We start from the raw sequence: 57251 nt of genomic DNA on the forward strand, positions 1-57251 counted from the left end.
CGGCTTTATTGTGAACAGTGACCCGTCCGCAGGGAAGCCGGCGAGTATATCCAAGCAGTTCTACGATACGCATCCCGTCCGCGAAGACGTGGGCGGCAAGTATACCTGAGCCGAGTGCACTAGAGCTGGTAGATGACATCGGGTATTCCTGTTTCCTACGTCGCCGTATCACATAACGCTTGATCAAGACTCGTTGTGACTTGGTCCACATCCTCCATCGATAGGCAAAGTGGCGGCACCATGCGCAGGCATTGCTGGAATGGTCCGGATTTCGAGAGGATAATTCCCTGCGCACGGCAGGCCTCAAATACCTCTGTCGTCATGGCCTTGTCAGGCGATTTGCTATCGCGGTCACTTACAAATTCCAAGGCCAGCATCAAACCGTGGCCCCGCACATCGCCGATGGGCTTATGCTTGTCTTTTAGATCACTCAAACGTTCCAACAGTTTTGCGCCAACTGTCTTGGCGTTTTCCTGCAGGCGCTCGTCACGCATGACGGCTAGAACAGCGCGCGCGGCCGCGGCTGATGTTGGGTTTGCACCATAGGTGTGGAACATGAACTTCTCAGCCATTGGCTCGGCTACATGTTTCTTGGCAACTACCGCGCCAATGGGGAAGCCATTGCCCAGACCTTTAGCCATAACAATGATGTCGGGGACGACGTCGTCCGCCTCAAAACCCCAGAAGTGATCACCAGTACGACCAAAACCGGACTGAACCTCGTCCGCGATGTAGAGCCCGCCAGCCGCGCGAACCCGCTCCGCCGCGCCCGACATATAGCCCGGCGGCATCTGATGAATACCTCCATATCCTTGAACGCTTTCGACAAGGATCCCGGCCACCTGACCCGAGGTGGCGGCGTCGATCGTGTGGGTGATCTCATCCAGATAAGGTGCAGTGCCTGGGCCAAAGATACCGCGATACTGGTTCGGATCAGCAACAAAGGCGACGTTGCCAGGCATGCCGGGGTGCCGCCATCCAGAGATGCCCGTGACCGACTGCGCGGCGGCGGTTGGCCCATGGTAAGCTGTGCGCAAAGCAAGCAGATCAAGATTACCGGTGAAGGTTCGCGCCATTGTCATGGCCAGATCAATGGCCTCGGAGCCCGAATTGGTCAGATGCACTACCCAGTCGTGACCCTTGGGCATCGTCGCGGCCAGTTCCTCGGCCAAAAGCGCAGGTGTCGGGTGATAGAACATGGTCGTACAATGGGTGAGCTCCTGCGCCTGTTCCATCGCTGCGGCGACAACCCGGGGATGCGAATGTCCGACTGAGATGCAGACGTTCATGCCCAGAAGGTCCGTGTATTTCCGTCCTTCTGTGTCCCACAGGTATTGACCACGTCCCTTTTGGAAAACGATGGGTTCGCGGAAAGGTGTGAAACGGGTCAACGATGCGGCGTAGTACTGGTCGCGCCGCGCGGCGGTGCTGTCAAAGTTCCAATCAGTGTGAAGGGGATGTTCGGTCATTTGGCGACTCCGGCTTTCATACGGGTGTTGTCAGGGTCATACGGTGGGCGAGGCAGAATGGTGGCCTGCCTGCGTTGGCCAAGGATAGAAACGGTCAAGTTCTCGCGCGCATTTGGGTCACGCAAATACGCCAGAGCGAGCACCTTACCGGTGCGGTGGCCGTAGGCGCCGGATGTGACAATCCCGACCGGGGTCGCTCCCTGCCAAAGCGTGTGAGCATAGAACGGATCGACTTCGCCCGCCTCAATCTCCAGCAGAACCATGTCCCATTCCTCAGGCAGGGCGTCGCGCAGATCTTTGCGGACGAAGGGCGCAAGGCCTGCCTCCAGCGGGCTGCGTTCCGTCGTCAGGTCGCTGCCCCAGCTGCGATAGCCCTTTTCCAGTCGCATTGCGTTTGCGGCATAGGCGCCATAGAGCCCGAGCCCAAAAGGTTTGGCGCGTTCCTCCATGGTCGCAAACAAACGGACCGCTTGATCGCGCGGGACGTGCAATTCCCACCCGCATTCACCGATATAGGACACGCGAAGAGCGCGCAGCGGGGTGCCTTGGATCTCGGTCTGAGCCACAGACAGCCAAGGCATATCCGCAAGCTCTGGCAAAGCGTCCGGCGATCTTGGCCCCATGAGGCCAATAACGGCTATTTCTTCGGTGCAATTCTGAATGGTGACGTCAAAGCCGGACGCCACCTGCCTGAGCAGGTCGAAATCAATCTCTTCCGCAGCGGCGGCGGAAGTGAGATAGGCATGGGTTTCGCTTAGCCGCGAGACTGTGAATTCCGACAGCACCCCACCCGACGGGGTCAGCGCATGAGTCAGTCCGATGCGACCAGGTTTGGGGGCACGATTGGCTCCGAGTTTTTCCAGAAATTCCGTTACGTTTTGGCCAGTTACGTCGAACTTCGAAAAGACCGATAAATCAGCCAAGGCGATCCGCGTTGAGGCTGCATCGACCTCGCGCGCAACGGGTTCGAACCAATTGGCACGACGGAACGTCTCGTCGGCTTCAGCGCCGGGCGTATCAGCAAACCAGTTCGGACGCTCCCAGCCATGTGCTGCGCCCATTACAGCGCCGCGATCTGCCATCAGGTTATGCAAAGGCGACAGGCGCAGGCCGCGCCCAGCAGGGCGCTCCTCGTGCGGGTAATGCACCCCAAATTGCAGGCCGAAGCATTCGATGGCTTTGGCAACGCGGTAATCGCGATCTGCCCAGGACCCGAAGCGGCGGCTGTCGACCGCCAGCGCATCTATGGGTGGGGCACCATGTGTCATCCAATGGGCCAGGAACCAGCCTGCGCCACCGCCCTCCATCACGCCCATGGACGAGCCGGTCAGCAACCAGGCATTCTGCAGCCCATGAGCAGGGCCAATCAGAGGATTGGCATCCGGCGTAAAAGTGATCGGTCCGTTGATCACGGATTTGACGCCGCCCGTTTCCAACGCCGGGATACGCGCCATAGCGGCCTCGATGATATGCTCTACCCGGTCAATATCAGGCGGCATCAGGTCCGCGCCAAATTCGGACGGGACGCCGTCCACGGACCAGACCTGCGCCTCTTTCTCGTAGGGGCCAAGGATCAGCCCATCGCGTTCTTGCCGGACGTACCAGCTTTCCTCTGGGTCGCGGATGATTGGCAATTCGGAAAGGCCTGCTGCCATGCGCTCCGCCACGGCGCCCACGGTGTCGGTGACCAGGTATTGATGCAAAACGGGAACCGACGGAATGTTAAGCCCCATCATCGCCCCGATCTCCCAGCCCCATGTGCCAGCCGCATTAACGACATGCACCGCCTCAACCGTGTCTTTCGGCGTGTCGATCAACCACACGCCTTCGTGCCGGATCGACAGGACAGGGCAGTTGCGCCATATCTGCGCGCCACCTCTGCGGGCGACCTCAGCCATGGCCTGGGTCGCCAGCGTCGGGTCCACGTGGCCATCATCAGGCTCGTAGATCCCGCCGATCAAACCATCGAGCCGCGCAAGCGGGTGAAGCTCGGCGATGCGCTCCGGCGTCAGAACTTCAAGAGGGTAGCCAGTGAAATCCGACAGGCCCGCGACGTGACGGAACTCGTCCATCCGGTCTGGGTTCCGAGTGATCCGCATTGCGCCGGAGGTATGAAATCCACAATCACGGCCTGTCTCTTGGGGCAGAATATCGCGATAGAGCCGCACAGACGTGGCGCGCAGTTCCTGAATTGTCGGATTGTGGGCGAAATGGGTGCAAAGCCCCGCCGCGTGCCAGGTCGAGCCATGGGTCAGGTCGTTTTTCTCTAAGAGCAGCACATCTGACCAACCCTCTTTGACCAGATGATAAATCAGCGAGACGCCCATCGCGCCGCCGCCAATAATGACAACCTGGGCCTTGGTCACAGCGCTCATTTTCCACGCATCCTTTCGTTTTTTGGGTCAAAGGGAGGACGCTGCAACGGCGTGGCAGCGTAGTCTTTGCCTGCGACCTTCACCGCAAAGCATCGTGCGCAGCTCTGAGCTTTCGTCTCACCCAGGTCTGTGGACACCAATGCAAAGCACAGGTTCAGCCCGGTGCGCGGTCCACGCGCGCCGGAGGTTGTGAACCCGACATGCTGACCACCTTCAAAGACGGGCTCGTCATGCAGCATCAACGCGTCGCCTTCGACCTGCATCAGGATCAGACGTCTGCGGACGCCCTGTTCTTTCTGCTCGAGCAAAGCGTCTTTGCCCACGAAGTCCTTGCTCCAGTCAATGGTAAAGCCGAGTCCTGCTTCCAAGGGTGTGATCGTCGGACCAATGTCATGGCCCCAGTGTTTGAAGCCCTTTTCGATCCGGCACCCATCGAGCGCATAATGCCCCAGAGGCGCTGCGCCTGCGGCGATGAGCGCGTCGAAAACCGGTGAAGTCACGCTGTTGAGAAGCGTTAATTCCCAGCCATATTCGCCGACAAAGCTGACGCGTGTGGCGCGCGCGCGCTGGCCTTCGATCATCAATTCGCGCATCTGTCCCATCGGCGCGTTTGCCCATGGGAAACCGGCGTCCAGCTGCTGAAGCACCGCGACACTGCCCGCGCCCATGACACCAAGTGTGCAAAAATCCTCGGTCACATCCGCTAATATCACCTCATCGGGTAAACTGCGGCGCAGGAAGGCGAGGTCGCGCGCGCGGGTCGCGGCACCAGAGGTGATGTGAAAATGGGTGTCTGTGAGACGCGAAACCGTCACGTCCATCTCGATCCCGCCACGGTCGTTCAGGATTTGGGTGTAAACAGCCCGGCCAGCCTCGACGTCCACACCCGCCGTACAAAGCTGGTTCAAAGCCTCAAGAGCACCGGTCCCATTGATGTCGATCTTGGTAAAGGGGCTGAGGTCGATCAGGGCCGTGCCATTGGCCAAAACCGCGGCTTCGTCCTGGGCAATTGGCCACCACCCCTGCGTTCCAACCGAGTAGGGTTGCGCCTCACCATACCAAAACCCACGCTCCCAACCAGCGGTTTGCCCAAACTGAGCTCCAAGTGCGGCCCATCGGTTGTGTAGCGCCGACAGGTGCATCCCGCGCCCCGCCTTTGGTTGTTTGTAGGGCCAGTGCAGTGCGAAAAGGTCCGCAACCGCCTCCTCCATCCTTAACTCCATGTGGTCGGGCGCAGCCGTAAGTGGATCAACCCGAGCGACATCGACCTCCCACATGTTCATCGGTGGGTGGCCATCGACCATCCAATCGGCCAAGGCGCGGCCAATCCCAGCGGACGACATGACCCCCACTGAGTTCATTCCAGCGGCGACGAACAGCCCATCGACAACTGTTTTCCCGACAAGCGGTTTCGTATCGGCGGTAAAGCTCTCAGGGCCGTTCATGAAATGCTGAATGCCCACGTGCTCCAGCGCCGGACACAGATCCAACGCGGCCTCCATGAAAGGGGCAAACTGATCCCAGTCTTCAGCCATTTCAAGGAAAGGCCGATTGCCTTCCGGACCGTAAGGGTTCCAGCATTTGGCGTGCGGTTCGAAACCGCCAATCACGAGTTTTCCCGCATCTCCCTTGATGTAGATGCCACGATCCAGATCGCGGATTACGGGGAATGGGTCTGGCAGATCGGGAACGGGTTCGGTGACAACATACATGTGCTCAACTGCCTGGAGCGGCAGCGCAACCCCTGCCGTCGCAGCCAGTTCTCTGGACCAGGCTCCAGTGGCGATGACCACCTTTTCGGCATTCAGGGTGGTGCCGTCTGCAAGCGCCACGCCCGTTGCTGTCCCGTTTTTTGTCATCAGGCTTTTCACCTCTGCGCCTTCGCGGATGGTCACGCCGAAGGCCTTTGCGGCACGGGCATAGGCCATACAGAGGTCCACGGGGTTCACATTGGCGTCTTCGGGCACATGCAAAGCTCCGACATGCTCTGAAAGATCGAGCAGGGGCATGGGTATATCGCCTGCAGCAATTACCGCTGGCGTCAGCCCTTGCGTCGCGCCGAGGTCAGCAATCCGGTGAAGTTCGTCCATGCGCGCCGCTTCGCGCGCCAGCCAATATCCCCCGGTGCGTCGATATCCGGTGGACATGCCGGTTTCAGCTTCCAGCGCGGGAAAGACCTCCAGCGCCGCCGAGGCGAGCGCGGTCATATTGGGCGTTGCGCGCAGGGGCCCTACAATCCCGGCAGCATGCCAAGAGGTGCCCGACGTAAGCTGGTTGCGTTCCAGCAGAGTCACGTCCTGAGCGCCGCGTTTTGCAAGATGATAAGCCACGCTGAGACCGATCGCTCCGCCGCCGATGATCAGAATGCGGCTCATACAAGCCTCCGTTGACGCAAGCTTACAGTCGTCATTTGGCTAAACGGGTGATGATACATGCTTTGTGGTGCCACCCGCGCTCGGTTTCGACGGCGTTTGAACGGATCATGCGCGAGCGTGGCGATCTGTCGGTCCTGCACGAACCGTTCATGTATCACCATTACCTGACCACAACAGATCGGCTTTTCCCGGGCTTTTCGCCGGAGCCGGGAAATCCTGTCACCTATGATGAAATCCGGGCGATGATCCGCGAGGCGGCAGAGAGCGCCCCGGTTTTTTTCAAGGATATGGCTTATTACGTAGCGGACCGGTTGCCGCGGGACGCAGGGTTTGCGGGCGAAATGACCCATGCTTTTCTGGTACGTGACCCTATCGAAGCAGCGCTGTCTTATGCAAAACGCGACCCGAAATTTACGCGATTGGAGTTGGGGCATGAGGCGCAATACCGACTTTACACCGCATTGACCGAGTTGGGACAAAACCCGTTGGTGATCACTGCAGATCAGTTGCGGACGAAACCGCAGACAACGTTGCGCCGCTACTGGGCGCATGCCGGGCTTGCGTTCTTGGACCACGCGTTCACCTGGAACGACGTTGTGCCTGATGGATGGGGCTCGGTTCAAAGCTGGCACACCGAAGTGCTCCAAAGCGGTGCGATCAAAGCGCCTGAAGCCATCGACTTCCAAGGGGAACTTGACCGGCTGGGTGAGCCTTATACCGACACTGCTGCGCATCACGTGCCGTTCTATGAGCGGATGCGCGATATTGCAGAAAGTCAGGCACATCAGAAATAGTCCTGGTCTGGTTTCTCGGCCTTACGGGCTGCGATGTAGTCTTTCAGGGCCGCATCTATATCGGGTTCAAGACCGGGGTCCTCATACCCCGCTAATCGTTCTTTCCAGATAACGTTGGCCCGCGCGGCTGCATCCTGTCCGCCAGCTGCGTGCCATTGTTCGAACGAATTGTCATCAGGTGTCCACGGGCGGAAAAGCGCAGTCATGAAATTGGCTTGCGTATGTTCAGACCCGAGGAAATGCTGCCCTGGACCAGTGTTTGCGATTGCCTCCATCGCCTGCGCATTCTCGCTCATGTCGATCCCATCGAAAAAGCGTGCGATCTTGCCGCAAAGGTCATGATCGATCATGGTTTTCTCAAACGAAGTCACCAATCCCCCTTCGAGCCAGCCAGTCGCATGGTTGATCAGATTGGCACCGGCAAACATCGACATCATCAGGCCCCAGGCAGCCTCTTGCTGGCTTTGTGCGTCGGGCAGTTTGGACGAACTGAGAGTGCCCACCGTATGCAGGGGCACCCCCAACCTGCGTGCAAGCTGTCCGGCGGCCAAAACCATCAACCCTGCCTCTGGCGTTCCAAAGGTCGGCGCGCCGGACTTCATCGACATGGTCGATGCAAAGCTGCCCATCAGACAGGGCGCCCCAGGGTTCACTAATTGGGTCAGCGTCATCGTCGCCATGGTTTCGGCCAGCACTTGCGCGAGTGTCCCGGCGACCGTCGCGGGCGACATCGCCCCTGTCAGCACCCAGGGTGTGCAGGCAACGGGCTGGCCTGCGCGTGCATAGGTTTTCAGGGCGCCGGACATGTGGCTGTCCATCACCAAGGGGGCGTTGGTATTGGACACGCAATAGAGCACCGGGTTCTCGGCCACGAATTCGTCGCCAAAAACGATCCGCGCTAGGTCGATGGCGTGGTCCGCACGCTCGGCCCCGATAAAGGCGCCCATGAACGCGCGGTCAGAGTTCCTGATATGAGCGTAGAGCATATCGAGATGACGCTTGTTCGCGGGCAGATCGACGGGTTCACAAACTACGCCGCCCGAATGATGCAGCCACGGTAGAGTGTGGTGCAACTTCACCAGATCGGTGAAGTCTTTGTAATTCGCATAGCGCCGACCGCGATCCAGATCATGTACGAAAGGCGGACCCCAGGACGGGCACAGAACCGTTGCATCCCCGCCAAGCTGCACATTGTTCTTGGGGTTGCGGGCGTGCTGCGTGAACTGGCCCGGCGCGGTGGCGGTAATCGTCCTGCGGCAGAAACTCAAAGGAAATCGAACTCGTGTGCCGTCTACATCGCAACCTGCTTCCGCGAATATCTGGAGGATTTCGGGGTCGTCCTGAAACTCCATCCCGGTTTCGGCAAGGATGGTATCCGCATTTGACTCGATCTGTTCCAGCCCGGCGTCGCTGAGTACATTGAAAGTCGAAAGCTTGCGAAGAATGAAAGGCGCACGAACCTCATCATGCGTGCGTTTGGCAGCAGCTTTGCGGCGACGAGATGTACGAGGGCGTGACATATACCCATGGTGCCGCAGCGATTGACGGAACCCAAGAAAAACCAAATAGTATCAGAAATTCTTATACTAAGGATGAGTCATGCTCGATCGCCACAAGATTTCGCCGAGCCTCATGCGCTCGTTAGAGGTTTTCGTTGCCGTGGCAGAAACAGGTCAAATGCGAGCCGGTGCGAAACTGCTCGGTCTCTCACAGCCCGCAGCATCCCAACACATCACCGCGTTGGAGCAAGCGTTTGGCACGGCTCTGCTCGATCGCAGTACGCGACCTGCTCAGCTAACGTATGCTGGTGCGCGACTGCATGGCAAAGCGCAGAAGATACTGGATGCACTGTCCGATATGGAAACCGAATTGCGGCATGTTGGCGAACAATCCCTGACGCTGCTGAGGGTGGGTATCCAAGCCTCCATTGCGACGACCCTGACGCCATCATTGATCGATCTTGCACAACGGGTGTTCAACGTCGAAGACATCACTCTGCATGCCGGGCAAAGCGGTAATCATGAGCATCTGCTGCGCACCAAACAGGCAGATTTGGCGATTACGTCGAACCCATTTTTAGACATGGACGGATTGGAGCGTCATCATCTTCTGACTGAGAAATACCTTTTGGTGCTCCCTGAAAAATACGACGGCCCGACCGAAAGCCTGGAAGCTATCCAGACAAAGCTTCCGTTGGTCCGTTTTGGGGATACGACAAATGCGGGACGGCAGATTGCCCAGCATCTGCGTCGACTGAGGTTTGAGCCCGACACAGTCATACAAGCAGATCGCTCCAGTATGGTGACCTCCTGTGTTTCGACAGGACAGGGATTTAGCCTTTTGACACCGACACTATTGATCGATGGTCTCGTGGAAAACATGAGCCTGCACCTGCAAGAACTGCCAGTTTCAGGGTTGTCACGAACATTGACGGTTGTTGCTAGGAAAGAGGAGTTGCGGGGCTTGCCAGCGGCCGTCGCGGAACTGAGCAAACAGATACTGGCTCAAAAAATCGCGCGTCATATGGGGAAAATCGGGATCCGTAGTGTGGAGCTGGAGCAATCCAAAGATCTGGCCTCTAGCTAAAGAGTGTCAGCTTAGATTCTTTGGTTATCTTTACTATCGAAAACAAAAAGCAGACGTCTCCGCATTGCTGTTCGTAGTTTGGTTTGTGGAGTTGTTGCGCAGCGCTTAAGCCGGCACTTCTGATCTGCAAAGGTGAAGCTGAATCGCCTCCGCATTGCTTTTTCGGTATCTTCCCGGCGTACCGAGCAACATTCGGCTGGCCTTTTTATCGGTCGCTCGAGCCAAGACCAGACGTTGCTTTGATCCAGGAGAAGGCGAGATGAAGATCCAAAGTATGCATCACCTCGTCGCCATCGCTTGTCTGATTGGACTCGCCCAGTCGGCAATAGCACAAACGCCCCCTGACGCTCGTGAAGTCTCCGGATACGATGGGCTCTTCAGAGCAGCGCATGACGGCGATGTCACTGAGATCCGGCGGCTGGCGTCGAGCGGGGCTGACGTCAACGCTCGCGACCCAAAGGGGCGAACACCGGTGCACGTGGCAGCTTTTGCGTCTGAAGATGAAGCTCTGATCGCCTTGGCTGAAGCAGGCGCAGACATGAATGCACTGGAGGGACGCGCCTACGACGTGGTTACGATCGCGGCAGTCGCTAATGATCCTGAGCTTTTGTCGCTCGCGATTAAATTGGGAAATGATCCAGGACTGGTAACCAGCCCCTATGACGGTACAGCGCTTATTGCGGCAGCGCACCTCGGTCATGTGGAAATTGTTCGCCGACTGATAGCGGCAGGGGCACCGCTCGATCACATAAATAATCTGCACTGGACAGCTGTAATGGAAAGCGTGGTTCTGGGCGATGGAGGAGCAAACCATCAAGATGTGCTCAATGCACTACTCGAGGCCGGGGCCGATCGGACACTTGCCGATCGCGATGGCGTGACACCGCTGCAACACGCGGAGAGGCGGGGCTTCTCGGAAATGGCAACCCGGCTAAGGCAAATGGATTGACGGACCCCAAGGTTTTACTAGCCCGATTAATCGCTTGGCAGCGAGGTGCAACAAGGCTTGGGCACAGTGCATCTTATCCGACTCCTACGACGCGCTTGGACTAGTTGTCGCTTACCGCCATAGTAGGGCCGAGTTCATCAGCTCTTCGGAAAGGTGGTTTCATGCGGGCACTGGTTGTCACCCTATTCCCGATCCTTCTCGGTGCTTTCCCGGCATACGCGGGGTCTCCGGACGCTCAGAGGCTAATCGATCGCGCAGCTGCCGACTGCCAGTCATTCGAAAATGGAGAATTTGACGCGGGCGACTCGGTAACGGAAATCGAGCTCCGCTCGCAGTTTGGCACCGTCAAGGCCGAGCTTGTCGACGAATCTGAGTACGCGTGTTCGTCCGCAGCTTCACTCTACTGCGGCACCGGTGGCTGCATGCTCAATCTGATCGTTGAAGGTACCGTTCACGCATGGCAAGCGACCGGGTGGCGGCTGATAGAATGGGGTCCTGACCGCATGTTGCTTATCGGTCGGGATGGTGGCTGGTGTGGCGGTGCCGGCGCTGAGGTCTGCTACGAAGCCCTTGTTTGGAGCAATGGAAGAATCCTTACCGTGGGGCCGCCTCCAGAAACCCGGTAAGGGCCGTTATGTTAAATTTTGGCTGCGTGTCGCGGGACAAGTAACCAAGCCCCGCAAACACGGCGCGCACAGCTCTCTAGCCGACAAGACTCTCGACCCATGCCGAAACCGCTGTGGCCATGGAGTTGATGTGATCCGCATGAATGATGCCTGAAACGCGTTTGCGTGGCTTTGAATCGTGATCGCCATCTTCAAACCAACCCATCCGGATGGCCGGCGACAGCTGGTACTGGCTGACTTCATCCCTCGAGCCAAACTGGTCGCGCGTTCCCTGGCAGATCAGTGTTGGGGCCTGCAGGCGCTTCAGATGTTCAGTCCGAAGCTTCTCCGGCTTCCCAATAGGGTGGAATGGATAGCCAACGCAGAGCAATCCGTTGATGCGATCTGCGTCAAACAACTCATCCGCGATCATGCTGGCAACGCGTCCACCCATGGACTTGCCGCCTATAATCAGCGGGCCGTCAACTTGTAGCTCTTCGATTGCGGCCAGGTACTCTGAGTTCAGTTTTTCAGCGCGTGGCGGGGGCTTCCTCGTGCCCTCGGTTCTGCGTTTGGCCATGTAAGAGAATTCAAACCGAACTACTCTGAGACCCTTATTGGCCAACGCATCCGCGATCATTGTCATTGCGGGGGAATCCATCGGCGCACCGGCACCATGCGCAAACATGACAGTTGCGCTTGCTACGTCGGGATTTAACTCAAGAAACTTGGTCCGCACTTTGTCGTTTTCTTTTGAGATTTCAGGGGGCGTATCAAAGAAGATGGTACACTGGACATCTGCAGCAACAAAACCCGCTAAGGTTTCTGCTTATATCGCATAGATTGGACGTCCGCCCCTCTTTGGGGGCTGCGCTGCTTGGTGGCTCTTACCCGATGAATTGCGGTTGTCAGACAACGGTGCCAATGGGTTAAGTGCTAGATTCTTTTTTCGAGCTCTCTATCACAGGGCATAAGCTGTATAAAATCAATTAAAAGCAACATGATAAAAGATATTTTTGGGTGAGGTCATAGTGTGCTAATCAGCAAATATAATGTAATATATCAGAAATGTTATCAGCATATGTTGCTTAATGCCCCTTTGTTACATACATATGATTATTGTAGTGCGACAGAGCGGAAAATCGGATGACAAAGCGCGATAAGAGGGCGAAGTTCGTGGAGCTCGCGGAGAACAGAGTTAATCGGGCGATCAAGGATCTCCGGCTGATCGGTAATTTGTCGAACCGATCGGCCTACGAGTTCGCTGACGAAGACATCCGCAAAATTTTTCGGGCTCTGCAGAAAGAGCTCGACTCTGCGAAGGGACGCTTTTCACGCGGTGACAAAGGTGGCGACGATGGTTTCCGGATTGATTGATGTCTTGAGCCAGAAAGCTGCGGGCTCCCGCGGTTACTGCAAAAAGGCGAGAAATCTAAAGGATTTGGCCGAAGATCGAAAGTTTATTTCGAAAATAGACCACACGTCAGGAACGAACGTGATTCTGTGTGACAGAGTTGAGGCGTTGTATGATGAGTGAAACTGGACTGATGTTCCTCGAAAACCAGGCGGGTGAAGTCGAAGGTCTGGGTCACGCCGGCATTGAGACCTTCCGGGATACCCCGTTCGTGAGCTGCAGCAAAGAGGCCGGACAAAACACATTGGACGCGGCGAATGGACGCCCTGTTCGTATGGTTCTGCGTGAGCATCAGGTGCCGGCCAGCGATATCCCTGGCATCGAAAAGCTCAGAGAAACGATTTCCGTTTGCCTAAAGACCGCCCGTGCTTCCGGAAGCGACAAGGATCGCGACTTTTTCGAAAACGCAAATGACGTGGTGTCCAACCTGTTCATACCTGTTCTTGAGATTGCCGACTACAACACAACCGGTTTGGAGGGACCGCCGAACGACGCCTCGTCCAAGTTTCACGCGCTGGTCAAGAGTTCTGGCAAAAGCAACAAGGCGACCGAAACATCCGGCGGATCGTTCGGGATTGGCAAAAATGCGACCTTCGCGGTGTCTGATCTCAGGACGGTATTTTATTCCACTTTGTACGACACGCAGGATGGTGAAAAGTTCGCGCTTCAGGGAAAAGTTCAGCTCGTTTCACATAAAGATGCCGATGACACCGAGCGTACGGCGAAAGGATACTGGGGTCATACGGAGCATTTCAGAGCGGTTGAGGATCCTGAGTTGGTTCCGGCCTGGTTGCAGCGCGACACCAAAGGAACATCCGTGTTTTCAGTAGGGTTCCGTGGCGAGGAGGACTGGATCGACAGAATGACCGTCCCGCTGCTTTCGAATTTCTTTGCTGCAATTGACGACGGTGACATTGAGTTTGAGGTTGGAAATGAACCTCGCATTCTGAGTGTCGAGACGTTGGCTTCATTGCTTGACGACGAAGCAATCGAAGAAGCTGGAGAAATGGCCTCTCACGGGGATGACATACGGCTTGCGAGGCAGCTCTACAGATGCCGAAGGTCTGAGGAAGCCGTAACAAAACGGTTCCGGGTCGATGGTCTTGGCGAATTTCGGGCAAAGATTCTTGTGGAAGAAGGCATGCCCAAACGCGTGGCGATCATTCGAAACGGTATGCTGATTGCGCAGTCGCTTGAGCATTTTGGTGACAAGTTCGCACGTTTCCAAGGCGCACGGGACTTCGTAATGCTCGTCGAGCCAGTTGATAACGATGCAAGCAAAGTCCTGAAGTCACTGGAGAACCCGCAACACAACGCTTTCTCCGCGGGACGGATTGATGATCCGGCAAAACAGAAAAATGTAACCCGGGCAATGAAACAGCTCATCCACGAAATCAGAGCGCTGATCCGGGAGAACGCAGAAATTACTGGTGGCGATGCTGTCAAGCTTGACGAGCTCGGAGAGTTCTTCGCAGACGCCGGCACCGAAGAGGCGAAAGTACCTTCTGCTGAAGACGACCCGGAAACGATCAGATTCACGCCAGCAAAGCGTGTCCGGCCTAAGCCGAAGAAGCCGGTTGCGCGGCATTCTGAAGGCAGTGAAGGAGGTGCAGGCCGCGATGATGGAGCTGGAAGTGTTGGAACTGACGGCAAAGGCAGTGGATCCGGTGACGGTGAAGGTGGAGACGGCACAAGAGGGCAAAGGCGTGTTGTACGGCTCGCTTCAGTTCGCAACGTCGAGCAGAACCTCAGGACCAGAAAAGTCTTTTTTACTCCGGACGAAGCGGGCGACATCGAGCTCACTTTCCTTGCGACGGGTGTCTACGACGATACAGAACTCAGAATTGCCAATGCCTCCGGCGCAAAAAATTGTTCGGCCAGCCGCGGGCGTGTTGAAATGAGCGTTGTTCAGGGCGCGCGCGTTGAGATCGAAGTGACCTTTGACGACGACTATACGGGGCCTGTTGAGGTCACTGCGGTTTTGAGGGATGGCCAATGAAAATTGATCTGAACAGCCATTTTCCGCACCCGGTTCTGAGTGACAGCAACGATGACTTTCTGAGCGGCAACTTTGATCTTCAGATCACCGAAGTGCGTGAATCCACTGATGGGAATGTCGAAGTCGATTTTGATTTGTCGCTGTCCTCGTCTGACGTACAGTCAATAGTTGACAAAGGGGCAGCGCGGGCTGGTGCCTTCATTCGTTGTCAGGATACGTTTTTTTCTGAGCTGCGCGCAGCGGACAAAACGTCAGGAACGTGGAAATTTGACCGCGGAGCGCTCTATGGCGTCGTCGAAGTCAAGCCGGCCATCTGGCTGACAGAACCTCTCGAAGACTGGTCGGCCAAGAGCCTCAACCCGGAATTCGGAGAAACCGTTTCTATTCGCGGATCGGAGATTATCGGTCTTGCAAATGACACCCGATTTACCATCGGGCAGGATAAACTTCGTAAGTTTGAAAGTATTTTCGAGCTCGTTCCGTCAGACGACATACCCAAAGGTCGTCTCAAACTCGATCTGCTGGCTGACACGATCAGGATTCTTGCCCCTGTCGATTTGTTCAAGTCAATTGAGCAACTACGAGGCACGAAGGGCGGCAAACCGTTGCTGCTGAGCGCCGTCTATATGCCCGTTGTGATGGAGGTTCTCGAAAGCATTCGTGGACACGGAGCGTCCGGTTTTGAAGACAGACCCTGGTGCCGGGTTTTCTCAGCGAAATGCGAGCACCTCAACATCGACATTGATGGAGCGCCTCTTCTGGAGAGCGCACAGCGGCTTCTGGGGTCTCCCGTTGAGAAGCTCGGCGGAGCATTTACGGAGTTGATGGACAATGTCTAAACTCAAATATATTTCTGAGAGTATTCTCGCCGACCTTAAAGCCAACGTTCCGTCAAACCTTGAACGGTATCGCAGTTCTGGCTTCGACGATCAGGCCGATTTGAACGGATGGTCAATGGAGCTTTCTTCTGTCGAAGTCGACAATGACAGGCTGAGAAAACTGGATCCATCTGGAGGTAGCGATGCGGAAGTCAGCAACTCACTGATCGTATTCGGGGCTTTCAACGGGATGACGCCAGCGCTGGCGACAGAAGAGCGCGTCTGGTCGCGCATGACGCATTTTGACTGTCTTGATTATGCTCGACAAAGGTGGCCAATCCGAGACGAACCGAAAGAAACTGGCGGGCTGCTTGGAGGTTTGACAGGTGCCAGGCAGAAGGCGGCTGAAAAGCGCAAGAAGGTGCATCATCAGAACGTCCGTCAGATTGAGACACACTACTTTGCGCGTGGAAGAACCGGGTATCGCGACGACCACGCGGTTGCGCGGTTATGGTGGAACGCGTTCATAGCCTGGCGGGTCGATCCTCAGGATCAGGCAGGTGTTCTGAGGGAACTTCTGCGGACTGCAGACATCCGCTCAAACCTGGTTGAACGCCCAATGCTCAGCAACCGGGCGAGCTTGTTGAGGGGAATAATCCAGACGATGAGCAGCCATCCGGAAGTGTACGGAACTGAAGCCACGTTCCGTGAGTTTATGAAGGCACTGAATCTGAGGGGAAGCGGGGTTCTGTTCGAGTCACTCTCTGGCGAGGAAACCGCAGAAATACTGCTCAGGTGCCGGGACGACGCTCTTAGGAGCATTCAGAAGGCGCAAAAGGCGGCCTAGAGGTTCCCGTTTCAAGCGGTCGTTGGGCTGCTCAAAGGCGAAGTTTCTTGCCTCGCTTCAAAAAGATTTGCCTTGGCTTCGCCACCTCTCGTGTCTCGACAGTGTACCCGCCTTCGCATCTGACGAGAGCGATCGGAGACAAGTACGATATGTACTGCTCAGGTTTTGTGTGGCTCTTGTAAGTTCTCCGAACGGTGTCTGGCGACAGTCCTTTCTCTTCCGCGATCTCCGCAAAGACGACAGTATCAGGTTTCTTCAAATTCGCGCGTCTTCGCCCACTCGCTGACTCGTCTGTCCGGTCCTCGGTGCGCTTTTCCTCGAAGTCTTCGACCAAAACCAGACGCGCCTCCTGCCTGTCGAGCGCTGCGTCAAGATCATCTTCCAGCCAGCTTTCGAGCAGATCCTGGCAGTCCTCATATCTGCGCCATTGGGCGTCGGAAGGATTTGCATTGTGTCCTTGCGCCGGGAAACGGCCCCGCGTTTCAAAAAGGAAACTGTCCGTAAACCAGACAAAGAACGCGGTCACGAATTCCGGGTAAGCGCGGCTGGTGTGATGGCAGACCTCCATCGCTGCCATGACGTAGTGAGGCAGGGGTTCAAATTCGAACCTCATGCGAAGAAATTCAAGAAATGCAGTTTCAAAGCACTCAGTTGGAAGTGGCTGCTTCGACACCTTTTTGCCTCCTGTTCATTCTGTGCCCGTCAATTCGACAGTACAAATGAGAAAGGCAAAAAAATGGAAATTGAGAAAATAGATCTGGAAACATCGATGGTTGCGAAGGAATTGCGGAGCAAGTTGTTTCGTATGAATCCTGCGGATCTTCACCCTGACTTTCAGCCACTGGGTGAACTGGATCGGGACGACATCGCCGAGATTGAACGTTCGCTCATCGACATTGGTGTGATGACACCGGTTCTGATCACTGGTGACGATACAATTGTTGCTGGTCAGGGTCTCGTGGAAGCGGCCTTACAGATTGGCCTTGACGACATTCCGGCGCTCACACTCGACGATCTTTCGGAAGAGGAGTACCCGCTCTTCTTTCGCCAGATGTATCGCTTCTACAGGCTCGCGAACATCGACTGGGAGATCTTTCAGATCGATGCACAACAAATCCTGTCGTTCACTGCCAGCGGCCGGCTCGCGCTAAAAATCCACGCAATGAAGAGCACTGCCTGACGCACGACGTTCTGGCCCGTGTTGCACGCGCGGCTCTTTAAAACCCCGGTGAGCTCTGCAGATAGGGGCCACCAATTCTGTGCCGGAAAGGTCCGTCGACAACCAAACCTGATGCAGATCGCATTGTCGTTCGCTGCTCGTGTCCGTGACGACAAGCCGGCTGCGCAAACCGTGAAAGGCCTTGACAATGGCTGACATCAAAACACTGCCGGATAAGACCCGGCTCAAGGTCGTCTATCGGAAGACCAACGACCTTATCCCGTACGCGGGCAACGCTCGCACGCACAACGATAAACAAATCGCACAAATAGCGGCGTCGATCCGCGCTTTCGGCTTTGCTAATCCGGTGCTGGTCGATAGCGACGGCGGTATCCTCGCCGGGCACGGTCGCGTGGCGGCTGCGAAACTGCTCGGAATGGAAATGGTTCCAACGATCGGACTGGCGCATCTTTCCGCTGCTGAGCGGCGAGCCTACGTCATCGCTGACAACCGCCTCGCCGAACTGGCAGGATGGGACCGTGAGATCCTGAAAATCGAGCTTGAAGCGCTTGCCGACCTCGACCTCAACTTCGAGCTTGAGATCACTGGTTTTGAGACCGCCGAACTGGATATTCTGCTGGACGACGACATCCGCGAAGGTGCCGACGATCCGGCGGATGCCACGCCGGCACCAGAAGAGGGGCCGGCTGTCACCCGCCCACGGGATATCTGGCACCTCGGCCGTCATGCCCTGATCTGCGGTGATGCCCGTGATCCTTCGATTTACGCGGCGCTCATGGGCGAGGAGCGTGCTCAGGCCGTATTCACCGATCCACCCTACAATGTGAAAATCGACGGTCATGTCTGTGGATCCGGCACGGTGAAACATCACGAATTCGCCATGGCCGCTGGCGAAATGGATTCTGACACCTTCACGGCCTTTCTGAAGGCTTCGCTGGGCGCCATGGTCGATATCAGCCATGACGGCGCCATTCACTTCGTCTGTATGGACTGGCGGCATATGGCCGAACTGCAGGCCGCGGGTTCCAAAGTCTATTCCGAGCTGAAAAATCTTTGCGTCTGGGCCAAGACCAACGGCGGAATGGGCACCTTTTACCGGTCCCGCCACGAACTGATCTATGTCTGGAAGGTGGGCACAGCGCCACACACGAACACCTTCGGACTCGGCGAAAAGGGACGCTACAGGACGAATGTCTGGGACTATCCCGGCGTCAACGGTTTCGGCGGCAACCAGCAGGATCTGGCGCTGCATCCGACCGTAAAGCCTGTGGCTCTGGTTGCCGACGCAATCCGTGATGTGACCCGGCGCGGCGATACTGTCCTCGACGGCTTTGGCGGCTCCGGCACTACCCTGATCGCGGCAGAGCGCTGCGGTCGTGTCGCGCGGCTCGTTGAGCTGGACCCGGTTTATTGCGACGTCATCTGCCGCCGCTATGCGGCGCTGACGGGCGATGACGCGTTTCTGGCAGGAACAGGCGAAACTTTTGCTGCGGCAGCTGAACGGCGCGCTGACGAGGTTCAGCCCCCGGAAGCGGAGGTTGCAGAATGACAGATCAGATCAAAGCCCCGGTGGGCTATATGAGACCGCCGGAATACAGCCGATTCAACAAGGGCCAGTCCGGCAATCCGAAGGGACGACCGAAGAAGCCTGAAGACGTCCACGTCGTCCTGCAGCGGGTTCTGAGGCGAAAAGTCCGGCCCAAAGGCGCGGACAGGCAGATGCCCATAAGTGAGGCCCTGATCCGCAAGCTGCGCGAACTGGCGATTTCGGGTGATCGACGGGCCCTGGATCTGCAGCGGTCGATCCTCGACGAAGCGCGAGCGACTGAAGCGAAGCGGCATGACCCTGAGAAAAAAAGAAAGGACTTGGTCAAGCGAATCCGGCGCAAGTTGGCCGAGGAGCAGGCTGAGGGAGCGGCTGATGACCGAGACGTATGATGTGGGCTACGGCAAACCGCCCAAACCCCACCAGTGGAAGAAAGGGCAGTCTGGTAATCCAAAGGGGCGCCCTAAGACCCGGTCTGATCCCATCAGAGAAGCCGCCGATATCCTGTCTGAGCCGGTAATGGCGCGCACTCCCGAAGGACGCACCGTGTCGCTTGACGGGTATGTGGCGGCCTATCTGGCGCTCTGCAAAAAGGGTCTGAAGGGGCATGTTCCGTCGCTCATCAAAGCGATCCGGATCATGCTGGAGGTACAGCCTGCGCTGGATGCCAAAGCCGAAGATGCGCTCCACAAGCGAGAACGGATACTGGGCCTTCTGGAGAAGATGGGCGTTGAGGTTTGTCGGCGGGATGTGGACGGCGACCGTTGACGGGCTCCTTCGCTCAGAAATAGTGGATTTGGGGCGCGATCGGCGTTCTCGTTTTGTCCGGCTGGGTCGCCTGGATGCGGTATGCGTTAACAAATATTTCACCAGATGTGCGCAGATTGTTCTTGTCGAATGGGCAGTGCCCAGCCATAGTGTCAGAAAAATTCCCAGCGCGGAGCAGTTATGACCGATTTCGAAATCCTTCTGCGGAAGGCGGGGTATTCTGTACCCGAAGCCGCAAAACATCTGGATTACTCCGAGGGCCATATCTATCGCTGGGTCCGTGGCGAGGAAAAGCCGCGTGATAGCATTATCCGCCTCCTTAAAATCGAGATCGAACAGCGCCGTCCGGTCGACAGCGGGGCCATGTTTTCGTTTATCGATCTGTTTGCCGGGATCGGCGGATTGCGAAAGGCTATGGAAGGGGCCGGTGGGCGCTGCGTATTCACGTCCGAATGGGATCGTTTTGCGCAACAGACCTATCTGGCCAACTTTGCCGACAACCGATCGATCGCCGGGGATATCCGCGAAGTCGACGCAAGCGCGATACCTGCGCACGATGTGCTTGTCGCCGGCTTCCCTTGCCAGCCGTTTTCGATCGCGGGCGTCTCCAAGAAAAATGCGCTGGGCCGTCTACACGGGTTTGATGACGAGACCCAGGGCACGCTGTTCTTCGATGTCTTGCGCATACTGAAGTATCACCGCCCAGCGGCTTTCCTTCTGGAGAATGTCAAAAACCTGAAGAGCCATGACCGCGGCCGGACCTTTGAGGTCATCAAGCGTAAGCTTGAAGAAGAGCTTGGCTATTCAATCCGCACCCGGATCATCGACGCGGCCCATTTTGTGCCCCAGCACCGGGAGCGGATTGTGATTGTCGGGTTCCGGGAAGAGGTTCCGTTCGACTTCGACGAGATTGATTTGCCTGCGCGTGGGCATCGGGTTATGAAAGATATCCTCCATCCGGAGAACGGCCTCGAAGACCCCGAGGCCCATTACACAATTGGGGACGATGCCGCCGTTAGCGAGAAATACACGCTCTCCGACAAGCTCTGGCGCTATCTGCAGGATTACGCCGCCAAGCACCGGGCTAAGGGCAACGGTTTCGGTTTTGGTCTGGTTGAGGGGAACAGTATCGCTCGCACCCTGTCCGCCAGATACTACAAGGATGGCTCCGAAATCCTCGTCAGCCGGGGTGAGGACCAGAACCCGAGGCGGCTGACTCCGCGCGAATGCGCCAGACTGATGGGTTACGAAGAAGACTTCCGGATCCCGGTGTCAGATACGCAGGCTTACAAGCAGTTCGGAAACTCGGTCGCCGTTCCGGTTTTTGCGGAGGTTGCGCGGATCATGCGACCGCATATTCTGTCGCTGACTGAAAGCGATGCGGAGTCCGTTCTCAGAGTTGGTTGATGTACACGACAAAGCCACCCGCAGCCGAAACATGGCGGCGATACGTGGCAGCGATACAAAACCTGAGATGCTGATCCGCCGCGGGCTCCATGCCCGCGGTTTCCGCTTCCGTCTGCATGATCGCAAACTGCCGGGGCGCCCGGACCTGATCTTTCCCAAGCATCATGCTGTGCTCTTCGTCCATGGTTGTTTCTGGCATGGCCACGGCTGCCATCTCTTCAAGTGGCCAAGAACGCGGGAAGAGTTCTGGCGTGAGAAAATCGGAGCCAATGTTGCACGGGATCAAGCTAACACAGAGGCTCTGCACAATGTCGGTTGGAGAGTAGGCGTCGTCTGGGAATGTGCTCTCAAGGGACGCCAGCGACAACCACTGACCGATGTTCTGAGTGTGATCGCCGATTGGCTTATCTCGCAGAATGTCGATCTTAGTCTGCAGGGTTTGACCGAAGGTGAGCGAATGGTGGTGCCCTCATGAAATTCGGTGTTCTGGCAGATCTCTTTGAGGGCGCTGGTGCCAAAGCCCTGACCGAGGTTGAGATTAACCGTCAGCGCTCAAACCAGCACGAGTTCCAGGGCGTCAGTGGCTTCCGGGCTTTTCTGGGCACTCCGGCCGAAAAGCAGACGTTCCCGGCGATCTTCTACTGGCTTGAAGACGATGAAGACGCGGAACCTATGCAGCTTGAATCTTTTTGCACATGGAGCGACGTCCGTCGCGGCCAGGCACGCCGGAGCCCTGAGTACCACCTCTACTACGCGGCGGAGTCCGAGCCGGTAGTCCATCAGGCTCGGGCCGGCGATCAGGTTGTGATCGCACGGACCAAGGATGGCAGCCTGATGGTACTTCTTACGCCGGAAGGGTCGACCATTGGCCAGCAACTTTTGTGGCTCTTCGGGCTGGATCTATTCGAGGGAAGATCTGCCGCGCGCCGCCTCGATCGCGACGACACTATTGAACTTGGCTTCGCAGCGCGAAGTATTCTGGCGGATCTTGGCATTGAAACAGAAGAGCCCGAACCAGACGCCTTTGACCTGCTTATTGAGAAGTTCGGGCGGGCCTTTCCGGGAACCGTTCCACTGTCTGTCTTCGCCCGTGAAACATTGTCAGAGGTCGATCCGCTGGAAGATCCTGACGGTGCGCTTGTTGCCTGGATGGAGCACGAGGAAGCGCTGTTTCGGCATCTGGAACGCGAGATCGTCTCGGATCGGCTGAAGGCCGGTTTCACGGAGCAGGGTTCAGCGGACGTGGACGGGTTCCTGAGCTTTTCCCTGAGCGTTCAGAACCGTCGTAAATCGCGGGCAGGCTATGCTTTCGGCCACCATGTTGAAGCCATCCTGCAGGCTCATGGGGTGAGCTACACGCGCGAAGCCACGACGGAGAAACGAAACGCTGCAGATTTCCTGTTTCCCGGCGAGGACGATTACGCCGACCGACGTTACCCGGATGACCAGCTTGCTATGCTGGCGGTGAAGACAAGCTGCAAAGACCGCTGGCGGCAGGTCCTGGCAGAGGCGGACCGGATCAGGACGAAGCATCTGCTTACGTTGGAGCCAGCGATATCGAAGCTTCAGACTGCCGAAATGCAGGGCCATGGCCTGCAGCTTGTGCTGCCTGCCTCATTGCACATCACTTATCAGGCTGACCAGCGTGCGTGGCTCATGGGAGTCGGGGATTTCCTCGGCGCGGTCCGCGACTTTCGTGGGCGACAGCGGTTGTTGATCTAAGGCGGGCAGAACGGCCCACAGGAGACCTTCACCGGATCCAACCACGCTGCGGTGCAGCTTCCGCAAACCAGCCATTCATCGAAGGCGCAGCATTTTCAAATGAGTAAGGTCGGCAGCGCGGACTAAGCGGTCATTGCTCAAGGCAACCATTGCACCTACAGCGACCAGCTTTCGCTTTCAACCAAAAGCTGCGCATTATGGTCCTTTTCCGATAACGCGTTCGAGGAACTCGACAATCCGACCTTCCACAGACACACTCACTGCATCACTACCCAAACTAGCTGCGCCTGCAGGGTAGAAATGGCCGAAGCCTGGCACCCATGCGAACTCGTAATCCACGCCAACTTTTTTGTAGTGAGCGATAAGCTGTGGAACGGAATATAAAGCGCCTGCCAGATCATACTGCCCCATGAACATGAGTATCGGCGGCCTGTTTGAAGAGGCCGTAACGGCTTTGTTCACGTTAAACCCGGCATCGGTTCCAGACAGGAGAAAAACGCCGGAGACAGGAACTCCCATACCATGCGCTACATTCCAAGATGTTACTGCACCTGCGGAAAACCCGCCAAGCGCGATACGGTTCGGATCGATCTCGTATGTGTCTGCGAACTCGCGGATGTGAAGCACCGCTTTACGCAAATCTTCGGCAGCTGAGATGACCCCGTCGACCATCGTCTTCTCTTGCTCGGGTATGCTGAAATCAAGCGGCGGAAGGTCCATTGTTTCCCGAATATGGTTGGCTTGGGGCAAGAGAGGCAACAGACTGTCGGGCTCGATCCAATCCGTTTGATACCCTTCTCCCGATGGAACAGGACTTTCGGGCGTCAGCCGATAGTCGATTGCAAAGCACGTGTAGCCCCGTGCGGCGAACCGACGGCAGTAATTGCCCATGGAGGTGTCTTGAGCGCCACCGGATTGAAATGTCAGCCGCGGACTGCCGCGATGGAATGCTCCACCAAAGGTGAGAATTAGTGCCGGTCGCGGCGTGGCCTCTGTTTCGGTCGGATGATAAACATCCATCCATAAATCGCGCGATACCGCTTTATCCTCTTTCGTCACAATCCCTTGTCCATAGACCACGCCTGCTTCAAGCGAATAGGTCACCGGCGCGGCCTGCTGAGCTTCAAGAGGGGCGGCCATTAATGTATTTGAAAGGAACAACGCTGCTACAGCACCAAAATTGGTTTTTCCAAGCTTGTCCAATTTGGTACCTCGCAGAAGTGTTGACGTGCATATCGAAAGCGACCGTACGATTGATTTGCAACCGAATTTGAGCGTAACCCTTCGGCTGTAGAAAGCTCAACACTTACGCGATGTGCGAAGTTATCGTCTGTCGCAAGCCGGCGAAGAGTGCCATTGGTAACTCTGCTTTGAACTTAAAGCAGTTGTGCCGAGCATTCCGTTCGACCAACCGCATTTTAGACAATGCCGACGACCGAACCCTGTGCTTGGCTCGGCTCCAATCTATGCTTTGGAGGCCCACTCAGACACGACGGCCCACCCCAACGCATTGGTCCCACAACAGCTAACTGCCGAGATTTGCCCCGCCGCAGATGTCGTGCACGACTGAGACACAGGTGAAGCGCAACACGAGCATCCGGCAAGCGTGCCCTTTTGGGCAATGCCCGATACATCAGCAAGCGCGTATAGCGGCATTGTCGGAGGATTTATCGTATCGCGGCGTGGCGATAATGATGCGCGGTCGAGATCGAAGTCGTCTGACACTGGAAATACCTCACCCTCAAGTACGGTCCCCCAGATACCGATGTCTTTTATCTTGTCGGCTTCCACCTCGAACGGGTCTTCTTCAAGGATGGTTAAGTTCGCCAACTTGCCGGGAGCAATGGAGCCAATCTCATCCTCCAATCGAAGAGATTGGGCCGCATCAATGGTCACAGCCCGCAGCGCATCTTCGACAGATAAGCGGTGTTCAGGACCAGCCACGCGGCCAGATACTGTCGTTCGGTTCACACCGGCCCACACGAGAAACAGCGGCTCACCCGGAGCCATTGGTACGTCTGAGTGGAATGAAATCGGGGTTCCATTGGCTTTGATTGGGCCGAGGGGCACGATGTCATCTGCACGGTCCGGGCCAAGTCCAAGCTCGCTATATCGATCTGAAAGCGCGGTTACGTAGTATGGATTGCCGCTGACGATGCAGCCCAACTCAGCGATCCGCTTTGCTTGATCTTCTCTCGCATAACCAAAGTGGACCAGTGTCGTGCGGTGATCGGCTCGCGGCGTCCGGCGCATGTTTCGCTCAACAGCGTCCAGGATCAAATCGACAGCAAGGTCGCCAGTCTGGTGAACGTGTATCTGGTAACCTGCATCCCAATATGCATCGAATACGGGATTGAACTCGTCCGGCTGCATGATCCACTCGCCGTGGAAATCCCCTCCTACAAAGGGCTCCGAGACTTGCATCGCCAAGCTGTAAACCGCACCGTCAGCAAAGAGTTTCACCTGCTTCGGCATGAACGCCGTCTTGCCTTCACCCCAATCGAGTAGCTTTTCGGTCTCTTCGATCATCGTTCCGTTTTGGAAGTGCAAGGCAGCCAGTGATTTACCGTCAGGTATGAAATAAGTCCTGAGCTGCGTATCGGGTCCTGAAAAGACCGCGTTAGTCGCATCCTGCAGAGGTCGAGACAGCACACCTCCCGGTTCAGCGGCAACCGTGACGCCGGCACGGTGCATGTACTCTCGGGCCAGTCTAAGGCCCGCGCCCAAGCGTTCAGGAGTTGCTAGTACAGGTGCGACCGCCGGAAGAACGGCGAACATTCCTGCCTCAAAGAAATACCCGTCTTCAAAGCTCGATTGCTCAAGCGCAAGCCCCGCAAAGCCATTAACAAAGTCTTCGGTGATGCCCAGATATTCTAATGCTGGAGTGTTAAGGACAAACTCGTGCGCAGATCGGTGGATTATGATGATTGGGCGCGTACTGCTGATCTCGTCGAGCTGCGCACGCCTGATCTCGCCATGAAAGAAGTGGTGGTACCCCCATGTCAGCAGCAAGGCGTCGGGATCATCCATAGCCGCTTCGGCGGTTTGCAAACGAGACTTGTAATCCGCTTCATCGACGGCGGCCTTCGCAAAGCCAGTCGGAATGTTCCAATCCTCGATGGATATGATCTCGGAGGTCAGGGTCAATCCGGCGAGGAAAGGATGCACGTGCTGGTCGATCAAACCGGCAATGATCACCTTGTCAGAGAACCGATCATCCAGTCGAAACGGCTGCGCACCAATCCGGTCAACGAGTGCGTCGCGCGATCCCGCGGCCAGAACACGGTCTCCGACCACGGCAACCGCGTTAATAGCCGGGTCATTGTCCTCCATGGTGATGACGCGCTGCGCTGTGTAGACAGTGATCTCGGGCAGTGTTTGAAGCTGGCTTCCAAAATCTTGCAATGACGAGGCCGCATGAGTGGATGTGGCATTGGCAATCGCGATCATCGATGCGCTGCCAAGAACGGTTATTGCTGTACGACGGGTAACATTCAGTTTGGTCATAGTTTTTCAATTCTCAACAAGTCGAATTTTGCCTGAGCCTAGCATCGAGATGATCTTAGGTGGAAAGGAAAATTGGTGCCGGCTTTGAATTGAGCGCCAAGTTTCTAAATCAAAATGATGCTCTGATTTAGCGACTGACCCCGACCGCTTTGGGCTCAACTCGGTCACCTGAGTCTTTCTGTCAGATGATCAATAATGGGCGGTTAGCTGACGTTCACGCCGAAATTTTCGAAACTCAAGTCGCGAATGGCTGCTTCTAACAAAAGCAGGCGGTGGCGAAAATTAGTGGAACGACCGAGTTGCGGACAAAACGGTTATAACTCTAGAAACCGGAAAGGCGCTTGTCGCGGGTTGCGAGCGCGATAGGAAGAAACCGGGACTTTCGGTTTGTGACTTTCGCACTTCTGCCGCTAAATGAAGGCGGTTCGCGTTCAACTATACCGCTGTTGCTCGCCCGATGGGAACAATCATGCGGTTGTGATGCGCTGCATCAGGCTGCCAGAGGTATTGACCCGGATCCTGCGTCCATTTGGCTGAAAAGTTGAATTGACGCAAAATCAAATCTTTTGCCATTCTCAAATCAGCCTATACGAAGGGAACCCTTGAGAATGAAAGCTGCATACAGTGCATTGGCGTTAGCCATCGGCGTGACCGGGTCGCCGTTACTTGCTCAGCAAGCCGACATCGTTTTTCTGAGTGAAAACATCATCACGTCCAACACGGAGATGCCACTGGCAAGATCGGTTGCGGTTGCGGGCGACAAGATCGTTTGTGTGCGCGTCGATGACAGTTGCCGCGAGCTTGCCGGCGATGGCACCGAGATCGTCGACGCGGGCACAAATACCGTCATGGCTGGTATCATCGACACGCATTTGCACACACGCATCTTTGGACAGACACATTTCGTCATGCTCAACCTTTTTGGTTACAACGATGCGTCGCGTGAAGAGGTTGTCGAAGTCATCCGGGAATACGCGGCAACCTTGGGGCCGGATGAATGGGTGATTGGCGGCGGTTGGTCAGACGCGCATTTCCAGAACCCAACCAAGGAAGAATTGGACGAAATCGTTGGTGGGCGCCCCGCATTGATCTCCGACAACACCCAACATAACGGGTGGTATTCGACAAAAGCCCTCGAGTACCTTGGGATCACTGCCGATTGGGAGCCACCGAAAGGCGGGTACATGCCACTTAACGAAGCTGGCGATGAACCCTCCGGACTTTTGCAGGAGAAAGCGCATCTTTCGACAGGGTTTGTTGAACAGCACAAACTCTACTCTTTTGAGAAACAGGAAGAAGCGATCGTTGGAGCCGCCCGTGTTCTCAACGCCGTTGGAGTCACCGGTGCAACTGAGGCAGCCGCCGGTTCCAAGGAAGGTGCAGACGACGTTTACGTCCGTCTGGCGCAAAAAGGTGAATTAACGCTCAGGCACGAGTTGGCCATGGTGTTCTGGGGCACCGGCACGCCTGAAGGTGATACCGCAATGATCGAACAGTTAGAGATGCGACGGGCCGCAGTCGAGGATGCGGGCGTTGATCCCAGCATTCTGCATGCGAACACTGTGAAGTTCGCGATCGATGGCACGCCGGGGCGCTTTGCCTACATGGAGGGTCCGTATCTGGACGGCACACGGCCGGATATGAATTTCCGCCCAGACAACCTTGCAGAGATTTTCGATGCGCTTACAGAGCGTGATTTTTCCCTGATGCTGCACGTCGAAGGGAACGCGGGGATCCGGCGCTCGCTCGACGCGCTGGAGTATGCCCATGAAACTGGCGAACCCGTGCGTGACGACATCCCGCAGATTTTCACGCATGTCGACCATTTGTCTATCGACAACGCGCGGCGCATGGCCCGGCTCGGGGTTTCGGGGCAGCTTCAACTTCACTGGGCTGATCCCACCGAGGAGTACTTTCGCAATGTGACCAGTCAGAACCTTCCAAAAGAGGTGCTGGAGCGGATGTACCAGTTCAAGCTCGTGACCGAGTTTATGGAATATGGATTTGGGCCCGACGCGCCGACGTCCCCGGTGTTCTCGCCGTGGGAAGGTATGGAGATCGGCATGACACGGCAGGCCATGGGGACACCCGGTGGTCTTGTCATGCCCGGTGTGCCATTAACCTTTGACGAGGTTATCCATGGCTCAACGCTGGGCAGTGCGCGCCTTCAGGATCGAGGCGACATTTTGGGCAGCCTTGAAGAGGGCAAGCTCGCAGACATCATCGTACTCGACCGCGACATCCGCAAGCAGGCCAAAGAGAACATCTTCGATTTTCACAAGACTGAAGTGCTGCAAACCTATTTGGGCGGCGAACTCGTCTACGATATAGATCGCGACGGCGAACCGGACAAGCTGCTGACCGAGCCGGTGTGGGAAGAAGGCGACGACGAGAAACTGCGCCGTGGCGTGGCGGTCACAAGCGTGAAGGTGCCCGAGGGATGAACAAGCCACTTTCTGTTTTTACAATTGCCACTTTGTTCGGCCTGATATCTCTTCCGGCAGCAGCGCAAAGTGTCGAACAAGCGTGGCCGAGTGCGATTGCAGGTCAGCAACACGGTGGCGTGCCGATAGACCCGCTTGCAAACCCGCTGGATTTATCGCGCACGCCTGTGAGCGCCGCGCCGCAAAACATGTCGACGGGCGCCCGTGTGATCGGCTGGCAGGACTTGCGACCGGCGCATGTCCCGAGCGAAACGCCTTTCGCCGACCTGCGACCCTTTCTGCGCGACGCCATGCGCACACATGTTGAATGGCGCACATCCACACCACGCGAGCGAGAAGATACGGCATTTATCGAACGACATGACGCTGCCCTGACGCTGCTTTCGATGCATCAGGTCGATGTTGATGGCCTGATGAAGGAGCGGCGGAAGATCATTGCTCAGAACGGCAAAGCCGGACGCGGTCCCAATCCGGAGGTTCTGGGACAGTCTGTTCGACTGCCCGGCTATGTCGTTCCGCTAGCCTTTGATGAGACAAAAGTGACGGAATTCCTGTTCGTGCCTGTCGCAGGAGCCTGCGTTCACACGCCGACCCCACCCGCAAACCAGATTGTCCATGTGAACTACCCGCAAGGCCTCGCCTTCAGCTCGATCTTTGACGCGTTCTGGATTGAAGGCGAGTTGGTTGCCGAAGACACCAGAAGCGATGTCGTTTTCTATGATGGCGCCTCGAACGTCGAGGCGCAGTACCGTTTGACCGCAAAAGCTGTAGAGGTCTACAAAACTTGGTGAAGGAGATCGCTCGCCACGATCAATTCCTGCGCAATTTGATAAAGAGGAAGCCCAAATGAAACTCATGAAACTATCGCCTCTGGTTTGTGCGACGCTGATCTCGTCTGCTGCTATCGCTCAAACAGCGGACCGCGTCCTTTTGAACGGGATCGTCGAGACGATGAACGCCGCGCAGCCGAACGCGGAAGCCCTTGCCATCAAGGATGGACGCATCTTGTTCGTAGGCGCCAGCAATGACGCGCAGGCATTCGTAGGTGACGAGACGGATGTGATCGATCTAGAAGGGCGCTACGTGACGCCCGGCATGATTGAATCCCACAATCATGTTGTCTCCAGAAAGTGGATCACGACGGGTGTCGACGTCAGTGGAGCGCGCTCTGTCGATGATGTCGGTCGCTTGATGAAAGAGCATGTTGACGCCAATCCGGATGAGGCGGGTCCGCTGATCGGCTTTGGCTGGATGCCTGCCAATCTGGGCAATCAGCAACCGCGCGCGGCGGATCTGGACAAATGGGATTTGGGCCGCCCGACAATGGTTTTTGGCAATGCCTCTCACGACGCAGTGCTCAACACCCTCGCGCTTGAAGCGGCAGGTATCACAGCGGACACGCCTGACATTCAGCCCGGTGTGATCTACTGGGAGAGGGATGGAGACGGAAATCCGACGGGCCTTGGGATCGAGACCATCTTCTTCGAGGCTTACGTCGATATGGGCGCTTGGGATCCGGATGTCGTGGTCCCACAGTCTGCAGACTTCCTGCAGGATTTCCTCGCCGGCAAGGGTGTCACCACAGCCATGGTTCCCGGACTGGTCACGCCGGGCTTTTCGATCAGCGCCGAACACGTAAGACGATATGCGCAGTATTATGGCTGTGATGAAGAAGCGCGAAGAGAACGGCCAGTTGAAAATGCGATTCAACATCATGCCGTGGTTCAAACTGCCTGATGCAGATGCGCAGGATGTCGTCGATTTCGCGCTTGAGATGCAGACGCTTTATGACACAGACATGTTGCGCACGGACCGGATCAAGATCCACCCCGAAAACGCTTGGTTGTCGCGCGGTGCAACACAACTCGTGCCGTACATACCAGAGAATGAAGGCGACCCGCTGACGTGGGGTGCCTACGGCGTCAATCCCGAACGATTGTTTGAACTGGTCAATCGGGCGAATGCTGCCGGTCTAGACACTGTGACACATGCGGATGGATCGCGTCTCATCAAACGCATGGTGGATATCATTGTCGAGGCGCTGGAGTACTATCCGGACGCGCGCAACAGGCTAGATCACCTCACGTCGATGGACAATGCGACACGGGACAAGATGGTGCTCTACAATGTGGCGTCGAACGCCAGCCCGCTGTTTTACAACGAATTGGATAGCGGACGTGGCGGCGTCGAACTCTTCAAGGTCATGCAGGAAGCTTTTGCGCGCGAAGCTCATGGGCAATACACCGAACTCGCCCAAATGTACGACAATCTGTCCTTGTCAGGCGACGCGCCGGGAGCGCCCATCGAACGCGCCTACCCAGCCTATTTGTTCCAACAGGCGATGACTCTGGTGGAGCCTTCCATCCCTGATGCCGAGCCGTTCCCGGATTGGCGTCCGAAGATGACAATTGACCAGGTTCTGCATGCGTACACGGTGGCCCCGGCGTGGCAGATGCGCATGGAAGATGTGATCGGTACGCTTGAGATCGGGAAGTACGCGGACATCGCAATCTGGGAAAAGAACCTGCGCGAGATTGCGCCGGAAAACATGATCGAAGAAGCGAATGTGATTGGAACGTTGCTCAACGGCGAGTTTACCCATCGCGAGGGGATGTAAGCTAAAGATCAGGATGCGGCCCGTGCACCTCTGGCCCAGGCTTTGAGGCAAAGCAGCTCGGCGGCGATCATTGCCGCCGCGTTGGAGGTCATCTCCGCGTGATCAAATGGCGGAGAGACTTCAACCACGTCCATGCCAACAGGATCGAGCCCCTTAAGGGCCCGGATTATGGCGAGCGCCTCGTAGCTGGTAAGTCCACCCGGGACCGGTGTGCCCGTCCCCGGTGCCGTGGATGGATCGAGACAATCTATGTCGAAGGTTAGATAGGTCGGACCATCCCCGACGGTGGACAAGATGGTTGCTGCGATCTCTTCGGCAGGAGCCGCATGAACTGCGTCTGCATACATGATCGTCATGCCGTAGGTCTCTTCGCCGTCGAAACAGGTTCGGATGCCCACCTGAACAGTCCGTTGCGGATCAATGATACCCTCGCGCACTGCAAGATTGAACATGGTGCCGTGATCCATCCGCCCGCCCTCGTCAGGCTCGACATCCCGATGGGCATCAAACTGGACAAGACCGATCGGGCCGAACTTCGCAGCATAGGCCTTAAGCACCGGATAGGTGATGAAATGATCGCCGCCCAGAACCAGGCTGGCGGTTCCTGTTGAGATTACCTCGGATATGTGACGCTCGATCGCCAACGGGGCATCCTGCGGCGCACCCCAGTCAAAAACACAGTCACCATAGTCAATAGCTGCGAGCGTATCGAAGGGATCAAACCGCCAGGGCCAGACGGGACCCCAGGCATGTTGGGCGCTTGCCTTGCGAATGGCTTCTGGGCCAAAGCGGGTGCCGGGACGGTTGCTCACAGACAGATCGAAAGGAACTCCGGTAATCGCGATATCAGCACCCACAAGATCCTTAGTGTATTTGCGGCGCATGAAACTCAGAGCACCGGAATAACTGGGTTCAATCTGCGAACCTTTGAGAACGCTGCGGGTAAAAGCGGCGTCGATGCCGTGAGATTTGGGTTTTGTAGCCATGATTTTGTTCGGTTTCCTGCGACAATATTCGCGTGTCTTTTTATTCCTGTTTCTGGCTGGATACCATCGGGCGGTGACCCTTTTGCTTATGTGATGAAAAATGGAGATCCCGATGCGTGAAAACACTAAAGACAAGGTGCGGCGCTGTGCCCGAAGCGCGCCCGCGCTTCTTCTTGTTTTGGGTGGTTCGCTTCTCGGCGCGCCTGCCATAGCTCAGAGCCAGCAGCAAACTGAGGTGCAACAGGCTATTGATGCGTTGTGGGTGCAGGCGGGCAAACTTGACGTCGACCAGTCTTTTGGCGTCTCCGTGCCCAATGAAGCAGGATTTTATGTGCTGGACGGTCAGGTCGTTTGGCTGCGTGAGGACACGCTTGCGCTTTATCGCGAGACCTTTGGTGCGGCGTCAAAAAACGATATCAACATGACGGATGAGCGCATAACCGTCCTCGCAGAAGACCTTGCACTCTATGTCGCCGCCGGCAGTTATAACATGGAAGATGCGTCCGGCGCCTCTATGGGAAGCGGGCCTATGGCACTCACGATTATTATGAAAAAAGACCACGATGTGTGGAAGATACTCCACTTGCATCAGTCTTTTCCAGCTATGAACTGACGGCCCTTCGGGTGCCATCAGTCGTCTTTGTGATAGACGAGGAAGGGTGTTTTTGTGGCGACCTTATCGTAGAGCATGCGGCCTTTGTAATTGAATTCCTGAGTCATCCAATAAGTGGTGGGCACGCCGTCCGCTTTAGCTCTAGCATGAACTCCCTCTATCAGTGCGCGAGCCACGCCCCGGCCTCTGACGTCCACGTCGCAGAAGAGATCCATCAGGTAACAGGTATCCTCAACAGACCACATTGAACGATGATACAGAAAATGAGCAAGACCCACGGGACGGCCAGACATCTCTGCGATCAAGCCACGGTATTCCCCTGTGTTCCCGGACAACAGGCGTGCAAAGGACGTGTCATAGACCTCTTCGCTGACGCTGGTGTCATAGAAATCTAGATAGGCAGTCCACAACCGGCGCCACTCCGACGCATCTGTTTCTCTCAGGGGGCGAACGATCAGGTCATGGGTCATTGCGCGTGTCCTTGTCTGTGACGTGTCTCACTCAGCGAACAACACGGGCGTCTATGGTGTCAACGTGCAGGTCTGCTGGGCGCTCGACGATAGAAACATGTTTTCGTGCACATCTATAAGACATTAACAATAACGTAGGTTGCTACGCGATTTACTGTTCCGCGCCATTCGATCGCATTCGTTCAACACCTAATTTCGACACTTTGTGCGTCTCCCCTCAGCGTGGATGTGTTTGATGTTTTTCGACTGTGTCTCTTTTTCATTGTGGCTCCTTTGGGCTCGATGCAGTCATCTGAGTCTTTCTGTCAGATGACCGCTTATGAACGGAAAGCGGACACATGAGACTCCGCTCGGCGATCCAACAAATCGTGGGCCTTCTCCACAATTGGACTGGACTTCTTCGAGGTTCAGAGCGGTACTGTCTGTGTCGCAATCGCCCGGGATCACCGGGCTCCACTCAGTACAGGGCGAGGGATAGACCTATGCCCGCAGAGTGGAGAAACACGATGATTACACCAAATGCCGCAGCGAAAAATTCTGATAGAATTACAAAGGTTGCCAAAAAGCTCACCCGCCACCAGCAGTTGCGCAAACTGCTGACGCGGAAATCCGGCGTTACAATCGCGCAACTTCAAAACACCTTCGGCTGGCAACCGCATACGGCTCGGGCCGCGATATCCGCGCAACGCAAAGCGGGGTGCGTGGTCGACAGGGCGGAGACCGAAAAGGGATCAGTTTACCGTATTGTCGAAGTGCAGGGCACCCGATGACAGCGCAGCAAAACGACGAGGTATCGATCCTGATATCAGAGATCGAAGCCCTTGATCGTGCTTCGTGTCTGGAACAGTGGCGAGAGGCCTTTGGGTGCTCACCTCCAAAGTATCTCTCACCCCAATTCATGAAACGCGTGCTGATCTGGGAGACGCAGAACAGGGCGCTGGGCGGTGTGTCCGTCAAAACCACCCGGCGCCTGAAACAAATTGCAGCTGGGAAAGCGTTGCCCACGACTGCCAAGCCCGGTTCTCACCTTGTCCGGGAATGGAACGGACGGACTTACCAGGTCGAGGTCGTTGAGCGAGGGTACGTCATGGATGGCAAATCCTGGCGGTCGCTGTCAGCCATCGCAAAACACATCACGGGCGCACACTGGTCCGGCCCGCGCTTCTTCGGGGTCCAGTGATGCGCCGGATCCGCTGTGCCATCTATACCCGCAAGAGCTCGGAAGAGGGGCTGGAACAGGGCTTCAATTCTCTCGACGCACAGCGAGAGGCTTGTGAAGCGTATATCGCCAGCCAGAAGCATGAAGGCTGGGAATTGCTGCCCGACCGGTATGACGACGGCGGCATCTCCGGCGGACACCTGGATAGGACTGCTTTGCAGCGGTTGATGCAAGCTGTAGATGACAAACACGTCGATCAGATCGTGGTCTATAAGATCGACCGGTTGACGCGATCACTGGCAGACTTTGCCAAGCTGGTGGAACGGTTGGATGAAGCCGAAGCATCGTTTGTGTCGGTAACACAGAGCTTCAACACAGCCACCAGCATGGGGCGGCTCACACTCAATGTGCTGCTCAGCTTTGCCCAGTTTGAGCGGGAAGTGACAGCCGAACGCATTCGCGACAAAATCGCCGCTTCTAAGCGCAAGGGGCTTTGGATGGGAGGCAACGTCCCTTTAGGCTATCAGGCTGATGGCCGTACGCTGAAGATCGAGCCGGAGGAAGCGGCGACTGTTAAAGCACTCTATGATCTCTATCTTGAGCATGGCTTCATTCGTATTTTAAAAGAACGCGCAGACGCGATGAATCTAAGATCGCGCCGACGCACGCGTGGGGCGGGGCGAGTGACTGGCGGTATCCGGTTTGATCGCGGGCACATCCACCACATTCTGAGCAACCCGATTTATGCAGGACGGATCCGTCACAAGGGTCAGGTCTATGACGGACAGCATCCTGCCATCATCGCGCCTGACGTATGGGACCGGGTTCAGCAGATGCTGCAAAACGGGGCCGCAAAATCCCGAGGCACCAAACGCAAAGCCCAGCGATCACCGCTTGCCGGTAAACTCTTCGATGAAACCGGCGACCGCCTGACACCCAGCCATAGCAGGAAGAATAAAAAGCGATTGCGGTACTACATCTCCCACCGACTAGTGAAAGACCGCAGCCGGAAGCATCCGGATGCCTGGCGTCTGCCCGCGGATGAGCTTGAGGCGTTGATCGCTGATGTAACCCGAAAGAACCTGAAGCGTCCTGACTTTGTTGCAGCACTCATGCCGGACGTTTCGGCAGCGGAGATCCTAGGCATCACCACGAAGTTGCAATCCATTCAAGATGCAAAACAGTGCCTTGCTCTTGTCTCGCGTGTTGATCTCAAGCCGGGACAGCTCATCGTTCATCTCTGCCAGAGGGAAATCGCCGCGCAGCTTGAGTGTGACGAAAATCGGTTAGACACATCTGCCTTGAGCTTCGAAGCTCCGTTCCGGATGCGCCGGCGCGGAGTCGAGCTGAAGTTGCATCTGGAAGATGCACCAGCGGAGGTGGATCGCACTCTGGTTCAGAACATCGTCAAAGCGCAGCGGTGGATGGCTATGATCATCAACGGAAAGACCTTCACCGAAATCGCTGAGGCGGAAAGCACATCCAAACGCCGCGTTCAGGATGTGGTTGATCTGGCGATGCTTGCGCCAGACATCCTCGACGCCATCGCATCGGGTGAACAGCCCGATGGCCTGTCGTCTGATTATCTCATCAAGTCAGGCGTCCCGGCTTCCTGGTCCGAGCAACGCGAACAGTTCGCAAAGCTTTGAGCAAAGCCACTTCACATTCTACCAAACTCGTACCGCCGAAATGGCGAACAGAGACTTCAGGCTGAAATCGGCCGTTTTTGCTATGCATCCTGTGTCTCAGTCAGAAATTTCTGATGCCAAGCCGCGGAAATCACGTGACAATACCGACGCGATCTCTCGCCGGTTGAAAATTATGGAGTGGTTGGCTGGGGTGGTAGGATTCGAACCTACGATACACGGTACCAAAAACCGCTGCCTTACCACTTGGCTACACCCCAACGGTGAGCGGCTATCTACGATTGTTGTTGGCGGTGTTCAAGAGCTATTTGGCAAAAAAATGTGAGCGCCAGAAAATAATTTCGAGCACTCATTTGGTGCTGATCAAGACGGCCCCTACGCGATTTCCACCCTGAACCACGTCATGAGCAGCAGCGCAGTCCTCCAGTGCAAAGACGTTCTGGACCGGGCAGGTCAGCGCTCCTTCGACCAACGCACGATGAAGGGTTTCAACAGCGGCAGCGCGCAAGTTAGCAGGCAGCAGATAGATCAGGATCGTCTCAAGCGTTGCAGCTTTGAACATCATCGCTCCAAACGGAAAAACCGGTGCCATGTTTTGGGCAGACCCATACGCATTTATCCGGCCGTTCTCGGCGACCACAGTGGCGTTTGTTTCGATGTTTGATCCTAATTCGACATCTACGATACGATGGATCGCTTGTCCGCCGTTTGCGTCCAGAATCAGTTCCGTAAGATCTGGGCTGGCATAATCGAGTACGACATCCGCGCCTGCTGCGTGTACTCTGTCAAAGTTGCGTGGGCTTGCCGTTGTGATAACGCGCGCGCCTGCCCATTTTGCCAGTTGAACGGCAAGATACCCAACCGTGCCAGCCCCGCCATGAATCAGGATTGTTTGGTTTTTGGATAGCCCACCCGAAAACACGGCGTGGCAGGCGGTCAGTCCGGGGATGCCCAGAATCGCTCCGGTCTCAAGCGACACCGCGTCCGGCAGATCAACAGCCTGGTCGCTGGGTAAGGTGATGTAACTTGCAGCTGTTCCGAATGCGCGCTTCCATTGTCCATTCCAGACCCACACGCGCTGACCGATCCGGGATGTGGGTACGCCATCCCCGACGGCAGTGATCACACCGGATCCGTCACTGTGCGGGATGATCAGCGGAAAAGGAGGTTCCGTCACGCCTGGCCGGGTCCCAGACCGGGCCTTGATGTCCGAAGGGTTGACGCCCGAAAACGCCAACTCAACGGTGACCTCACCCGGTCCGGGAGGTATCGGAGGAAGGTCTTTCAGCTTCAGAACTTCGGCTGCGTCTCCGAAAGCGGAATAGGTCACTGCGCGCATAGGGTCCTCCGTTTGCCCTAGTTACATCGCAAACGAGTGGGGAATTCAAACCGCTTGTGCTTCGTGACCTGTGCAACAAGCGGCAGGTGCTTTATTCGCGGATTTCGGTTGGATCGACGCCCCAGAGATTCGATTTCAGCGTCCAGCCCCGATAGCCACCGGCCGTGATCCGGCACCAATCCAGCGAGCACGTGCCAAGGCGGGCCACGACGCCAGTCTCGAAATGTGCGTTCACAGGCGAATCCGGATCGGGGCGCACATATACAGGCAGCATGTCGGATTCGATCAGCACCGTGCGTACACCAGACAACAAAGCATAGTGAACCCACCCACCGGCGCCGTCGCGGTCCTGAACTTTGCGCCAGTTGCCGTATTCAGCCGTGACTTGCAGCGGCATCCCGCGCCGCTTGAATACCCAATCGATTCGATGGCTCAGCGACGGCCCGCGCCGAACGTTCCCTTCAGCGGCTTTCATTGAAACATAGCGGGGCAGGGGAAGGTTGGTAACCGATCCGCGCTTGTCCTCGGCATGCGCAGCCCAAGAGCTGAACATGACCAGAAATACGGATATCGCCGCCAGACATTGGCGTTTTACCGGTCGAATACCACTCACTGACTGCCTGCTCTTATGCCTGTTGATCCGGTTTTGAAAAAAGGTCGACTCAATGCCACTGGGGTTCTTGTGCCCCGCCTTATCCTGCGCCACGATGACATGGCGCGCGTCTGTTTGCAAAGCAGTGGGAGGGCCGAGGTGCCAAGAGAACGTCTGAGTGTTGTCGTTACGCGACGGTTGCCCGAAGCAGTTGAAACCCGGTTGAGCGAGTTGTTCGATGTGCGCCTGCGCGATGACGACACGCCCATGACAAGAGATGAGCTTGTGGCCGCGGTACAGGAAGCCGATGTGCTTGTGCCTACGGTGACCGACACGATCGACGGCGGCCTGCTGGGGCAGGCAGGTGAAAACCTTAAGCTGATCGCCAATTATGGGGCGGGCGTCGATAATATTGATGTGTCCACAGCCCGGCAGCGCGGCATTCTGGTTTCGAACACGCCGGGTGTGCTGACTGATGACACCGCCGACATGACAATGGCCCTGATCCTGGCCGTCACGCGCCGCATTCCCGAAGGGTTGAGCGTGATGCAGCAGGGTGATTGGACCGGCTGGGCTCCAACCGCCTTTCTTGGCGGGCGCATCGGGGGGCGGCGTTTGGGAATTCTGGGTATGGGTCGAATTGGACAGGCCGTTGCGCGGCGAGCAAGTGCGTTTGGAATGCAAGTGCATTATCATAACCGCCGCCGGCTGCGGCCCGAAATCGAGCAGGAGTTAGAGGCGACCTATTGGGAAAGCCTTGACCAGATGGTGGCGCGAATGGATGTGATCTCGGTCAACTGCCCATCGACCCCATCGACCTTCCACCTGATGAATGCACGCCGACTGAAGCTGATGAAGCCGTCAGCCGTGATCGTAAACACGTCACGTGGTGAAGTTGTCGACGAAAACGCCCTGACGCGGATGATCCGTGCGGGCGAAATCGCAGGGGCAGGGCTGGACGTCTACGAACAGGGTACTGATGTGAACCCGCGGCTGCGTCAGCTGCCCAATGTTGTGCTCTTGCCGCACATGGGATCGGCCACGCTGGAAGGGCGGATCGAAATGGGTGAGAAAGTTATCATCAACATCAAGACCTTCGAAGATGGCCACCGTCCGCCAGATCAGGTTGTGCCCTCAATGCTGTGAGCCGCCGGAAAGGAGCCTGAATGAACCTGTTTGAAGGGGGATGTCGCTGCGGACGTTTGCGCATTTCTGCTTCGGGCCGTCCCCTTCGGGTTGGGATTTGCCATTGCGTGGACTGTCGTAAGCATCATGGGGCTTTGTTTTATGCCGCAGCAATATTCCCTAGCGGTGCGGTCAAGATTTCCGGCCCCTCACAGGGCTATGCAGATCGGTTCTTTTGCCCAACTTGCGGCTCTCCGGTGTTTGCGCGCAGCGGTTCCGAGGTTGAGGTGCATTTGGGATGCCTCGATGAGCCTAACCAATTGACGCCGACCTATGAATGTTGGGTGTCGCGGCGCGAATGCTGGTTGCCCGAATTCATTGGAATGGATCGGTTTGAGAAGGATCGGGATGAGGCTGAAGCATAGCTACTGTCGCGAATCTCTGCCGCAACCCTGCGCTTGTGCTGCCAACTCTTGCAGTTCGGTTGCATTGCTTACAAGGCTGAAAATAAATAAAGTATTGGAGGATTTGACCAAATGAGATGTTTTTCCGCTTTATTGCTTTCGGCATTTGTTTTTTCAGCGCCAGGCTTTGCTCAGGAAGCAGCTGATGCCGTTGCGCCCGAAACCGCCACACAAGGGCAGGTGCAGGCTCTGACCGAAGAGGTCATCGCTGCGCTTGAAGCCAAGTTGGACGGCGTCCCGGTTACATCTGAGAACTGGATGGTGGCCGCCGCCAATCCACTGGCCGTTGAAGCCGGGGCCAAAGTACTGCGCGCAGGCGGGTCCGCTGCTGATGCAATGGTGGCCGTGCAGGTTGTGTTGGGTCTGGTTGAACCGCAATCCTCTGGCCTGGGCGGCGGCGCGTTCTTGGTTTGGTACGACGCAGCTACTGGTCGGATGACAACGCTGGACGGGCGCGAGACCGCACCGCAGGCAGCCAAACCAAGGCTGTTTCAGGATGAACAGGGCGAACCGCTGAAATTCTTTGATGCGGTCGTCGGAGGATTGTCCGTAGGAACGCCGGGCACGCCAGCCCTGCTTGAAGAGGCGCATCGCCGCTGGGGCCGCTCGTCCTGGCCCGGCTTGTTCGCCGATGGCATCCGGTTGGCAGATGAAGGTTTCCTGGTCTCGCCACGCTTGGCCAGCCTTGTTGAAAACGACGCCGAACGCCTGTCGCGTTTTCCCGAAACGGCCGCTTACTTTCTGCCGGGCGGAGAGCTTTTGCAGCAAGGGCAACGGCTGACCAATCCGGCCTACGCAGATACCTTGCGTGTATTGGCCAGCGACGGGGCCGCAGGGTTTTATGGCGGTGAGATTGCTGCAGATATTGTCCGCACGGTGCGGAACGCTCCGGGCAATCCGGGTGTTCTGTCCGGCATTGATCTGGCGCTGTATCAGGTGATCGAACGCGAACCGGTTTGTGCTGCATACCGCGCGTATGAAGTCTGTGGCATGGGGCCGCCATCCTCTGGTGCGCTGACCGTGGGACAGATTTTGGGGATGCTAAACAGCTATGATCTGGCAGCAATGGGCCCAGAAAGCGCGGAAGCTTGGCGGCTGATCGGAGACGCCTCGCGCCTCGCCTTTGCGGACCGAGGTCGTTACATGGCCGACAGTGATTTTGTTCCCATGCCGACAAAGGGGTTGGTTGATCCGGATTATCTTGCGCAGCGTGCGGCTTTGTTGAACACCGAAGCTGCGTTGGCGGAAACCGCGCCGGGCCAACCCGAATTCGACCATGCGCTGAACTGGGCGGATGATGTCTCGCTCGAGCTTCCCTCGACCTCGCATATCTCGATTGTGGACAGCTATGGCAACGTTCTGTCGATGACAACGACCATCGAAAACGGCTTTGGTTCGCGTCTGATGACGAACGGGTTTCTTCTGAACAACGAGCTGACGGATTTCTCGTTCAAAACCCATAGCGACGGTGTGCCGATTGCCAACCGGCTGGAACCCGGAAAACGCCCGCGTTCGTCCATGAGCCCGACCATTGTGATGCAGGACGGTGCACCGGTTCTGGCGATTGGATCGCCAGGTGGCAGCCGCATCATCGGTTATGTCGCGAAATCGATTATCGCCTGGGCCGATTGGGATATGGACGTACAGCAAGCGCTGTCCCTGCCGCATCTGGTCAATCGTTTCGGAACCTACGATGTCGAGGCGGGCACCGCAGCCGAAGGGTTCACGGATGCGCTGGTGCTGCAAGGTTTTGAGGTCAATCCGCGTGACCTGACATCGGGTTTGCATGCCATTGAAATCGGTGAAGGGCTAAGCGGCGGAGCGGACCCGCGCCGCGAAGGTATTGCGCTAGGCGAATAAGCCCCGGGTATGTATGAGGATTGCCACCGTTTGCGAGCCTTTCAGTCATGTCCTGAAAGGCAAGCCATGCGTTGGGGCAGAGAGGATGACGATGGTACAAGCAAAAGTCTTGCCAAGAAATGAAACAGGCATCGAAACGGCGATCAGCATTCTCAAACAACGTTTCGGTGACAGGCTGCAAACAAGCACCGCAATCCGCGAACAGCATGGTCACACCACGACATGGATCGAAAACCAAAGTCCGGATGCCGTGGTTTTCCCGCAGAACACGCAAGAGGTTTCAGACATCGTTAAAGCCTGTGCCGCGCATCGGGTGCCTGTGATCCCTTTTGGCACGGGCACGTCGCTGGAAGGGCACGTGAATGCGCCCGCAGGGGGCATTTCGGTCGATCTGATGCAAATGGACAGCGTGCTTGCTGTTCATGCCGAAGATCTGGACTGCGTCGTACAACCAGGCGTGACGCGCGAGGCGCTGAACACGCATCTACGGGATCAGGGTCTGTTCTTTCCGATAGACCCCGGGGCCAATGCCTCGCTGGGTGGGATGGCCGCTACCCGCGCCTCGGGCACCAATGCGGTGCGGTATGGAACAATGAAGGACAATGTTCTGAGCCTTGAGGCGGTCATGCCGGACGGTCAAATCATCCGTACCGGGCACCGGGCCAAGAAGTCGTCAGCGGGGTATGACCTGGCCCGCCTTTTGATCGGAGCTGAAGGCACGCTTGGGATCATCACTGAACTGACCTTGCGGCTGCAAGGCATCCCCGAAGCCATCAGTTCGGCCCGATGCTCGTTTCCAACGGTGGACGCGGCCTGCCGTGCTGTGATGATGACCATTCAGTATGGCATTCCGGTCGCTCGGATCGAACTTTTGGATGAGCTTTCGGTTCAGGCTGCCAATGCCTATTCGGGGCTCAGCCTTCCCGCTACGCCGCTCTTGTTGCTGGAGTTTCATGGCTCGGAAAGCGGCGCGGTTGAACAGGCTGAAACGTTTGGCCAGATCGCAGAAGAATTCGGGGGTACAGACTTTGCCGCCACATCGACCACCGAAGAGAGGAACAAGCTGTGGCAGGCGCGGCATGATATGTATTGGGCGTGTCTACAACTGCGTCCCGGTGCGCAGGGAATCTCTACGGATGTTTGTGTGCCGATCTCACGTCTGGCCGAATGTGTGACCCAGACCCAAAGAAAGGCAGCCGAACTTGGCTTGCTTGCTCCGGTTGTGGGCCATGTGGGGGACGGGAATTTCCACACGCTGTTGCTGATCGATATGGAAAATACAGAAGAGGTCGCTAAGGCCGACGCCTTTGTTGGCTGGTTGAATGATCTGGCCATTTCAATGGAAGGCACCTGCACTGGTGAACACGGCATTGGGCAGGGCAAGCAGCCTTATCTGATAAAAGAACTAGGGGGTGCAACGCGGTATATGGCAGCGATCAAGGCCGCGTTGGATCCTGACAACATAATGAACCCCGGCAAGATACTGTCTGGTCGTCCATAATAATTTTCCTGATCTGGTCCGTTTTGTGCCGTCAAAACGTCCAGTTGTTTTGGTTTTTAAAAGCCGAACGCAAACAGGTGGTCGATATGAGTGCAAAATACTTGGCAGGCTTTGTGGCAATCTGCGGATTGGCCGTCGCGGGGCTGGACTATCATCAGCAGGCCAAAGCATCGGAAAACGGTCTGAACATGAAAGGCTATCTGGATTCGGTGTCATCGCGTGTTGGTCTCGCAGACAGCTTAGATGAGGCAGAAGCCCGTGTTTCCAAACCACAGGAACCCGCAGCGCAGAAACCCAACGAGGACCGAGGCAAACTGGTCTGCATTACAGTCGGAACCAGTAAACGCTGCAGTTCAAGCGGGTGAACATTGCGGCGGAATGACCGATCTTGGACCTGCATTCGGGTTTAGGGTCGTTTTTTTCCCATCACTGGTCGGATGAATGTCGCGCGTCGCCCCTTAACTGCGCCATATGGTGTCAGCTGAATTCAAGGGGAGACGCCCGGTTATGAAAACCCAAGTCAAAGCACTGGTCGTTGGCGGTGGCGCCATTGGAACCTCGATTGCCTATCACCTGGCCAAAGCAGGCTGGGACGATGTGATGTTGATCGAACGGGACGAGCTGACCTCGGGCTCGACATGGCACGCAGCTGGCCTGTTGCCGCTGTTTAATATGTCTTACGCGACGACCCACATCCACAAGTATTCGGTCGACTTCTACAAGACGCTCGAAGAAGAAACCGGCCTGAACGCGGGCTTTGCGGTGGTCGGCAACCTGCGCATGGCACAGACGCAGGATCGTATGGACGAATACATGCTCTATGCATCCACTGCTGAGACATGCGACGTAAAATACGAATGGTTGACCCCGGATCAGATCAAAGAGCGCTGGCCGCTGATCGAAACCGGCGATTTGAAAGGTGCGATCTATCACACCGAGGACGGCTATATTAACCCCGCAGACGTCACGCAGGCCATGGCCAAAGGTGCCCGCCAACGAGGCGTTGATATCGTCCGCAAAATGCAGGCTGATGCCTTCCACTGGAACGGTACCCATTGGGAAGTCACCTGCACCAAGATGGTCGAACAGGGCGGCAACCTTGTCCCATCCGACGAGCAGGTCGTCATCACGGCCGAACACGTTGTGACTGCATCGGGCAACCATGCGCAGCGCACCGCCAAGATGCTGGGCATCAAGATGCCTGCAATCCCGGTCGAGCATACCTTCATCGTCATGGACAAAGACCCCGAGCTGGTCAAATGGCGTGAAGCCGGCAACCCCGAGCACCCCGTTGTGCGCGACGCCGACAACGAATCCTACGCGCGCGAAGAGCGCGGGGGCTGGATTCTGGGTATCTACGAGCACGGGGCACCAGCGCGCTTCGAATACGGCGTGCCGGACAGCTTCCGTGCCGATCTGTTTCCATTGGACATTGATCGTATCGCAGATCAGTATATGGCGATGGCAGAACGGGTGCCTTCCTGCGCTGACTCCGGCCTGAAAGATGATTTCAACGGCCCGATCTGCTATACCCCCGATGGCAACCCGCTGGTTGGCCCGGCTCCGGGTCTGCGCAACATGTGGCTGGCCGAGGGTTTCAGCTTCGGTATCACCGCTGCTGGTGGCACCGGTTATTATCTGGCGCAGATGATGGTCGATGGAGAAGCCGAGATCGACATGGCCTCGCTGGACCCCAAACGGTATTCGTCCAACTGGATGACAACCGAGTTTGCGGCGCGCAAGAACGAAGAGTGCTACGAACACGTCTACATCCTGCACCACCCCGACGAAGAGCGTGAAGCTTGCCGTCCGCTGCGCACCGTTCCGGCCTATGACCGTCAGAAAGCACGCGGCGCACAGTTCGGCTGGGTCAATGGCTGGGAACGTCCGAACTATTTCGGCCCCGTCGATGCGTCTGACAACTTCGACAAGGAAAGCCGGTCGTTCCGTCGTGGTGGCTGGTGGCAGTACGCCGTCGAAGAAGCCAAGGCGATCCGCGAAGGCGTTGGCCTGATCGACGCTTCGGCTTTCACCAAACATGTCGTCAAAGGCCCCGGCGCGACCCAGTTCCTGGATTGGTTCACTTGCAATAAGCTGCCCAAGGTCGGTCGCATCAACCTGACCTACGCGCTGACGTCGCACGGCACCACCCGCACCGAATACACCATCGTCCGCAATGGTGAGAACAACTACTATATCGTCTCTGCCGGTGCTTGGACCGAATACGACGCCGACTATCTGCGCAAGGCGGCCGAGGACAAGATGGAGGAGTTCGGGTATATCGAAATCCAGGACGTGACCACTCAGTGGGGCGTTTTTGCCATCGCCGGACCCAAGTCCCGCGACGTTCTGAAAGAGGTCATCAAGGACGCCGATCCAGAAACCGCGCTGTCCAACAAGCGCTTCCCGTGGCTGTCGGCCCGTCAGATCGAACTGGGCATGTGCCCGGTCAACGCGATCCGCGTGGCCTATACAGGTGAACTGGGCTGGGAACTGCATCACCCGATCGAAATGCAGAACTACCTGTTCGACCTGCTGGAAAAAGCGGGTGAGAAACACGGTATGAAGCTGGTCGGCGCACGTGCCCAGAACTGGCTGCGTCAGGAGAAATCCTACCGTGCCTTCGGCACCGAACTGGGCCGTGATGCGACCCCGCTGGAAGCTGACCTGCCGCGCTTTGTCGATCTGTCCAAGGACTTCTACGGCAAGGCCAAGCTGGAAGAGACCGGTGTACGCGTTAAGTGCTGCACCCTGCTGATCGACGGCCCAGAAGATGCTGACCCGTGGGGTCGCGAAGCGCTGTACACCCCGGAAGGTGAGCGTGTGGGCCGTCTGACATCGGGCGGTTACTCGGTGGCGTTCGAGAAATCCATCGGCATGGGCTATGTGAAGCCCGATCTGGCCGTCGAGGGTACCAAGCTGAAGGTCAAAATGCAGGACAAACTTTGGGATGCAGTTGTCACCTGCGACAGCCCCTACGACCCGAAAAACGAAACCATCCGTAAGGACGGTTGATCGAAGAAAGGCCCCGGCACCCCGGGGCCTTTTTTTACGCAGAAAGCGCGTCGAAACACTCCAGCGCCTTTGCGGCGTACATCATGGCTGGCCCGCCACCCATTTGAATGGCCATAGCCAGTACGTCCGACACTTCGTCTCTTGTTGCGCCTGCTTTGATCAGGGCTTCTGTGTGTAGGGTGATGCAAGGCTCGCATCTAAGTGTGACCGACATTCCCAAAGCGATAAATTCCTTTGATTTGTAGTCGAGCGTTCCGCCTTCCTTGACGGCCTTCCCGAGCGATCCGAAGGCGCGCGTTGTTTCGGGAATTGACCCGTTGAGATTGCGAAGGCTCTTGCGAGTTTCCGAGAGTTTTTCTTGCCAGTCCATTGCTGATGCCTTTTCATATTTCGCAAATGGAATATGAAGCGGGAGGCGGGGATCTGACTTTGATCTCGATCAGGTTGCTGGTCGCGATGTGATGAATGCAAGGTTGTTGGCCGGCATGTTGACCGTGTCCAAAACCTTCAGGCCGACATCCTCAAAAAGCGCAACAATATCTGTGTCGTCTTTGTAGCCAATGTCCGGGTCTTGCTGGATCAGAGCTTCGTGAAATCTCTTGTCGCCTTCGCTTGTAAGCAGGCCTGATCGCTTGAATGGTCCGTATAAAACAAATCGACCAGAGGACCCGAGCGCCGTGGCGGCCTCTGTGATGAGCGTTCGCGTTTCTTGCCAGCTGATTAAGTGTATCAGGTTAACCAAAACGATCATGTTTCGTTCGGGAAAGCGGGCATGCCACTCCGAGGCGGTCGCGTCCAGTTCTTCGGCGGTCTCAACGTTTGGCAAATCGCGCGTGTAGGCGTCGATACTAGCGCGTCGTTCAGGATCGATTTCCGTAGGTTGCCACGTCAGACCCGGCAGCAGGGTTGCAAAAGCCGCGATATGCTGACCCGTCCCGCTGGCGATCTCTAACGCCTGTCCCCGTTGCGGAGCCCAATCACGGAGCAATGCACACAAAGCGTCGGAGTTTCGCGTGGCTGCGGGCGCGACCAGTTTGCCATCTTGGGCTACATTGGCGACGCTGGCAGAGGAGGGGAGGTTGCGTTTGATCATCGTTTCAACCTGTCTGGGGACAACATCGCAACATTCTTTGCATCAAGGGCAGGAGGAGCTCCTGTAACCAGATCGCAAAGCAATTGAGACGCCGCAGGTGCGGTTTGGAAACCATAGCCACCCTGACCTGCGCTCCAGATGAAGGAGGGTTCCAGTGGGTCTCTTCCAAGCACCAAAGTTCCGTCCGGTGCAAAACTGCGCAACCCGGCCCAATTTGTTTCGACCCGCGTGACGGCTTCGGTCATCAATGCCTCATACCGGGCCAGACCTTCTGCCAGTACCATATCGTCGGCATAGGCGTCCTGCGGGGGAACCGGGTCGGCTTCGGACGGGGACACAAGCAGTTTCCCGGCGTCGGGTTTGGCGTACCATGTTTCCCCGACACCCAGCATCATGGGCCAGCCAGAAACATCATGCCCACCGGGGGCGGGCAATCGTGCCATCGAACGACGGCGTGGGGTAATGTCGATTGGGGGAAGGCCCGCAAGATCGGCAATCTGGTCAACCCACGCCCCGGCGGCGTTGACCACATTCCGGGCTTCAAAATTCTGACCCGCGGTGACGATCCAATGCACGTCCTTGCGGATCGCTGTGACTTTGTGCCTGGTCGAAATCGTCCCGCCGTTGTTCCGAATGGTTCGGGCAAAATCCTGCAGCAAACGATCTGTATCGATATCAAAAGCGGCTTCGCTGATGGCCGCAAAGCCCACCTGGTCGGGGTTCAGGATCGGAACGCGTGCGATGGCGTCATCCACCGATATGTGCGTCATGTTCAGGTCACGGCGATCGGCGGCAAACAGGTCAGACTGATCCTGTGCGCCGATCAGCATCAGGCCGCGCGGCGTCAGATACCCACCGTTCTGCGTGTGCAGGAAGGCAGCGCCTGCCTTGTTAAGAGCCACCACCGAAGGCGGCCCATAGCTTTCTTCAAACATCGCCGCAGACCGGCCCGATGCGTGGTAGCCCAGTGCATCCTCGGCCTCGAGCACCATCACGGTTCCGTGCTGCGACAGGCGCGCACCAGCGCTGAGACCGGCGATACCACCTCCTATGATCAAGAAATCAATCATGACGTTCACGCATTCTGGAAAAAATGCGTTTGGTGCTCATTGTTTGCAAATTACCCCCTAAGCCCTTCATTCGCCTTGCGTTTTGGTTTCCAGACTATAAGCAGCCTTGAATTTACGCTTCAACCCGGTCAAAGACGTATCAAAATTTTAAGGAGGGCAAGGTGACTGCAGCAGACCTTCATCCAATGGCCACTGGGCATATTCCCCGTTACGTTGTCGCAGCTGACGGAAGCGACTACTTGTTTTCAGCTATGGTCGTCTTTTTTGTCGTCTTGGTGGTGTTGATCGGTGTCGGGTACCTGACGCTCCATTCTGTGCCGGAAAAAATGGCCCATGAAAACAACCACCCGCAATTTCAATTGGTTGGTATTTTGGCGCTGCTTGCGCTGTTTACGCATAACGGTCTTTTCTGGGTTGCCGCCATTCTGGTCGCGGGTTTCCAATTCCCGGACTTTGCCACACCACTCAAGAACATTGCTGATGCCATTCGGTCCCTTGGCCGATCGCCTGTACCGGACCCCGTGCCCGAGGCTGTTGCTCCGGCTGCACCCGTTACAGAAGCAAGCGAAGCGCAGGAGCAAAGTAAATGATCGAGACCATGCTTTGCGCCCTGATTACGGTGCTGCCCGATTATTTGTTCCGTCGGTTTGTACAGGGTAAACGTATAGGCCACGAAATCACTTTGTTTACCATGTGGTACGAACTGCGTTGGGGCCTGACGACATGTGCCATTCTGGCGCTGACTGTGATTACCACGCTGTTTTACTTCCACCCGGCCAGCAAAACGGCTGCGTCCTATTTCCGTACAGTGACGATCCTGCCGCAGCTGGGCGGGCGTGTTTCAGAGGTTTTCGTCCAGAACAACCAGTTGGTCACAGCGGGTCAGCCGATTTTCCGGATCGAAGATTTCAGCCAAACCGCACAGGTCCAGGCGGCAAATGCACAGATCGCGCAGGTCCAGGCCTCGCTTAAGGTGGCGGAAACCGATTTGGCCGAGGCCGAAGCTGGAATTGCCGGGTCCAAAGCAACTCTTGCGCAGGCGCTTGAGGATTTGGAGCGTAACACGACTTTGCGGGACGAAGGCTCAAGTGCTGTAAGACTAGCCGAGATTGAGCGCCTGGAAAACCTGGTCGCCGAGCGAGAGGCGCAGGTTGTTGCCGCTGAAGCCAAACGTGCAGCCGTTGAGCAGCAGATCGAAGAACTGATCCCAGCCCAACTGGCCAGCGCGATTGCACAACTGGACGCCGCGCAAACCGAGCTGGACAAAACAGTTATCCTCGCCGGTGTTACCGGACGGGTTGAACAGTTTAGCTTGCAAGTCGGTGACTATGTGAGCCCGTTGCTGCGACCCGCTGGTGTTCTGGTGCCGTCCCATACGGGACATGACCGGTTCCAAGCTGCGTTCAGCCAACTGTCTGCCCAAGTCATCAAACCGGGCATGATCGGTGAGTTGGGTTGTATGACAAAGCCGTTCACCGTGATCCCGACGGTTGTGGTCGAAGTTCAGGATGTCATTCCTTCCGGCCAACTCCGTCCTTCGGACGAGCTGCGCGATGTGCAGACCAACAAAAATCCCGGATCGATCCTTGTTTTTATGGAGCCGCTATACAAAGGAATGGCCGATGACATTCCACCGGGCAGCAACTGCCTGGCCAATGTCTACACGGACAACCATGAGCGGTTGGAGCACGAACACCTTGGGTTTTGGGAGGCCGCCTTCCTGCATGTGGTCGACACGATCGGTGTGGTCCATGCCGCAGGTCTGCGCCTGCGATTGATCCTGATGCCGGTGAATACTCTGGTGCTGACCGGGCACTGATCCGGCCCTGGGGAACCAAATGTAAAAGGCCCGGCAGGTATTGCCGGGCCTTTCTGTTTCAAAGTGCTGCTTTGAACAATTGCGTCAGGTTTTCTTTCGTCAACTCGATCGGGTTGCCCCCGCAAGAGGGATCAATGATCGCGCCTTCAACCAGCTCGGGGATCGAAGCTTCGGTGACGCCCAGATCAGAAAGGGTGCGCGGGATGCCGAGGCTGTCGTTGAATTCCTGCACAAAAGCGCGGAAGCCGTCAAAGCCACCATCAATGCCCAGATAAGCCGCTGCCTGTTGGAACCTGTCCGCGATGGCGGGGGCGTTGAACTCCAACACAGCGGGCATACAAACCGCGTTGGTGGTTCCGTGGTGGGTATTGAACACCGCACCAATCGGGTGGCTCATTGCGTGGATCGCGCCCAACCCTTTTTGGAAGGCCGTCGCGCCCATGGCTGCTGCGCTCATCAATTGGGCGCGGGCTTCAATATCGGTGCCGTCGGCATAGGCGCGCGGCAGGTAATCCTTCACCAGCCGCATCCCTTCCAAAGCAATGCCCTGACTCATCGGGTGATAATGCGGGCTGGAGAAGGCTTCAACGCAGTGCGCAAATGCATCCAAACCGGTACCTGCAGTGATGAATTTGGGCATTCCCACGGTAAGTTCGGGGTCGCAGATCACCACGGTTGGCAGCACCTTTGGGTGGAAGATGATCTTCTTGGCATGGGTTTCTGAATTGGTGATGACGCTGGCACGTCCCACTTCCGACCCCGTACCGGCCGTAGTTGGCACCGCGATGATCGGCGCAATCACATCCGCATCGGCGCGCGTCCACCAGTCACCGATATCCTCAAAATCCCAAACAGGGCGCGTCTGGCCGGCCATGAAAGCAACCATCTTTCCCAGATCCAGCCCCGAACCTCCGCCAAAGGCGATCACCCCGTCATGCCCTCCCGCAGTATATGCGGCGACGCCCGCTTCAAGGTTCTTCTCGTTCGGGTTGGGGTCCACATCACTGAACAGTCCGCGGCCCAAACCGGCAGCGTCCATGATATCCAGCGTTGCCGAAGTAATCGGCAGATCTGCCAAGCCCTTGTCTGTAACCAGAAGGGGTTTTTTCATTCCTGCCGCAGCACAGGCTTCGGGCAGTTCCTTGATACGCCCTGCGCCGAATTTGATTGCGGTCGGATAGGACCAGTTTCCAACAAGTGACATGTCAGGTTTCCTTTAGTATTCGAGGTCTGCTCGGGGGAGGGGGTCAAACCCGAGCAGACCATCGTCCTTAGACCGTGACCTTTTTCAGGTGGTAGGATTTGGGACGGGTGAGATTGTGATAGCCAATAACCGACAGACCGCCGCCGCGCCCGGTGTTCTTGCAGCCGGTCCAGCAAAGACCGGGGTCCAGATAATCCGCACGGTTCATGAACACCGTGCCGGTTTCGATCTGGTCGCCAACTCGCGTTGCGCGATCTACATCACGGGTCCAGAGGCTGGCGGTCAGGCCAAATTCACTGTCATTCATCAGCGCGATTGCTTCGTCATCAGACGAGACCTTCATGATGCCCACAACCGGTCCAAAGCTCTCATCCCGCATCACGCGCATGTCGTGGGTCACATTGGTCAATATTTGAGGGGTCAGATAAGCGCCGCCATCATCCTCAGGGAAGGCTTCGATATGCGCAACCGCGCCTGCCTCAATGGCCTCGGCAATTTGTGCCCGCACTTCATCGGCGAAACGCGCGTTGGCCATAGGTCCGATGGTGGTCTCAGCGTCCAGCGGGTTACCCAGCTTGTATCCCTTCACGATCTCCACCGCCTTGGCGACAAAATCGTCATAAAGGCTTTCGTGCACGTAAATGCGCTCGATCCCACAGCAGCACTGGCCCGAATTGAACATCGCGCCATCAATCAACGTATCGACAGCGGCATCCACATCGGCATCCTCCATGACATAGCCCGGGTCCTTGCCGCCCAGCTCGGTCCCGACGCCGGTAAATGTTCCAGCCGCTGCGCGTTCCATCGCCTGTCCACCGCCGACCGAGCCGGTGAAGTTCACAAAGTCAAACGCATTGCCCGCAATAAGGTCATGGGTGACGTCATGGCTCAGGAATACGTTCTGGAATACCTCTTCAGGGACGCCTGCTGCATGAAAGGTTTGCGCCATCCGCTCGCCAACCAATAGGGTCTGGGTGGCATGTTTCAGGACCACAGTGTTTCCCGCAATCAATGCCGGGGCGACTGTGTTGATCGCCGTCATATACGGATAGTTCCAGGGTGCCACCACAAACACCACCCCATGCGGAATGCGTTTGATGTAACGCTTGAATGTCTCGTCTTCCCCCACCGCGATGTCTGCCAGAGATGCCTCGGCAATCTCCGCCATGTGGCTCGCGCGTTCATTGAAGCCACCAAACTCACCGCCATAACGTACGGGACGGCCCATCATACGGGCCAGTTCTGGCACGATTTCGTCATTCATCGCACCCACGGCCGTTACGCCAGCCATGACTAGATCAATCCGTTCCTGCAAGGGCCGCGCTGCCCAGGCCGCTTGCGCGCCCCGCGCCTGACTCGCTACCCCAAACGCCTCGTCCCGAGACAACACCTCTCGTTCCGCAAAAACCGATCCATCAATCGGTGAGACACATTTCAACATCTGCCCCATGTTCACTCCATGTAGTAAATAAGCAGGATCCCTGCTTCATCTGGCCAAAAATACCTCGGGGGTCTGGGGGCAGAGCCCCCAGCCAGAACCCTACGCTCGCTCAAACCCGCGGGCGACTTCCCAGTCTGTGACCACGCGCTCGAACTCCTCGATCTCAACTTCCGCTGCACGCGAGTAGTGATCGACGACCTCGTCTCCCATCGCCTCCCGCAACATGGCCGAGCTGTGCAGAGCATCCCGCGCCGCGCGCAAGTTGCCCGGGATCATACCCGTATCACCCTGATAAACGTCTCCTGTGGTAGGCGGTTGCAGATCCAATCCCTCTTCAATCCCTGCGATGCCAGCGGCCAGCATCCCGGCCAATGCCAGATAAGGGTTCATGTCTGAACCCGGAATTCGGCACTCTATCCGAACGGCCTTGGTGCCGTCGCCGCACAACCGGAATCCGGCGGTGCGATTGTCGACCGACCAGATGATCCGCGTCGGCGCAAAGGTTCCCTTCATGAATCGTTTGTAGCTGTTGATGTAGGGGGCCATGAAATAGGTATAATCGGCGGCGTATTTCAGCAGACCCGCCATATAGCTTTTCATCAGATCCGACATGCCCAGCTCATCATTCGCATCAAAGAAAGCCGGCTTTCCATCAGCCCAAAGTGACTGATGCACATGGCTGGAGCTGCCCACCTTGTCATGATGCCATTTCGGCAGGAACGTTGCCGCATGCCCGTGCTGCCAGGCGATCTCTTTCACGCCATTCTTGGCGATCGAATGATACTCGGCCGTGTCCATCGCAGGCGCGTATTTTATATTCAGTTCTTCCTGCCCGGTCTCAGCCTCGCCCTTCGAGTTTTCGACCGGTATTCCCGCGTCCCACAGGTGATTGCGGATCGGGCGCATAACGTGTTCTTCCTTGGTCGTTTGAAGAATGTGATAGTCTTCATTGTAGCCCGAGATCGGTTCCAGATTGCGGAAGCCTTCCTTACGAATTTCATCAAAGCTCTTCTCGAACAGGAAAAACTCCAACTCGGTTGCGCACATGGCATCAAAACCCATGGCCTTCAGTCGCGCGACCTGCTTTTTCAGGATCGAACGCGGTGCGTGCGGCACTTCTTCGTGGGTGTGATGATCCAGCACATCGCACATCACCATGACCGTACCCTCAAGCCACGGAACCGGGCGCAGCGTGCTCAGATCGGGTTTCATGACATAATCACCATACCCCCGTTCCCAACTGGTCGAGGCATACCCGTCGGGTGTCGCCATCTCCAGATCGGTGGCCAGTAGGTAGTTGCAGCAATGTGTTTCTTCCCATGCGCCGGCGACGAAATGGCCTGCGTGAAAGCGCTTGCCCATCAAGCGGCCCTGCATGTCCACCAGGCAAACAAGAACAGTATCAATCTCGCCGTTGGCCACTCGTGATGTCAGGGTTTCAAAGGTCAAATTAGCGGTCATGGAGCAAACCTCATGCTTCTCAAAGGGGGCACTGGACGGCAATGCCCCCCGATTTTGATGTTAATCGAAAGTGTAAGGGGCACCGGCCTGGTTGATAACCGAGTTATACTCCCGGAATATGCCGACTATCTTCTGGTGAACTTCACCTTCCTGTGCGACCTCGTCCCAGAATTCGATGGCTGCGTTTTCGACTTCTTTCCATTCGGCGGCCGGAACCTGGCGCAGCTGCAGCTTGTCGCCATTCGCGCGCAAGGCCGCTTCACCACCCCAGTACCACTGGTTGCGATACGTGTGGCCCGCTTCGATACCCGCCATAACCACAGATTTCAGATGGTCCGGCAGTTCTGCCCAGCGTTCCTGGTTGGCGAACCACGATCCGATCCACGCGCCTGAAATGTTGTTGGTCAGGAAGTAATCTGTCACATCCGCCCAACCCACAGTGTAGTCCTCGGTAATACCGGACCATGCCATGCCGTCCAGTTCCCCGGTTTGTACCGCGACCTCGGCGTCTTCGTAAGGAATGTTTACCGGCACCACACCGAACTTGGCCAGGAAACGACCCGCGGTCGGGAAGGTGTAGAGTTTGAGACCATCCAGATCGGAAAGCGTTTTGATTTCCTTTTTGGTGTTAAAGTTGCACGGGTCCTGACCCGCAGCCGACAACCATGCCACGCCGACTTTTTCGTATTCCGAACGCCAGATATCGGCCAGACCGTACTGATTGAACAGCACAGGCACATCCAGAATGTGTTTGGTTGCAAACGGGAAATAACCACCGAACTGACGCAGGGGGGTCGGTGACGCCATCGAATCGTCATCCGAGTGTACCCCGTCAATCGTGCCGCGCTGCAGAGCCTGAAACAGTTCGCCTGTTGGGACGATCTGGTCGGCGTAGAACAGCTCGATCTCAAGCTCACCATTGGCGTTTGCGTTTATGTAGTCGATTGCGGGTTTGGTTACATGCTCTCCCAACGCGCCGCCGGCATAGGTCTGGAAGCGCCACTTGATGGCTGATTGCGCTTTGACAATTGCCGGGCTCGCCAACGTGGCAGCACCTGCCAAACCGGCGGAACTTAGAAATCTGCGTCTTGTTGTCATTGTCTTTCTCCTCTGTTTGATCTTGCAGAATTTCGCCCCTTTCCGGGGTCTTGTGACTTATTTTCCGTAAACATAATTCGGTAGCCAAAGCGCAATTTCCGGGAAGATTATGATGGTGGCCAAGGCGCAGACCATCACCAGAACAAAAGGAATGATGGAGCTGTAGATATCGCGCAGTGAAATCTCCGGAGGGGCCATCGCACGCATCAGAAAGAGGTTGTAGCCGAACGGCGGCGTCATGTACGCGATCTGCGTCGTGATGGTATAAAGAACGCCATACCAGATCAGATCGAAGCCCAGTGCCCCCACCAGCGGAACGTATAGTGGGGCGACAATGACGAGCATGGCAGTATCATCCAGGAATGTTCCCATCAGGATAAAGCTGAGTTGCATCAGGATTAGTATCATCCAAGGGGACAGGCCCAGTTTCTCGGTGAAAAGACTTTCAATGGCTTTGACCGCACCCAGCCCGTCGAAAACAGCGCCAAACGCCAGAGCCGCCAGAATGATCCACATGAACATACAGGAAATGCCCAATGTATGCCGAATGGAGTTTTCAAAGACCCTACGCGTCAGCCGACCTTTCAACGCCGCCGCTGCCATAGCCGTGATGGCTCCAATGGCGGAAGATTCCACCAGCGAGGTCCAGCCGTTTACAAACGGAACCATCATTACGGCGAAAATACCCAAAGGTAACAGACCAGACTGCAACAGGCGCAGCTTCTCCGGAAACGGAATGTCGCGCTCTTCGGCGGGTAGAACCGGACCGAGCGAAGGTGTTATGCGGCAACGGATGACAATATAGATGATGAACATCGCTGCCATCATCAGGCCCGGAAGCACGCCAGCGAGCCACAACTGGCCAACAGGTTGCCGCGCGATCATCGCGTACAGAACCAAAACCACTGACGGTGGTACAAGAATTCCCAAGGATGATCCGGCCTGTATGACACCCGTCACCATACGTTTGTCATAGTTCCGACGCAGAAGTTCCGGTAAGGCAATGGTCGCACCGATCGCCATTCCGGCTACGGACAGTCCGTTCATCGCCGAAATCAGCACCATTAGCCCGATGGTGCCAACGGCCAGCCCGCCTGACAAGCCACCCATCCAGACATGGAACATCTTGTACAAATCATCGGCGATCCGACTTTCGGACAAAATGTATCCCATGAAGATGAACATGGGCAGTGTCAGCAACGGATACCATTTCATGACCTTGATTGCGGCTGCAAACCCAAGGTCATAGCCACCCCGATCCCCCCACAGGAAGAGAGCCGAGACCACGGCGACAAAGCCGATTGCACCGAACACTCTCTGCCCGGTCAGCATCATCAGCATCATTGATGCAAACATCAGCAAGGCGATCATTTCGTAGGACATCAGATTACCTCACGCGGGACGTCGTCGCCACGCAGGCGCAAGATGTCCTTGAACAATTCAGATACGGCTTGCAGCAACATCAGGAAGATGCCGATAACCATGATCATCTTGACCGGCCACAAGTAAGGCCTCCAAATCGTCGCGCTGCGCTCGCCGCCATATTGGAACGAGTACATCAGACTGTCCCAACCACCCCACAGCAGAACGATAAGGTAGACGATCAGAAACAGGACAGTAAACGCATCGGTCCAGGCCTTGCGGCGATGAGACCATTCACCATACAGCAAGTCCATTCGTACATTCGACCCCATCTGAATCGAATACGGACCACCAAGCATGTAGTAGGCCACCATTGCGAACTGGGCCATTTCCAGTGTCCAGAGTGATGGCAGAAAGAAAGTTTTCGAGATCGAAGACCAGAGCAGAATGCCCATCATGACGAAAATGCCATACATGATCACGCGCCCGACCCAGCGGTTCGTGCGGTCGA

52 protein-coding genes and 1 tRNA gene (1 of these 53 only partly in view) are annotated in these 57251 nt (G+C 56.6%); 31 read left to right on the forward strand and 22 right to left on the reverse strand.

The features are described from left to right. Positions 1-155: 155 nt before the first annotated feature. The 3 genes from GOV89_RS00300 to GOV89_RS00310 are packed head-to-tail and all read right to left on the reverse strand — an operon-like array spanning position 156 to position 6219. Entirely contained in the window at positions 156-1469 is a 1314-nt protein-coding gene (locus GOV89_RS00300; RefSeq protein WP_171237176.1) for an aspartate aminotransferase family protein, read from the reverse strand. Continuing rightward, the gene (locus GOV89_RS00305; RefSeq protein WP_217352126.1) at positions 1466-3844 is read right to left on the reverse strand and encodes an FAD-dependent oxidoreductase; all 2379 of its coding nucleotides are present in this window, start codon (positions 3842-3844) and stop codon (positions 1466-1468) included. Before GOV89_RS00305 ends, GOV89_RS00300 begins: the two co-directional genes overlap by 4 nt. Further along, on the reverse strand, positions 3841-6219 hold the full coding sequence (locus tag GOV89_RS00310; protein WP_171237177.1) for an FAD-dependent oxidoreductase: 2379 nt from the start codon (positions 6217-6219) through the stop codon (positions 3841-3843). Before GOV89_RS00310 ends, GOV89_RS00305 begins: the two co-directional genes overlap by 4 nt. Before the next feature lie 50 nt (positions 6220-6269). On the opposite strand from GOV89_RS00310, the gene GOV89_RS00315 reads away from it, so the two are divergent. Continuing rightward, positions 6270-7013, forward strand: coding sequence for a hypothetical protein (locus tag GOV89_RS00315; protein WP_171237178.1), 744 nt, complete (start codon positions 6270-6272; stop codon positions 7011-7013). Here the strand turns inward: GOV89_RS00315 and GOV89_RS00320 are convergent. Further along, positions 7004-8533 (reverse strand): trimethylamine methyltransferase family protein, encoded by a 1530-nt coding sequence (locus GOV89_RS00320; protein WP_170708830.1) that lies wholly within the window; start codon positions 8531-8533, stop codon positions 7004-7006. The two genes, GOV89_RS00315 and GOV89_RS00320, sit on opposite strands and share 10 nt — an antisense overlap. A gap of 79 nt (positions 8534-8612) precedes the next feature. Between GOV89_RS00320 and GOV89_RS00325 the strand changes: the two genes are divergently transcribed. From GOV89_RS00325 to GOV89_RS00335, 3 genes are all read left to right on the forward strand, one after another. Further along, a complete protein-coding gene (locus tag GOV89_RS00325) occupies positions 8613-9599 on the forward strand; it encodes a LysR family transcriptional regulator (RefSeq protein ID WP_170708827.1) in 987 nt (328 codons plus the stop codon). A gap of 259 nt (positions 9600-9858) precedes the next feature. Continuing rightward, a complete protein-coding gene (locus GOV89_RS00330) occupies positions 9859-10548 on the forward strand; it encodes an ankyrin repeat domain-containing protein (RefSeq protein WP_254451482.1) in 690 nt (229 codons plus the stop codon). Positions 10549-10709: 161 nt separating this feature from the next. Beyond that, a complete protein-coding gene (locus GOV89_RS00335; RefSeq protein WP_170686831.1) occupies positions 10710-11174 on the forward strand; it encodes a hypothetical protein in 465 nt (154 codons plus the stop codon). Between the two features lie 76 nt (positions 11175-11250). Here GOV89_RS00335 and GOV89_RS00340 read toward each other — a convergent pair whose 3' ends face one another. Continuing rightward, a complete protein-coding gene (locus GOV89_RS00340) occupies positions 11251-11841 on the reverse strand; it encodes an alpha/beta family hydrolase (RefSeq protein ID WP_217352133.1) in 591 nt (196 codons plus the stop codon). Between the two features lie 458 nt (positions 11842-12299). Here GOV89_RS00340 and GOV89_RS00345 point away from each other — a divergent pair, with 458 nt between their 5' ends. From GOV89_RS00345 to GOV89_RS00360, 4 genes are all read left to right on the forward strand, one after another. Next, positions 12300-12530 (forward strand): hypothetical protein, encoded by a 231-nt coding sequence (locus GOV89_RS00345; RefSeq protein WP_170708822.1) that lies wholly within the window; start codon positions 12300-12302, stop codon positions 12528-12530. Positions 12531-13039: 509 nt separating this feature from the next. After that, positions 13040-14566 (forward strand): hypothetical protein, encoded by a 1527-nt coding sequence (locus tag GOV89_RS00350; protein ID WP_171237180.1) that lies wholly within the window; start codon positions 13040-13042, stop codon positions 14564-14566. Then, positions 14563-15405 carry a hypothetical protein gene (locus GOV89_RS00355; protein ID WP_170708816.1) on the forward strand — a complete coding sequence of 281 codons (843 nt, stop codon included), beginning with the start codon at positions 14563-14565 and terminating at the stop codon, positions 15403-15405. The genes GOV89_RS00350 and GOV89_RS00355 overlap by 4 nt, the downstream gene beginning before the upstream one ends. After that, positions 15398-16231: a DUF6339 family protein gene (locus GOV89_RS00360; RefSeq protein WP_170708813.1), complete on the forward strand. Its 834-nt coding sequence runs from the start codon at positions 15398-15400 to the stop codon at positions 16229-16231. Before GOV89_RS00355 ends, GOV89_RS00360 begins: the two co-directional genes overlap by 8 nt. A gap of 31 nt (positions 16232-16262) precedes the next feature. On the opposite strand, the gene GOV89_RS00365 is transcribed toward GOV89_RS00360, so the two are convergent. Next, entirely contained in the window at positions 16263-16844 is a 582-nt protein-coding gene (locus tag GOV89_RS00365) for a hypothetical protein (protein WP_170733030.1), read from the reverse strand. Positions 16845-16967: 123 nt separating this feature from the next. On the opposite strand from GOV89_RS00365, the gene GOV89_RS00370 reads away from it, so the two are divergent. The 7 genes from GOV89_RS00370 (at position 16968) to GOV89_RS00400 (ending at position 22854) form a co-directional block, all read left to right on the forward strand. Further along, positions 16968-17411: a ParB N-terminal domain-containing protein gene (locus GOV89_RS00370; RefSeq protein WP_170708808.1), complete on the forward strand. Its 444-nt coding sequence runs from the start codon at positions 16968-16970 to the stop codon at positions 17409-17411. A gap of 187 nt (positions 17412-17598) precedes the next feature. Then, positions 17599-18960, forward strand: coding sequence for a DNA methyltransferase (locus tag GOV89_RS00375; RefSeq protein ID WP_171237181.1), 1362 nt, complete (start codon positions 17599-17601; stop codon positions 18958-18960). Next, positions 18957-19349: a DUF5681 domain-containing protein gene (locus GOV89_RS00380; protein ID WP_170708802.1), complete on the forward strand. Its 393-nt coding sequence runs from the start codon at positions 18957-18959 to the stop codon at positions 19347-19349. Before GOV89_RS00375 ends, GOV89_RS00380 begins: the two co-directional genes overlap by 4 nt. Continuing rightward, positions 19333-19725: a DUF5681 domain-containing protein gene (locus tag GOV89_RS00385; protein WP_171237145.1), complete on the forward strand. Its 393-nt coding sequence runs from the start codon at positions 19333-19335 to the stop codon at positions 19723-19725. The genes GOV89_RS00380 and GOV89_RS00385 overlap by 17 nt, the downstream gene beginning before the upstream one ends. Positions 19726-19905: 180 nt before the next feature. Then, entirely contained in the window at positions 19906-21132 is a 1227-nt protein-coding gene (gene dcm / locus GOV89_RS00390) for a DNA (cytosine-5-)-methyltransferase (protein WP_170708799.1), read from the forward strand. A 31-nt stretch (positions 21133-21163) separates the two neighbouring features. Next, on the forward strand, positions 21164-21607 hold the full coding sequence (locus GOV89_RS00395) for a DNA mismatch endonuclease Vsr (RefSeq protein WP_253284641.1): 444 nt from the start codon (positions 21164-21166) through the stop codon (positions 21605-21607). Further along, positions 21604-22854, forward strand: coding sequence for a type II restriction endonuclease (locus GOV89_RS00400; RefSeq protein ID WP_171237182.1), 1251 nt, complete (start codon positions 21604-21606; stop codon positions 22852-22854). Before GOV89_RS00395 ends, GOV89_RS00400 begins: the two co-directional genes overlap by 4 nt. A 195-nt stretch (positions 22855-23049) precedes the next feature. Here the strand turns inward: GOV89_RS00400 and GOV89_RS00405 are convergent, their stop codons facing one another. Together GOV89_RS00405 and GOV89_RS00410 are read right to left on the reverse strand one after the other, a co-directional pair. Further along, positions 23050-24057 (reverse strand): alpha/beta hydrolase, encoded by a 1008-nt coding sequence (locus tag GOV89_RS00405; protein WP_170593466.1) that lies wholly within the window; start codon positions 24055-24057, stop codon positions 23050-23052. 261 nt (positions 24058-24318) lie between these two features. Next, positions 24319-26361, reverse strand: a complete 2043-nt coding sequence (locus GOV89_RS00410) for an amidohydrolase (protein WP_254451484.1) — start codon at positions 26359-26361, stop codon at positions 24319-24321. A 608-nt stretch (positions 26362-26969) separates the two neighbouring features. On the opposite strand from GOV89_RS00410, the gene GOV89_RS00415 reads away from it, so the two are divergent. From GOV89_RS00415 to GOV89_RS00430, 4 genes are read left to right on the forward strand one after another with little or no spacing between them, the layout of a single operon-like run. After that, positions 26970-28805 (forward strand): amidohydrolase, encoded by a 1836-nt coding sequence (locus GOV89_RS00415; protein WP_170482704.1) that lies wholly within the window; start codon positions 26970-26972, stop codon positions 28803-28805. Continuing rightward, positions 28802-29596 carry a DUF3299 domain-containing protein gene (locus GOV89_RS00420; protein WP_217352127.1) on the forward strand — a complete coding sequence of 265 codons (795 nt, stop codon included), beginning with the start codon at positions 28802-28804 and terminating at the stop codon, positions 29594-29596. Before GOV89_RS00415 ends, GOV89_RS00420 begins: the two co-directional genes overlap by 4 nt. Positions 29597-29651: 55 nt before the next feature. Next, on the forward strand, positions 29652-30542 hold the full coding sequence (locus tag GOV89_RS00425; RefSeq protein WP_171237183.1) for an amidohydrolase family protein: 891 nt from the start codon (positions 29652-29654) through the stop codon (positions 30540-30542). After that, complete coding sequence (locus GOV89_RS00430; RefSeq protein WP_171237184.1) at positions 30451-31422, forward strand: amidohydrolase family protein; 972 nt, start codon at positions 30451-30453, stop codon at positions 31420-31422. Before GOV89_RS00425 ends, GOV89_RS00430 begins: the two co-directional genes overlap by 92 nt. A gap of 8 nt (positions 31423-31430) precedes the next feature. Here the strand turns inward: GOV89_RS00430 and speB are convergent, their stop codons facing one another. Beyond that, positions 31431-32408, reverse strand: a complete 978-nt coding sequence (speB, locus tag GOV89_RS00435; RefSeq protein WP_170629990.1) for an agmatinase — start codon at positions 32406-32408, stop codon at positions 31431-31433. 112 nt (positions 32409-32520) lie between these two features. Between speB and GOV89_RS00440 the strand changes: the two genes are divergently transcribed. Beyond that, on the forward strand, positions 32521-33021 hold the full coding sequence (locus tag GOV89_RS00440; protein WP_171237185.1) for a nuclear transport factor 2 family protein: 501 nt from the start codon (positions 32521-32523) through the stop codon (positions 33019-33021). 17 nt (positions 33022-33038) lie between these two features. On the opposite strand, the gene GOV89_RS00445 is transcribed toward GOV89_RS00440, so the two are convergent. After that, on the reverse strand, positions 33039-33491 hold the full coding sequence (locus GOV89_RS00445; RefSeq protein WP_170482689.1) for a GNAT family N-acetyltransferase: 453 nt from the start codon (positions 33489-33491) through the stop codon (positions 33039-33041). Positions 33492-33997: 506 nt separating this feature from the next. On the opposite strand from GOV89_RS00445, the gene GOV89_RS00450 reads away from it, so the two are divergent. Genes GOV89_RS00450 through GOV89_RS00460 form a run of 3 tightly spaced genes read left to right on the forward strand, consistent with a single transcriptional unit; the run spans position 33998 to position 36299 of the window. Next, entirely contained in the window at positions 33998-34261 is a 264-nt protein-coding gene (locus tag GOV89_RS00450; RefSeq protein ID WP_171237186.1) for a DUF3489 domain-containing protein, read from the forward strand. Next, positions 34258-34671: a DUF2924 domain-containing protein gene (locus GOV89_RS00455; protein ID WP_171237187.1), complete on the forward strand. Its 414-nt coding sequence runs from the start codon at positions 34258-34260 to the stop codon at positions 34669-34671. The genes GOV89_RS00450 and GOV89_RS00455 overlap by 4 nt, the downstream gene beginning before the upstream one ends. Continuing rightward, a complete protein-coding gene (locus GOV89_RS00460; RefSeq protein WP_171237188.1) occupies positions 34671-36299 on the forward strand; it encodes a recombinase family protein in 1629 nt (542 codons plus the stop codon). The genes GOV89_RS00455 and GOV89_RS00460 overlap by 1 nt, the downstream gene beginning before the upstream one ends. Before the next feature lie 182 nt (positions 36300-36481). On the opposite strand, the gene GOV89_RS00465 is transcribed toward GOV89_RS00460, so the two are convergent. The 3 genes from GOV89_RS00465 to GOV89_RS00475 form a co-directional block, all read right to left on the reverse strand. Continuing rightward, a tRNA-Gln gene (locus GOV89_RS00465) sits at positions 36482-36556 on the reverse strand. An 89-nt stretch (positions 36557-36645) separates the two neighbouring features. Next, a complete protein-coding gene (locus tag GOV89_RS00470) occupies positions 36646-37635 on the reverse strand; it encodes an NADPH:quinone reductase (protein WP_171175624.1) in 990 nt (329 codons plus the stop codon). Between the two features lie 91 nt (positions 37636-37726). Further along, the gene (locus GOV89_RS00475; protein WP_171176250.1) at positions 37727-38188 is read right to left on the reverse strand and encodes an SH3 domain-containing protein; all 462 of its coding nucleotides are present in this window, start codon (positions 38186-38188) and stop codon (positions 37727-37729) included. A gap of 198 nt (positions 38189-38386) precedes the next feature. On the opposite strand from GOV89_RS00475, the gene GOV89_RS00480 reads away from it, so the two are divergent. The 6 genes from GOV89_RS00480 to GOV89_RS00505 all read left to right on the forward strand — a co-directional run bounded on the left by GOV89_RS00480 (position 38387) and on the right by GOV89_RS00505 (position 46192). Continuing rightward, on the forward strand, positions 38387-39373 hold the full coding sequence (locus GOV89_RS00480; protein ID WP_171176248.1) for a D-glycerate dehydrogenase: 987 nt from the start codon (positions 38387-38389) through the stop codon (positions 39371-39373). 20 nt (positions 39374-39393) lie between these two features. After that, complete coding sequence (locus tag GOV89_RS00485; protein WP_171175622.1) at positions 39394-39777, forward strand: GFA family protein; 384 nt, start codon at positions 39394-39396, stop codon at positions 39775-39777. A gap of 111 nt (positions 39778-39888) precedes the next feature. Continuing rightward, positions 39889-41676: a gamma-glutamyltransferase gene (gene ggt, locus GOV89_RS00490; protein ID WP_171175620.1), complete on the forward strand. Its 1788-nt coding sequence runs from the start codon at positions 39889-39891 to the stop codon at positions 41674-41676. 91 nt (positions 41677-41767) lie between these two features. Next, positions 41768-43177, forward strand: coding sequence for an FAD-binding oxidoreductase (locus GOV89_RS00495; RefSeq protein ID WP_171237189.1), 1410 nt, complete (start codon positions 41768-41770; stop codon positions 43175-43177). 86 nt (positions 43178-43263) lie between these two features. After that, positions 43264-43542 carry a hypothetical protein gene (locus GOV89_RS00500; RefSeq protein WP_171237190.1) on the forward strand — a complete coding sequence of 93 codons (279 nt, stop codon included), beginning with the start codon at positions 43264-43266 and terminating at the stop codon, positions 43540-43542. Positions 43543-43684: 142 nt separating this feature from the next. Next, positions 43685-46192: an FAD-dependent oxidoreductase gene (locus GOV89_RS00505; RefSeq protein WP_171175612.1), complete on the forward strand. Its 2508-nt coding sequence runs from the start codon at positions 43685-43687 to the stop codon at positions 46190-46192. A 34-nt stretch (positions 46193-46226) separates the two neighbouring features. Here GOV89_RS00505 and GOV89_RS00510 read toward each other — a convergent pair whose 3' ends face one another. The 3 genes from GOV89_RS00510 to GOV89_RS00520 all read right to left on the reverse strand — a co-directional run bounded on the left by GOV89_RS00510 (position 46227) and on the right by GOV89_RS00520 (position 48355). Beyond that, entirely contained in the window at positions 46227-46562 is a 336-nt protein-coding gene (locus tag GOV89_RS00510) for a carboxymuconolactone decarboxylase family protein (RefSeq protein ID WP_171175610.1), read from the reverse strand. Between the two features lie 69 nt (positions 46563-46631). Then, complete coding sequence (locus GOV89_RS00515; protein ID WP_171237191.1) at positions 46632-47285, reverse strand: DUF938 domain-containing protein; 654 nt, start codon at positions 47283-47285, stop codon at positions 46632-46634. Then, on the reverse strand, positions 47282-48355 hold the full coding sequence (locus GOV89_RS00520) for an FAD-binding oxidoreductase (RefSeq protein WP_171175606.1): 1074 nt from the start codon (positions 48353-48355) through the stop codon (positions 47282-47284). The genes GOV89_RS00515 and GOV89_RS00520 overlap by 4 nt, the downstream gene beginning before the upstream one ends. Positions 48356-48540: 185 nt before the next feature. On the opposite strand from GOV89_RS00520, the gene GOV89_RS00525 reads away from it, so the two are divergent. Together GOV89_RS00525 and GOV89_RS00530 are read left to right on the forward strand one after the other, a co-directional pair. Further along, the gene (locus tag GOV89_RS00525) at positions 48541-48945 is read left to right on the forward strand and encodes a hypothetical protein (RefSeq protein ID WP_216599108.1); all 405 of its coding nucleotides are present in this window, start codon (positions 48541-48543) and stop codon (positions 48943-48945) included. Then, a complete protein-coding gene (locus tag GOV89_RS00530; protein WP_171237192.1) occupies positions 48942-50174 on the forward strand; it encodes an HlyD family secretion protein in 1233 nt (410 codons plus the stop codon). The genes GOV89_RS00525 and GOV89_RS00530 overlap by 4 nt, the downstream gene beginning before the upstream one ends. Before the next feature lie 58 nt (positions 50175-50232). Here GOV89_RS00530 and GOV89_RS00535 read toward each other — a convergent pair whose 3' ends face one another. From GOV89_RS00535 to GOV89_RS00560, 6 genes are all read right to left on the reverse strand, one after another. Continuing rightward, positions 50233-51378 carry an iron-containing alcohol dehydrogenase gene (locus GOV89_RS00535; protein ID WP_171175600.1) on the reverse strand — a complete coding sequence of 382 codons (1146 nt, stop codon included), beginning with the start codon at positions 51376-51378 and terminating at the stop codon, positions 50233-50235. Between the two features lie 67 nt (positions 51379-51445). Continuing rightward, entirely contained in the window at positions 51446-52828 is a 1383-nt protein-coding gene (locus GOV89_RS00540; protein WP_171175598.1) for an aldehyde dehydrogenase family protein, read from the reverse strand. 90 nt (positions 52829-52918) lie between these two features. After that, positions 52919-54280 carry a glutamine synthetase family protein gene (locus GOV89_RS00545; protein ID WP_171175597.1) on the reverse strand — a complete coding sequence of 454 codons (1362 nt, stop codon included), beginning with the start codon at positions 54278-54280 and terminating at the stop codon, positions 52919-52921. 60 nt (positions 54281-54340) lie between these two features. Continuing rightward, a complete protein-coding gene (locus GOV89_RS00550) occupies positions 54341-55378 on the reverse strand; it encodes a TRAP transporter substrate-binding protein (RefSeq protein WP_171175595.1) in 1038 nt (345 codons plus the stop codon). Positions 55379-55435: 57 nt separating this feature from the next. Then, entirely contained in the window at positions 55436-56761 is a 1326-nt protein-coding gene (locus GOV89_RS00555) for a TRAP transporter large permease subunit (protein WP_171175593.1), read from the reverse strand. Continuing rightward, positions 56761-57251, reverse strand: the 3' portion of a protein-coding gene (locus GOV89_RS00560) for a TRAP transporter small permease subunit (RefSeq protein WP_171237193.1). The gene runs 31 nt beyond the window's last position; 491 of the gene's 522 nt are visible here — the last part of the coding sequence; its start codon lies beyond the right edge, outside the window — the gene reads right to left on this strand; its stop codon occupies positions 56761-56763. Before GOV89_RS00560 ends, GOV89_RS00555 begins: the two co-directional genes overlap by 1 nt.

The sequence above is a fragment of the Ruegeria sp. HKCCA5763 genome, assembly GCF_013034545.1.
Lineage (GTDB): Bacteria > Pseudomonadota > Alphaproteobacteria > Rhodobacterales > Rhodobacteraceae > Ruegeria.

Excerpts from the sequence above, each read along its gene's own strand:
- GOV89_RS00365 (WP_170733030.1), bottom strand. The coding sequence starts at position 16,844 with ATGAGGTTCGAATTTGAACCCCTGCCTCACTACGTCATGGCAGCGATG.
- GOV89_RS00380 (WP_170708802.1), top strand. The coding sequence starts at position 18,957 with ATGACAGATCAGATCAAAGCCCCGGTGGGCTATATGAGACCGCCGGAA.
- GOV89_RS00315 (WP_171237178.1), top strand. The coding sequence starts at position 6,270 with ATGATACATGCTTTGTGGTGCCACCCGCGCTCGGTTTCGACGGCGTTT.
- GOV89_RS00495 (WP_171237189.1), top strand. The coding sequence starts at position 41,768 with ATGGTACAAGCAAAAGTCTTGCCAAGAAATGAAACAGGCATCGAAACG.
- GOV89_RS00520 (WP_171175606.1), bottom strand. The coding sequence starts at position 48,355 with ATGATTGATTTCTTGATCATAGGAGGTGGTATCGCCGGTCTCAGCGCT.
- GOV89_RS00525 (WP_216599108.1), top strand. The coding sequence starts at position 48,541 with ATGGCCACTGGGCATATTCCCCGTTACGTTGTCGCAGCTGACGGAAGC.
- GOV89_RS00425 (WP_171237183.1), top strand. The coding sequence starts at position 29,652 with ATGAAACTCATGAAACTATCGCCTCTGGTTTGTGCGACGCTGATCTCG.
- GOV89_RS00410 (WP_254451484.1), bottom strand. The coding sequence starts at position 26,361 with ATGACCAAACTGAATGTTACCCGTCGTACAGCAATAACCGTTCTTGGC.
- GOV89_RS00415 (WP_170482704.1), top strand. The coding sequence starts at position 26,970 with ATGAAAGCTGCATACAGTGCATTGGCGTTAGCCATCGGCGTGACCGGG.
- GOV89_RS00550 (WP_171175595.1), bottom strand. The coding sequence starts at position 55,378 with ATGACAACAAGACGCAGATTTCTAAGTTCCGCCGGTTTGGCAGGTGCT.
- GOV89_RS00400 (WP_171237182.1), top strand. The coding sequence starts at position 21,604 with ATGAAATTCGGTGTTCTGGCAGATCTCTTTGAGGGCGCTGGTGCCAAA.
- GOV89_RS00395 (WP_253284641.1), top strand. The coding sequence starts at position 21,164 with ATGGCGGCGATACGTGGCAGCGATACAAAACCTGAGATGCTGATCCGC.
- GOV89_RS00305 (WP_217352126.1), bottom strand. The coding sequence starts at position 3,844 with ATGAGCGCTGTGACCAAGGCCCAGGTTGTCATTATTGGCGGCGGCGCG.
- GOV89_RS00470 (WP_171175624.1), bottom strand. The coding sequence starts at position 37,635 with ATGCGCGCAGTGACCTATTCCGCTTTCGGAGACGCAGCCGAAGTTCTG.
- GOV89_RS00300 (WP_171237176.1), bottom strand. The coding sequence starts at position 1,469 with ATGACCGAACATCCCCTTCACACTGATTGGAACTTTGACAGCACCGCC.
- GOV89_RS00530 (WP_171237192.1), top strand. The coding sequence starts at position 48,942 with ATGATCGAGACCATGCTTTGCGCCCTGATTACGGTGCTGCCCGATTAT.
- GOV89_RS00330 (WP_254451482.1), top strand. The coding sequence starts at position 9,859 with ATGAAGATCCAAAGTATGCATCACCTCGTCGCCATCGCTTGTCTGATT.
- GOV89_RS00370 (WP_170708808.1), top strand. The coding sequence starts at position 16,968 with ATGGAAATTGAGAAAATAGATCTGGAAACATCGATGGTTGCGAAGGAA.
- GOV89_RS00320 (WP_170708830.1), bottom strand. The coding sequence starts at position 8,533 with ATGTCACGCCCTCGTACATCTCGTCGCCGCAAAGCTGCTGCCAAACGC.
- GOV89_RS00345 (WP_170708822.1), top strand. The coding sequence starts at position 12,300 with ATGACAAAGCGCGATAAGAGGGCGAAGTTCGTGGAGCTCGCGGAGAAC.
- GOV89_RS00515 (WP_171237191.1), bottom strand. The coding sequence starts at position 47,285 with ATGATCAAACGCAACCTCCCCTCCTCTGCCAGCGTCGCCAATGTAGCC.
- GOV89_RS00355 (WP_170708816.1), top strand. The coding sequence starts at position 14,563 with ATGAAAATTGATCTGAACAGCCATTTTCCGCACCCGGTTCTGAGTGAC.
- GOV89_RS00505 (WP_171175612.1), top strand. The coding sequence starts at position 43,685 with ATGAAAACCCAAGTCAAAGCACTGGTCGTTGGCGGTGGCGCCATTGGA.
- GOV89_RS00385 (WP_171237145.1), top strand. The coding sequence starts at position 19,333 with ATGACCGAGACGTATGATGTGGGCTACGGCAAACCGCCCAAACCCCAC.
- GOV89_RS00360 (WP_170708813.1), top strand. The coding sequence starts at position 15,398 with ATGTCTAAACTCAAATATATTTCTGAGAGTATTCTCGCCGACCTTAAA.
- GOV89_RS00375 (WP_171237181.1), top strand. The coding sequence starts at position 17,599 with ATGGCTGACATCAAAACACTGCCGGATAAGACCCGGCTCAAGGTCGTC.
- ggt (WP_171175620.1), top strand. The coding sequence starts at position 39,889 with ATGAGATGTTTTTCCGCTTTATTGCTTTCGGCATTTGTTTTTTCAGCG.
- GOV89_RS00555 (WP_171175593.1), bottom strand. The coding sequence starts at position 56,761 with ATGTCCTACGAAATGATCGCCTTGCTGATGTTTGCATCAATGATGCTG.
- speB (WP_170629990.1), bottom strand. The coding sequence starts at position 32,408 with ATGGCTACAAAACCCAAATCTCACGGCATCGACGCCGCTTTTACCCGC.
- GOV89_RS00445 (WP_170482689.1), bottom strand. The coding sequence starts at position 33,491 with ATGACCCATGACCTGATCGTTCGCCCCCTGAGAGAAACAGATGCGTCG.
- GOV89_RS00325 (WP_170708827.1), top strand. The coding sequence starts at position 8,613 with ATGCTCGATCGCCACAAGATTTCGCCGAGCCTCATGCGCTCGTTAGAG.
- GOV89_RS00420 (WP_217352127.1), top strand. The coding sequence starts at position 28,802 with ATGAACAAGCCACTTTCTGTTTTTACAATTGCCACTTTGTTCGGCCTG.
- GOV89_RS00545 (WP_171175597.1), bottom strand. The coding sequence starts at position 54,280 with ATGACCGCTAATTTGACCTTTGAAACCCTGACATCACGAGTGGCCAAC.
- GOV89_RS00540 (WP_171175598.1), bottom strand. The coding sequence starts at position 52,828 with ATGGGGCAGATGTTGAAATGTGTCTCACCGATTGATGGATCGGTTTTT.
- GOV89_RS00310 (WP_171237177.1), bottom strand. The coding sequence starts at position 6,219 with ATGAGCCGCATTCTGATCATCGGCGGCGGAGCGATCGGTCTCAGCGTG.
- GOV89_RS00460 (WP_171237188.1), top strand. The coding sequence starts at position 34,671 with ATGCGCCGGATCCGCTGTGCCATCTATACCCGCAAGAGCTCGGAAGAG.
- GOV89_RS00455 (WP_171237187.1), top strand. The coding sequence starts at position 34,258 with ATGACAGCGCAGCAAAACGACGAGGTATCGATCCTGATATCAGAGATC.
- dcm (WP_170708799.1), top strand. The coding sequence starts at position 19,906 with ATGACCGATTTCGAAATCCTTCTGCGGAAGGCGGGGTATTCTGTACCC.
- GOV89_RS00485 (WP_171175622.1), top strand. The coding sequence starts at position 39,394 with ATGAACCTGTTTGAAGGGGGATGTCGCTGCGGACGTTTGCGCATTTCT.
- GOV89_RS00510 (WP_171175610.1), bottom strand. The coding sequence starts at position 46,562 with ATGGACTGGCAAGAAAAACTCTCGGAAACTCGCAAGAGCCTTCGCAAT.
- GOV89_RS00450 (WP_171237186.1), top strand. The coding sequence starts at position 33,998 with ATGATTACACCAAATGCCGCAGCGAAAAATTCTGATAGAATTACAAAG.
- GOV89_RS00440 (WP_171237185.1), top strand. The coding sequence starts at position 32,521 with ATGCGTGAAAACACTAAAGACAAGGTGCGGCGCTGTGCCCGAAGCGCG.
- GOV89_RS00475 (WP_171176250.1), bottom strand. The coding sequence starts at position 38,188 with ATGTTCAGCTCTTGGGCTGCGCATGCCGAGGACAAGCGCGGATCGGTT.
- GOV89_RS00340 (WP_217352133.1), bottom strand. The coding sequence starts at position 11,841 with ATGTTTGCGCATGGTGCCGGTGCGCCGATGGATTCCCCCGCAATGACA.
- GOV89_RS00335 (WP_170686831.1), top strand. The coding sequence starts at position 10,710 with ATGCGGGCACTGGTTGTCACCCTATTCCCGATCCTTCTCGGTGCTTTC.
- GOV89_RS00500 (WP_171237190.1), top strand. The coding sequence starts at position 43,264 with ATGAGTGCAAAATACTTGGCAGGCTTTGTGGCAATCTGCGGATTGGCC.
- GOV89_RS00430 (WP_171237184.1), top strand. The coding sequence starts at position 30,451 with ATGCGCAGTATTATGGCTGTGATGAAGAAGCGCGAAGAGAACGGCCAG.
- GOV89_RS00535 (WP_171175600.1), bottom strand. The coding sequence starts at position 51,378 with ATGTCACTTGTTGGAAACTGGTCCTATCCGACCGCAATCAAATTCGGC.